The organism is Paraburkholderia steynii, assembly GCF_900100565.1.
Taxonomy (GTDB): domain Bacteria; phylum Pseudomonadota; class Gammaproteobacteria; order Burkholderiales; family Burkholderiaceae; genus Paraburkholderia; species Paraburkholderia terrae.
Map to the genome: position 1 here is coordinate 57,237 of NZ_FNDI01000032.1, position 46,132 is coordinate 103,368.

41 protein-coding genes and 1 pseudogene (1 of these 42 running past the window's edge) are annotated in these 46,132 nt (G+C 62.7%); 22 read left to right on the plus strand and 20 right to left on the minus strand.

The window, feature by feature from the left end; all coding sequences use genetic code 11:
- Together BLT65_RS38095 and BLT65_RS38100 are read left to right on the plus strand one after the other, a co-directional pair.
- On the plus strand, positions 1-98 hold the 3' portion of the coding sequence (locus tag BLT65_RS38095) for an ABC transporter ATP-binding protein (protein WP_007578929.1). It extends 1,012 nt beyond the left edge of the window; the window shows 98 of its 1,110 coding nt (coding positions 1,013-1,110); the start codon falls outside the window, past its left edge; the stop codon is at positions 96-98.
- Positions 99-342: 244 nt separating this feature from the next.
- Positions 343-2,127, plus strand: a complete 1,785-nt coding sequence (locus BLT65_RS38100) for a tetratricopeptide repeat protein (protein ID WP_244186934.1) — start codon at positions 343-345, stop codon at positions 2,125-2,127.
- A gap of 27 nt (positions 2,128-2,154) precedes the next feature.
- Here the strand turns inward: BLT65_RS38100 and BLT65_RS38105 are convergent, their stop codons facing one another.
- The 3 genes from BLT65_RS38105 to dalD form a co-directional block, all read right to left on the minus strand.
- Complete coding sequence (locus tag BLT65_RS38105) at positions 2,155-3,111, minus strand: sugar-binding transcriptional regulator (protein WP_035986357.1); 957 nt, start codon at positions 3,109-3,111, stop codon at positions 2,155-2,157.
- A gap of 127 nt (positions 3,112-3,238) precedes the next feature.
- The gene (gene xylB / locus BLT65_RS38110) at positions 3,239-4,723 is read right to left on the minus strand and encodes a xylulokinase (protein WP_091788209.1); all 1,485 of its coding nucleotides are present in this window, start codon (positions 4,721-4,723) and stop codon (positions 3,239-3,241) included.
- Positions 4,724-4,903: 180 nt separating this feature from the next.
- Positions 4,904-6,313, minus strand: a complete 1,410-nt coding sequence (gene dalD, locus BLT65_RS38115; protein ID WP_091788212.1) for a D-arabinitol 4-dehydrogenase — start codon at positions 6,311-6,313, stop codon at positions 4,904-4,906.
- Positions 6,314-6,888: 575 nt separating this feature from the next.
- On the opposite strand from dalD, the gene BLT65_RS38125 reads away from it, so the two are divergent.
- From BLT65_RS38125 to BLT65_RS38155, 7 genes and pseudogenes are all read left to right on the plus strand, one after another.
- Positions 6,889-7,911, plus strand: a complete 1,023-nt coding sequence (locus BLT65_RS38125) for an AraC family transcriptional regulator (RefSeq protein WP_091788218.1) — start codon at positions 6,889-6,891, stop codon at positions 7,909-7,911.
- Positions 7,912-8,010: 99 nt separating this feature from the next.
- The gene (locus tag BLT65_RS38130; RefSeq protein WP_091788221.1) at positions 8,011-8,958 is read left to right on the plus strand and encodes an ABC transporter substrate-binding protein; all 948 of its coding nucleotides are present in this window, start codon (positions 8,011-8,013) and stop codon (positions 8,956-8,958) included.
- A 69-nt stretch (positions 8,959-9,027) separates the two neighbouring features.
- Positions 9,028-10,563, plus strand: a pseudogene (locus BLT65_RS38135) (sugar ABC transporter ATP-binding protein); the annotation flags it as partial.
- On the plus strand, positions 10,550-11,551 hold the full coding sequence (locus BLT65_RS38140) for an ABC transporter permease (RefSeq protein WP_091788227.1): 1,002 nt from the start codon (positions 10,550-10,552) through the stop codon (positions 11,549-11,551). The pseudogene BLT65_RS38135 and the gene BLT65_RS38140, both read left to right, overlap by 14 nt.
- Positions 11,552-11,593: 42 nt before the next feature.
- Positions 11,594-12,682: an alcohol dehydrogenase catalytic domain-containing protein gene (locus BLT65_RS38145; protein WP_091788230.1), complete on the plus strand. Its 1,089-nt coding sequence runs from the start codon at positions 11,594-11,596 to the stop codon at positions 12,680-12,682.
- 51 nt (positions 12,683-12,733) lie between these two features.
- On the plus strand, positions 12,734-14,278 hold the full coding sequence (locus BLT65_RS38150) for an FGGY-family carbohydrate kinase (protein WP_091788233.1): 1,545 nt from the start codon (positions 12,734-12,736) through the stop codon (positions 14,276-14,278).
- Complete coding sequence (locus BLT65_RS38155; RefSeq protein ID WP_091788236.1) at positions 14,275-15,012, plus strand: SDR family oxidoreductase; 738 nt, start codon at positions 14,275-14,277, stop codon at positions 15,010-15,012. Before BLT65_RS38150 ends, BLT65_RS38155 begins: the two co-directional genes overlap by 4 nt.
- An 810-nt stretch (positions 15,013-15,822) precedes the next feature.
- Here the strand turns inward: BLT65_RS38155 and kynA are convergent.
- The 3 genes from kynA to kynB are packed head-to-tail and all read right to left on the minus strand — an operon-like array spanning position 15,823 to position 18,694.
- The gene (gene kynA, locus BLT65_RS38160; RefSeq protein ID WP_042316723.1) at positions 15,823-16,758 is read right to left on the minus strand and encodes a tryptophan 2,3-dioxygenase; all 936 of its coding nucleotides are present in this window, start codon (positions 16,756-16,758) and stop codon (positions 15,823-15,825) included.
- 10 nt (positions 16,759-16,768) lie between these two features.
- Positions 16,769-18,019, minus strand: coding sequence for a kynureninase (gene kynU, locus BLT65_RS38165; protein ID WP_091788239.1), 1,251 nt, complete (start codon positions 18,017-18,019; stop codon positions 16,769-16,771).
- 27 nt (positions 18,020-18,046) lie between these two features.
- Positions 18,047-18,694: an arylformamidase gene (kynB, locus tag BLT65_RS38170; protein ID WP_091788242.1), complete on the minus strand. Its 648-nt coding sequence runs from the start codon at positions 18,692-18,694 to the stop codon at positions 18,047-18,049.
- 181 nt (positions 18,695-18,875) lie between these two features.
- Between kynB and BLT65_RS38175 the strand changes: the two genes are divergently transcribed.
- Entirely contained in the window at positions 18,876-19,379 is a 504-nt protein-coding gene (locus tag BLT65_RS38175) for an Lrp/AsnC family transcriptional regulator (protein WP_042316716.1), read from the plus strand.
- A 57-nt stretch (positions 19,380-19,436) separates the two neighbouring features.
- Here the strand turns inward: BLT65_RS38175 and BLT65_RS38180 are convergent, their stop codons facing one another.
- A complete protein-coding gene (locus tag BLT65_RS38180; RefSeq protein WP_007578904.1) occupies positions 19,437-19,949 on the minus strand; it encodes a flavin reductase family protein in 513 nt (170 codons plus the stop codon).
- 318 nt (positions 19,950-20,267) lie between these two features.
- Here BLT65_RS38180 and msrA point away from each other — a divergent pair, with 318 nt between their 5' ends.
- On the plus strand, positions 20,268-20,819 hold the full coding sequence (gene msrA / locus BLT65_RS38185) for a peptide-methionine (S)-S-oxide reductase MsrA (protein ID WP_007578901.1): 552 nt from the start codon (positions 20,268-20,270) through the stop codon (positions 20,817-20,819).
- A 50-nt stretch (positions 20,820-20,869) separates the two neighbouring features.
- Here the strand turns inward: msrA and BLT65_RS38190 are convergent, their stop codons facing one another.
- The 3 genes from BLT65_RS38190 to pdxH form a co-directional block, all read right to left on the minus strand.
- Positions 20,870-22,024 carry a DUF72 domain-containing protein gene (locus BLT65_RS38190; RefSeq protein WP_091788245.1) on the minus strand — a complete coding sequence of 385 codons (1,155 nt, stop codon included), beginning with the start codon at positions 22,022-22,024 and terminating at the stop codon, positions 20,870-20,872.
- A 96-nt stretch (positions 22,025-22,120) separates the two neighbouring features.
- Positions 22,121-23,335, minus strand: coding sequence for an SAM-dependent methyltransferase (locus BLT65_RS38195; RefSeq protein WP_091788248.1), 1,215 nt, complete (start codon positions 23,333-23,335; stop codon positions 22,121-22,123).
- 176 nt (positions 23,336-23,511) lie between these two features.
- Positions 23,512-24,150 (minus strand): pyridoxamine 5'-phosphate oxidase, encoded by a 639-nt coding sequence (pdxH, locus tag BLT65_RS38200; RefSeq protein ID WP_042316710.1) that lies wholly within the window; start codon positions 24,148-24,150, stop codon positions 23,512-23,514.
- A gap of 211 nt (positions 24,151-24,361) precedes the next feature.
- Here pdxH and tcdA point away from each other — a divergent pair, with 211 nt between their 5' ends.
- Positions 24,362-25,222 (plus strand): tRNA cyclic N6-threonylcarbamoyladenosine(37) synthase TcdA, encoded by an 861-nt coding sequence (tcdA, locus tag BLT65_RS38205; RefSeq protein WP_007578889.1) that lies wholly within the window; start codon positions 24,362-24,364, stop codon positions 25,220-25,222.
- Positions 25,223-25,305: 83 nt separating this feature from the next.
- Here the strand turns inward: tcdA and trxA are convergent, their stop codons facing one another.
- Both trxA and BLT65_RS38215 read right to left on the minus strand, forming a co-directional pair.
- Positions 25,306-26,154, minus strand: coding sequence for a thioredoxin (gene trxA / locus BLT65_RS38210; protein WP_091788251.1), 849 nt, complete (start codon positions 26,152-26,154; stop codon positions 25,306-25,308).
- A 118-nt stretch (positions 26,155-26,272) separates the two neighbouring features.
- Complete coding sequence (locus tag BLT65_RS38215; protein ID WP_042316704.1) at positions 26,273-27,154, minus strand: pirin family protein; 882 nt, start codon at positions 27,152-27,154, stop codon at positions 26,273-26,275.
- Between the two features lie 169 nt (positions 27,155-27,323).
- Between BLT65_RS38215 and BLT65_RS38220 the strand changes: the two genes are divergently transcribed.
- Entirely contained in the window at positions 27,324-28,205 is an 882-nt protein-coding gene (locus BLT65_RS38220) for an EamA family transporter (RefSeq protein ID WP_091788290.1), read from the plus strand.
- A gap of 787 nt (positions 28,206-28,992) precedes the next feature.
- On the opposite strand, the gene BLT65_RS38225 is transcribed toward BLT65_RS38220, so the two are convergent.
- Positions 28,993-30,552 carry an N-acetylmuramoyl-L-alanine amidase gene (locus BLT65_RS38225; protein WP_091788255.1) on the minus strand — a complete coding sequence of 520 codons (1,560 nt, stop codon included), beginning with the start codon at positions 30,550-30,552 and terminating at the stop codon, positions 28,993-28,995.
- Entirely contained in the window at positions 30,534-31,088 is a 555-nt protein-coding gene (gene tsaE, locus BLT65_RS38230) for a tRNA (adenosine(37)-N6)-threonylcarbamoyltransferase complex ATPase subunit type 1 TsaE (protein ID WP_042312590.1), read from the minus strand. Before tsaE ends, BLT65_RS38225 begins: the two co-directional genes overlap by 19 nt.
- 41 nt (positions 31,089-31,129) lie before the next feature.
- On the opposite strand from tsaE, the gene queG reads away from it, so the two are divergent.
- From queG to xerD, 3 genes are read left to right on the plus strand one after another with little or no spacing between them, the layout of a single operon-like run.
- Entirely contained in the window at positions 31,130-32,362 is a 1,233-nt protein-coding gene (gene queG / locus BLT65_RS38235; RefSeq protein ID WP_425273198.1) for a tRNA epoxyqueuosine(34) reductase QueG, read from the plus strand.
- Positions 32,363-32,395: 33 nt separating this feature from the next.
- Entirely contained in the window at positions 32,396-32,866 is a 471-nt protein-coding gene (locus BLT65_RS38240) for a methylated-DNA--[protein]-cysteine S-methyltransferase (RefSeq protein ID WP_091788261.1), read from the plus strand.
- Positions 32,863-33,798 (plus strand): site-specific tyrosine recombinase XerD, encoded by a 936-nt coding sequence (gene xerD / locus BLT65_RS38245; RefSeq protein WP_091788265.1) that lies wholly within the window; start codon positions 32,863-32,865, stop codon positions 33,796-33,798. The genes BLT65_RS38240 and xerD overlap by 4 nt, the downstream gene beginning before the upstream one ends.
- A 23-nt stretch (positions 33,799-33,821) precedes the next feature.
- Here the strand turns inward: xerD and BLT65_RS38250 are convergent, their stop codons facing one another.
- The gene (locus BLT65_RS38250; protein WP_091788268.1) at positions 33,822-35,393 is read right to left on the minus strand and encodes a class I adenylate-forming enzyme family protein; all 1,572 of its coding nucleotides are present in this window, start codon (positions 35,391-35,393) and stop codon (positions 33,822-33,824) included.
- Between the two features lie 198 nt (positions 35,394-35,591).
- Here BLT65_RS38250 and ybaK point away from each other — a divergent pair, with 198 nt between their 5' ends.
- Together ybaK and plsY are read left to right on the plus strand one after the other, a co-directional pair.
- Positions 35,592-36,083 (plus strand): Cys-tRNA(Pro) deacylase, encoded by a 492-nt coding sequence (gene ybaK / locus BLT65_RS38255; protein WP_042312649.1) that lies wholly within the window; start codon positions 35,592-35,594, stop codon positions 36,081-36,083.
- Between the two features lie 143 nt (positions 36,084-36,226).
- Positions 36,227-36,868 carry a glycerol-3-phosphate 1-O-acyltransferase PlsY gene (gene plsY / locus BLT65_RS38260; RefSeq protein WP_042312575.1) on the plus strand — a complete coding sequence of 214 codons (642 nt, stop codon included), beginning with the start codon at positions 36,227-36,229 and terminating at the stop codon, positions 36,866-36,868.
- 86 nt (positions 36,869-36,954) lie between these two features.
- Here plsY and BLT65_RS38265 read toward each other — a convergent pair whose 3' ends face one another.
- Positions 36,955-37,440: a YajQ family cyclic di-GMP-binding protein gene (locus tag BLT65_RS38265; RefSeq protein ID WP_007578861.1), complete on the minus strand. Its 486-nt coding sequence runs from the start codon at positions 37,438-37,440 to the stop codon at positions 36,955-36,957.
- Between the two features lie 168 nt (positions 37,441-37,608).
- Here BLT65_RS38265 and murB point away from each other — a divergent pair, with 168 nt between their 5' ends.
- A complete protein-coding gene (murB, locus tag BLT65_RS38270; RefSeq protein WP_091788293.1) occupies positions 37,609-38,649 on the plus strand; it encodes a UDP-N-acetylmuramate dehydrogenase in 1,041 nt (346 codons plus the stop codon).
- A gap of 77 nt (positions 38,650-38,726) precedes the next feature.
- Here murB and argF read toward each other — a convergent pair whose 3' ends face one another.
- A complete protein-coding gene (argF, locus tag BLT65_RS38275) occupies positions 38,727-39,656 on the minus strand; it encodes an ornithine carbamoyltransferase (RefSeq protein WP_042312571.1) in 930 nt (309 codons plus the stop codon).
- Positions 39,657-40,121: 465 nt separating this feature from the next.
- Here argF and BLT65_RS38280 point away from each other — a divergent pair, with 465 nt between their 5' ends.
- Positions 40,122-40,451 carry a DUF3579 domain-containing protein gene (locus BLT65_RS38280; RefSeq protein WP_091788272.1) on the plus strand — a complete coding sequence of 110 codons (330 nt, stop codon included), beginning with the start codon at positions 40,122-40,124 and terminating at the stop codon, positions 40,449-40,451.
- Positions 40,452-40,637: 186 nt separating this feature from the next.
- Here the strand turns inward: BLT65_RS38280 and rpsT are convergent, their stop codons facing one another.
- Positions 40,638-40,916: a 30S ribosomal protein S20 gene (gene rpsT, locus BLT65_RS38285; protein WP_091788275.1), complete on the minus strand. Its 279-nt coding sequence runs from the start codon at positions 40,914-40,916 to the stop codon at positions 40,638-40,640.
- Positions 40,917-41,405: 489 nt separating this feature from the next.
- Here rpsT and murJ point away from each other — a divergent pair, with 489 nt between their 5' ends.
- Both murJ and BLT65_RS38295 read left to right on the plus strand, forming a co-directional pair.
- Positions 41,406-42,956 carry a murein biosynthesis integral membrane protein MurJ gene (gene murJ, locus BLT65_RS38290; RefSeq protein ID WP_042312564.1) on the plus strand — a complete coding sequence of 517 codons (1,551 nt, stop codon included), beginning with the start codon at positions 41,406-41,408 and terminating at the stop codon, positions 42,954-42,956.
- 5 nt (positions 42,957-42,961) lie between these two features.
- Positions 42,962-43,804: a SirB1 family protein gene (locus BLT65_RS38295; protein WP_091788296.1), complete on the plus strand. Its 843-nt coding sequence runs from the start codon at positions 42,962-42,964 to the stop codon at positions 43,802-43,804.
- Between the two features lie 128 nt (positions 43,805-43,932).
- Here the strand turns inward: BLT65_RS38295 and BLT65_RS38300 are convergent, their stop codons facing one another.
- A complete protein-coding gene (locus BLT65_RS38300) occupies positions 43,933-44,691 on the minus strand; it encodes a 3-hydroxyacyl-CoA dehydrogenase (RefSeq protein WP_007578847.1) in 759 nt (252 codons plus the stop codon).
- 255 nt (positions 44,692-44,946) lie between these two features.
- Positions 44,947-46,086 carry an IS481 family transposase gene (locus BLT65_RS38305; protein WP_091788279.1) on the minus strand — a complete coding sequence of 380 codons (1,140 nt, stop codon included), beginning with the start codon at positions 46,084-46,086 and terminating at the stop codon, positions 44,947-44,949.
- Positions 46,087-46,132: the final 46 nt, after the last annotated feature.

Consider the following 46,132-nt stretch of genomic DNA (forward strand, 5'->3'; position numbering starts at 1 on the left):
GCACGATCCGGGTCGGCGCAACGCCCGATCACTGCCATCTGTTCGACAGCGATGGGCAGGCGTTCCATCGCAAGATCGTCGAAGTACTCGCGGCCTGATCCGGCACGCAAAGAGGGCGCCGTTGCATGCTTTGCAACGGCGCCTTTCCTATTTGCAGACTCGGACTTCTCCGATTTATCTGCTACTTATCTCATATCAAAATTGTGCATCGTCTGACAGCGCGCATCTGAGCGGTTCTTCAGGTGGGTTCTGTCCGTTCTCCGTCCATTGCCCCGAACACGTCATCCGCGCGAATGCTCTCAAGATCGCGCGACCGTGCGTGTGCGGCCGACTCAAGACGCCATGCACAACGCTTCCGCTCTCACACCTCAAGAAACCGCCTCGACACCGGCTGTCGACCACGCGCTCGCGCTGCATAGCGCCGGACAGTTCGATCGCGCCGAACTGGCGTATCGCGCGATCCTCGACGCACAGCCCCACGATGCGAACACGTCCTACATGCTTGGCGTGCTGTACTTGCAGCGCACGGATGTCGAGCGCGCAATCGAATGTTTCGATACGTCGCTCGCGCTGCGGCCTGACGACGCAGACTGTCTGAACGATCGCGGCATCGCGGCGCTTTCACGCGGCGACAACGAAGGCGCGGCCGATTTCTTTCGAAGAGCAGTCGAATGCGCGCCGCAAGATGCGCTCGCGCACTGCAATCTGGGCAAGGCGCTGCGGCGTCTGTCCAAGCCCGAAGAAGCGCTGAACCACTTTCAGCGCGCGCTTGCTCTCGATCACGACCTGTTCGAAGCGGCGCTCGGCAGCGCGGACATACTCGAAGTTCTTTCCCGTCCGCATGATGCCGTGGTTGCCTACGAATACGCCGCACGTTACGCACCCGACGATCTGCGCGTACTGCTGGGCCTCGGCTTGACGCTGAACGCCGTGCGCCGCCATGCGGAGGCTGCGGATTCTTTCGAACGCGCCTTGCAAAAGGAACCGGAAAACGTGCATGCGCTGTTCGGGATCGCGTTTGCAACGGATGGCCAGTTGAAGTTCGAGGACGCGCTCGTCAGATATCAGCGCGCGCTGGAAGCCATGCCCGATTCGCCGACGCTGCACAACAACGTCGCGTTCACGCTGACGTGCATGTCGCGTTATGACGAAGCGGATCATCACTTACGGCGCGCAATCGATCTCACGCCGGATCTTTCGAATGCGTACAAGCTGCTCGGCATGTCGGAGTTGCGGCGCGGAAATTTCCGCAAGGGCTGGGAGTACTACGAGCATCGCAAGACGACGCCGAGCGGATTACGCGATTATCCAAAGTGCGAGATGCCGGAATGGCGGGGCGAGCCGGTCGAAGGCAAGCGCTTTCTGCTGACGCGTGAACAGGGTGCAGGCGATCAGTTGCAGTTCATTCGCTATGCGAGCGTGCTGCACGACATGGGCGCAACCGTCGACGTGTGGACCAGCGAGGAACTGGCACCGCTCTTTGCCCGCGTGCGCGGCGTGAACGAGGTGTTGACGGCGTTGCCCCATGGCGCCGCTTACGACTACTACTGCCCGACGATGAGCGTGCCCGCGTGGCTACACGACGACGCGATTCCGAACGCGGTGCCGTATCTGTCCGTGGATGACACGCAGGTTGCCGCATGGCGCGCTCGGCTCGAACAGGCCGCAGGGTCGCGCAAGAAAATCGGCCTGGTGTGGGCGGGCAATCCGGGTCATTACCTCGATGTCTACCGTTCGGCGCGGCTAGCGGCGCTGGAACCGCTTACGTCGGTCGGCGGCCTTGCATGGTTTGCATTGCAGAAGGGCTCGCCAGAGACGCAACTCGATGGCGTTGCGCATCGCTGGCCGATCTGCGCGCTTGGCCAGTTGCTCGACAGCTTTTACACGACGGCAGCCGTGATCCAGTCACTCGATCTCGTGATTACCGTCGATACATCCGTCGCACATCTGGCTGGCGCGCTCGGAAAGCCGGTGTGGGTGATGCTGCCGAAGCAGGCCGACTGGCGCTGGATGATGTCGGGTGAGACGAATCCGTGGTATCCGACCGCGCGGCTTTTCCGGCAACAGGTGTTGGGCGACTGGTCGCCCGTCGTCGAAACGCTGCGCGGCGCGCTCGAAGCGCTCTAGTCCAAGCGAGCCGCGCGCAGGCGCGTACTAACCAGCGCCGTGATTCAGCGCGGCGCGCGCGCACAACTCGTCGGTGACGAGCCCCGACAGCCAGCCGCCTTTCAACGCGGCAATCACCGCATTGCGCTTGCGTTCGCCGCCCGCGAAGCCGATCACGGGCCGCTTCGGTGGCGAATCGAGCCGCAAGCTCGTCACGCGGCGCCCCGTCGGCGATTCGACGCGCGCGCCGTTCGCATCGATCGGCAGTCCGAGCAGTTCCGCCACGGCGCCCAGCGACACCAGTTCTTCCACTTCATCCGATGTGATGAAGCCGTCTTCATGCAACGGGCAACGCAGCCCGATATTGCCGATCCCGACGAACGCGACATCCGCATCGCCCGACAGCGATTCGACGATCCGGTACAGACGGTGATTGCACCACTGCGCGCGCTCCGCTTCGCTGTCCGCGATCAACGGCGCGGGCAGCAGGAAGTGCTTGCCGCCCGTCTTCTCCGAGATGTGCAGCGCGACATCGTAGCGGTTCGACGAGCCGTCCTGCGCAATCGCGCCGACCATCGACACCAGCCGGTGCTGCGGCCGCTCCAGTTGCCCGACCTGATCGACGACGGCCTTCAGCGTACGGCCACTGCTCACCGCGACGACCATCGGCTTTTCTTCGCCGAGATAGCGTTCCATCACCTGCGCGCCCGCGACGGCGAGCTTGCGGTCAATTTCTTCGGGCTTGTCGTTATCGACGGGGACGACTTCGCACATCGACAGGCCATAGCGCTTCGACAGCTGATCGGCGAGCGACAGACAGTCCGCCAGCCGATGATCGACGCGCACGCGAATCAGGTTCTTCTCGACGGCGAACGCGACGAGCCGTTGCGCGACGGGCCGCGACACCTGCAGTTTTTCCGCGATCTCGTTTTGCGTATTGCCGGCGACGTAGTAGAGCCAGGCGGCGCGCGTTGCGAGATCGAGCTTTTCAGTGGACTTGGGCACGATGTTGTCGGTCTTAATGTCTCTAATGCGCACAACGTCGATGTATCACCAGGAGGCCGGTGTCAGGCGATCTGGTGCGCTGCATGCCGTGGACATCCATCGCTGTCTTCACGGGTGGTTCACGCGTTCAAGCCGCGTGCGCTTCGGGTGCGGGCGCGAACATCGGCTTCACATGACGGTACAGCGCGCGATAACTCGCGAGCCGTTCGCGCAGCATCGCATGGCGCCGCGCGTTCGGCGTGAATTCGATTTCGACGGGCGGCTTGGTCAGCACCTTCGCCGGATCGCCGCCCGCCGCGAGCCAGCCCAGACGCGCCGCACCGAGCGCCGCGCCCGTTTCGCCGCCGCCGTGCTTGCGCGTGGTGGTGTTCAGCGAATCGGCGAGCAGTTGCGCCCAGTAGTTGCTGCGCGCGCCGCCGCCCAGCAGCGACAGCGCGTGTACTTCGGTGCCCGCCGCGCGCAGCGCGTCGAGGCCGTCCGTCAGCGCGAGTGTCACGCCTTCGAGCACGGCGTAGCCGAGCAGTGCGCGGTCGGTCGCGTGCGTCATGCCGAAGAACACGCCTTGCGAATACGGATCGTTGTGCGGCGTGCGTTCGCCCGACAGATACGGCAGGAACAATGGCGCGGTTGCGAGCGCATCGTCGGGTAGCTTTTCGACTTCGGCGAGCAGTGTCGGCTCGTCGGTCGAGGTGAGCTTGCAAACCCAGCGCAGGCAACTCGCCGCCGACAGCACCACGCTCATCTGATGCCAGCGGTCGGGGATCGCATGACAGAACGCATGCACAGCCGATTCGGGATTCGGCCGGAAGCTGTTGCCGATCACGCACAATACGCCCGACGTACCGAGCGACACGAAGCCGTCGCCCGGTTGCGTCGCGCCGATGCCGATTGCGCTCGTCGCGTTATCGCCGCCGCCCGCCGCGACCACGACGGGTTCGCGCAAGCCCAGCTCGCGCGCGAGTTCGGGCCGCAGCATGCCCGACGGCGCGCTGCCTTCAGCGAGACGCGGCATGTGCGAGCGGTTCAGATCGCAGGCTGCGAGCAGCGTATCGGACCAGTCGCGCTGCGCGACATCGAGCCAGAGCGTGCCGGCGGCGTCGGACGGATCGGAGACCTTGTCGCCCGTCAGTTGCAGGCGCAAATAATCCTTCGGCAGCAGCACGCAGGCCGTCTGACGGAAGATCTCCGGCTCGTGACGCGCAACCCACAGCAGCTTCGGCGCGGTGAAGCCGGGCATCGCCAGATTGCCGGCGATCCGATGCAGATCCGGCGCGCGCCTGAGCAACTCTTCGCATTCCTCGACGGCACGCATGTCGTTCCAGAGGATCGCGGGACGCAGCACGCGGTCTTCGTTGTCGAGCAGCACGGCGCCGTGCATCTGTCCCGACAGCCCGATGCCGCGAATCTGCGCGAACTGCTCCGGGTAGCGGTCGCGCAGCGCGAAGAGTGCGGCGCGCGTGCCTTGCCACCAGTCGGACGGGTTCTGCTCCGACCAGCGCTGATGCGGACGCGAAACGGTGAACGGAGAACCTGCCGTGCCGACCACGCGTCCGTCGGACGCGAGCAGCAGAACTTTTACTTCGGACGTGCCGAGGTCGATGCCGAGATACATGGGCGCGAAACCTTCGTCGGTAGGAGATGCGCTACTTTAGCCGCATGCCGCGTGCGATGCCATGCGCAAAAGACCTGACGCATCGCATGTATCGCATTCATCGGATACGGCGCTCAATGGGATCGGCCGCGCGTGGTTGTCGCCATGCGCGGCCGGGATGAATGGCTTAAGCGGCGGCGCTTAGCCGTTGAGCCTCTCGTACCAGTCAACGACACGCACGTGGGCCGAACGTACCACCTTCTCGAGCGAAGCCGTGCCCGCCATGCTGCCCCACAGCAGCTTGTCCGCGCAGAACGCCTGCACGGGATCGGCCGCGCCGAAGAAGCCGCGCGCGACGCTCTCGTCCATCACGCCATCCTGATACGTGTACGGCAGCTTGCCTTGCTGCCACTTGTCGAGAAAGCAGAAGAACAGCGCGGGCAGCATTGCCGTTGCGTTCGGCTCGACGTTGCGCTCGAAGCACTCGGACAGCGTCGGCGCGATGAAGCCTGGAATCTTCGAGAAACCATCGGCGGCAACGCGCTGATTCGTGTCCTGGATATAAGGATTGCCGAAGCGTTCGAGCACGACGTCGCGATACTTCGCGAGATCGAGCGGACTTGGCGTGAGGCATGGAATCACGTCTTGCGTCACGTAGTCGTAAGCGAACTGGCGAATCTCGGCGTCGAGCGTGCCTTCGTGGATATACGAAAGGCCGGCGAGCGTGCCCGCCCAAGCGATACAGCTATGCGTCGCGTTGAGAATGCGGATCTTCGCTTCTTCGTAAGGCAGCACCGATTCGACCAACTCGGCGCCGACCTGCTCCCACGCTGGCCGTCCAGCGATGAAGTGATCCTCGATCACCCATTGGATGAACGATTCACCCATCACGGGGCATGCATCGTCGAAACCTGTTGCGGCCTTCACGCGCTCGCGCACGTCGGGTGTGGGACGCGGCGTGATGCGATCGACCATCGAATTCGGGCACGCGGTGTTCGCATCGAACCACTTGCGCAATTCGCTCGCGCCGCGCCGCTCCAGGAACTGCGTCATGCCCGCGCGGAAGCGGTCGCCATTGCTGCGCAGGTTGTCGCAGGTCTGCAGCGTGACGGCGCCCGCGTTGCGCTGCATGCGCGCTTCGAGAATCGCCGCGAGCGCGCCATAGATGGTGGTGCGCGCGCCGTTCAGGTCGGCGGCGAGGTCGGGGTTGGCCGTGTCGAGCTTGTCGTGCTCGTCCAGGTAATAGCCGCCTTCCGTCACGGTGAACGCGATGATCTTGCATTCGGGATCGGCGCCCGCTTCGACGAGCGCATCGAGATTCTGCGACCACGGCACCACACGTTCGATCGAGCGAATCGTCTCGTACGCGCGCTCGCCTTGCGGCGTGACGGTTTCGAGCGTGTAGACGCCGTTCTGCGCGGCGAGCGCTTCGGCGACGGCGTTCATGTCGCTGCGGATATTGCCGACGGTCAGCGACCAATGCGGATCGCCGGGCTTGTGCGCTTCATTGAGCCGGTGCAGATACCAGGCTTGATGCGCGCGATGGAACGAGCCCGCGCCGATATGCAGGATCACCTGCTTGCTTGCGCCGCTGCTTTGGCCGCTGTTCATATGTGTCTCCTAAATGCGCACGGTCTTTCGCGTGCGTTCCTTGGGATAAGTCTAGAAGGTGTCCCGGCGTTGTGAGCCGATGTCAGAAGAATATGAGAGCATTTGCTCTGCATTTGAACTAATGATCGTATTCGGCCGATTGAAAGTCAAGGCACAGCAGACGGCTTTTCGTGGCGCAGCGCGGTGGGACGGGCTTCTCCAGTACACCCGACACACGCGGAATGCTGCCGCACAAGCCATCGCATGGCTGTTGCATTGCATCAAATTTGACAGCGCAGAGGCCAGGACTAACCCGAATGCAAAAAAGTATCGGTCGGCGGTCTCATTTCTAGTGGCCGCCGTTGCGCCATGGGTCTAACTTTCGGTACACACGACAAGAGCAATAAAGCATGTTCATGCCGCGAGCCTCCAGCTTGCGCTGTTGGACGAAGAAACAGGAGGAAGACAGATGAAGGGCATCGTCACGACGGTTACCTGGTTGCACGCGCATCGACATGCGGATCTGCATGTGCGTCGCGCGGAATGCGCGCAATATGCGCGGCCCTCCGTCTGAACCGCGGCCACAGGAGACTGACGTGCAACCCGATCTCGAACTGGTCAGCGTGCGCCGCGATGAGTCGTTCAAAGCGTGGTATCACGGCTTTCCTTACCGCACGGTACGCTGGCATTTCCACCCTGAATTCGAAATCCATCTGATCGTCGCGACGACGGGCAAGATGTTCGTTGGCGATTACATCGGCGGCTTCGCGCCGGGCAATCTCGTGCTGATAGGGCCGAACCTGCCGCACAACTGGGTCAGCGAAGTGCCCGAAGGCGTGACGATTGCGCAGCGCAATCTGGTCGTGCAGTTCGGCCAGGACTTCGTCGCGCACTGCACGGAGAGCTTTCCCGAGTGGCGTACGCTCGAAGCGCTGCTCGCCGATTCGCGGCGCGGCGTGTCGTTCGGCCCGCAGACCAGCGCATCGATCCAGCCGCTCTTCATGGAACTGCTCGAAGCGCGCGGCCTGCGGCGCATCGTGCTGTTCCTGTCGATGATGGAAATCCTGCTGAACGCAAGCGATCGCGAACTGCTCGCGAGCCCCGCGTATCAGATCGATCCGACCAGCTACGCGTCGACGCGCATCAATCATGTGCTGTCGTATATCGGCAAGAACCTCGCGTCGGAGTTGCGCGAATCGGATCTCGCGCAACTCGCGGGCCAGAGCGTGAGCGCGTTCTCGCGCTACTTCCGCCGTCATACGGGCTTGACGTTCGTGCAGTACGTCAACCGCATGCGCATCAATCTCGCGTGCCAGTTGTTGATGGACGACGAGTTGAGCGTCACCGACATCTGCTACAAGGTCGGCTTCAATAATCTGTCGAACTTCAACCGGCAGTTTCTCACCGCGAAAGGCATCCCTCCGTCGAAGTTCCGCCGCTTCCAGCAACTGAACGACGCGAGCCGCGTCGCTTCGGAAGCGGCGGCGGCGCTCGGCAAGGGCATCGCCAACGCGCCTTCGATCGTGCCGGCCGCGCAGACGCCCAGTCATACGCACGGCCAGCCGCGCGCCGCGCCCGCGGCGTATCCGCCTCACGGCTCGCCGCTCGCGACGACCTAGGGCACTTCTCTAGCGTTTCTGTAGCTCACCGCTGCATCGTCGAATCACGCGCTGAAACCGCGTGAGGGACGCACTCATCCTCAAAAACGGAGACAAGCCATGACGCACAACACTTCGCTTCAGTCGCGCACGTTGCGCCTGCACGCCACGCTCACTTTTGCCGCCGTGATGCTCGGCGCGCCGCTCGTTGCGCACGCCGCCGAACCCGCGCCGCTGAAGATCGGCATGACGTTCCAGGAACTGAACAACCCGTACTTCGTGACGATGCAAAAGGCCTTGAACGACGCGGCCGCATCGATCGGCGCGACGGTCGTCGTCACCGACGCGCATCACGACGTGAGCAAGCAGGTGAGCGACGTCGAAGACATGCTGCAGAAGAAGATCGACATTCTTCTTGTGAACCCGACGGATTCGACGGGCATTCAATCTGCCGTCGCGTCGGCGAAGAAGGCGGGCGCCGTGGTCGTTGCCGTGGATGCGAACGCGAACGGTCCCGTCGATTCGTTCGTCGGCTCGAAGAATTTCGACGCCGGCCAGATGTCGTGCGAATACCTTGCGAAAGCCATTGGCGGCAGCGGCGAAGTGGCGATTCTGGACGGCATTCCCGTCGTGCCGATTCTCGAACGCGTGCGTGGCTGCAAGGCGGCGCTCGCGAAGTTTCCGAACGTGAAGATCGTCGATACGCAGAACGGCAAGCAGGAACGCGCGACGGCGCTGTCCGTCACCGAGAACATGATCCAGGCGCATCCGAACCTGAAGGGCATCTTCAGCGTGAACGACGGCGGATCGATGGGCGCGTTGTCCGCGATCGAGTCGTCGGGAAAGGACATCAAGCTGACGAGCGTCGACGGTGCGCCGGAAGCGATTACCGCGCTCCAGAAGCCGAACTCGAAGTTCATCGAAACGTCCGCGCAATTTCCGCGCGACCAGATTCGCCTCGCGATCGGCGTGGCGCTCGCGAAGAAGTGGGGCGCCAATGTGCCGAAGACGATTCCCGTCGACGTGAAACTCGTCGACAAGGACAACGCGAAGGGTTTCAGCTGGTAAGCGACGTGTCGTGCATGGCGTGACGCAGGCGAAGCCCTGCGTCACCTCATGAAACGCAAAGGAAACGCGATGGACACGATTCTCAAACTCGACAACATCACGAAGAGCTTTCCGGGTGTGAAGGCGCTGCAAGGCATACACCTGGACATCGCGCGCGGCGAGATTCACGCATTGCTCGGTGAGAACGGTGCGGGCAAGTCGACGTTGATGAAAATTCTGAGCGGCATCTATCAGCCCGACGACGGCACGATCGTGATCGACGGTCAGGAGCGGCACTTCACGAATTATCACGATGCCGTCGCGGCGGGCGTCGGTATTGTGTTTCAGGAGTTCAGCCTGATTCCGTATCTGAATGCCGTCGAGAACATGTTCCTCGGACGCGAGTTACGCAACCGGCTCGGCATGCTCGATCGGACGAAGATGCGGCGCGCGGCGGCGGAGATTTTCGAGCGGCTCGGCGTCGCTATCGATCTGTCCGTGCCGATCCGCGAACTGTCGGTTGCGCAGCAGCAGTTCGTCGAAATCGGCAAGGCGTTGTCGCTGAATGCGCGCATCCTGATTCTCGACGAGCCGACGGCCACGCTCACTCCCGCCGAAGCCGAGCATCTGTTCACGATCATGCGCGATCTGAAGCAGCAAGGTGTCGCGATGATTTTCATCTCGCATCACCTTGAAGAGATTTTCGAAGTGTGCGACCGCATCACCGTGTTGCGCGACGGCCAGTATGTCGGCATGACGGATGTGTCGAAGACGGATGTGAGCCGGCTCGTCGAGATGATGGTCGGGCGCAAGATCGAGAACAGCTTTCCGCCGAAGCCCGCCTTGCCCGCCGACGCAAAGGCCGTGCTCGAAGTGAACGCCTTGCAGTTGCACAAAGACGGACCGATCAACCGCTTCACGCTGCGCGAAGGCGAGATTCTCGGCTTCGCGGGACTGGTCGGCTCGGGCCGCACGGAGACGGCACTCGCCGTGATCGGCGCGGATGCCGCGCATGTGAAGGACATTCGCATCAACGGCGCGGCGGCGAACCTGTCCGATCCCGCCGATGCGCTGAAGTCGGGCATCGGCATTCTTCCCGAAAGCCGCAAGACGGAAGGGCTGATCACATCGTTCTCGATCAAGCAGAACATCTCGATCAACAACCTCGGCAAGTACCGCACGGGCCGCTTCTTCATCGATCACCGTAGCGAAGCGAAGGCAACCGCCGACATCATGAAGCGCGTCGGCGTGAAGGCACCGACGATGCACACCGAAGTCGCGACGCTGTCGGGCGGCAATCAGCAGAAAGTGGTGATCGCGCGCTGGCTGAATCACCACACGAACATCCTCATTTTCGACGAGCCGACGCGCGGCATCGACGTCGGCGCCAAAGCGGAAATCTATCTGCTGATGCGCGAACTCACGGCGCGCGGCTACTCGATCATCATGATTTCATCGGAACTGCCGGAGATCGTCGGCATGTGCGATCGCGTCGCCGTGTTCCGTCAAGGACGCATCGAAGCGATTCTCGAAGGCGACCAGATCGAATCGAATGCCGTGATGACTTATGCAACGGCTGGTGCATCGGCTGCAACTCGTGGAGCAACACAGCATGAACACACCTAATACTTCTCCCAAGACATCGGCAGTCGCATCCGATACGCCGGGCGCGCCGTTTCGCCTGAACTGGGCGAGCATTAAACGCTCGACCTTGTTCTATCCATTTATCGGTTTGCTTGTTGTGTGCATCGTGATGGTGTTCGCCAGCGACAGTTTTCTGTCCGCGGCGAATCTCGAGAACGTGCTGCGCCAGGTGTCGATCAACGCGATCATCGCCGTCGGCATGACGGCCGTGATCCTGACGGGCGGCATCGATCTGTCCGTCGGTTCGGTGATGGCGCTGTCGGGCACGCTCGCGGCGGGTCTGATGGTGGCGGGCCTGAACGGCGTCGCGGCGATCGCGATCGGCATTGCCGTGGGGCTTGGCTTCGGCTTTGGAAATGGCTTTTTCGTCGCATTCGCGGGCATGCCGCCGATTATCGTCACGCTGGCGACGATGGGTATCGCACGCGGCCTCGCGTTGATCTATACGGGCGGTTATCCGATCGACGGCCTGCCGGACTGGGTCAGCTTCTTCGGCAGCGGCAAGGTGCTCGGTATTCAGGCGCCCGTGCTGATCATGCTCGTGATCTACGCGATTGCATGGCTGTTGCTCGAACGCATGCCGTTTGGGCGCTATGTGTACGCGATAGGCGGCAACGAACAGGCGACACGCCTGTCCGGCGTGCGTGTTGCGCGCGTCAAGCTGATCGTCTACACGCTGGCTGGCCTGACGTCGTCGTTTGCGGCCATCGTGCTTACGTCGCGCTTGATGAGCGGCCAGCCGAACGCGGGTGTCGGCTTCGAACTCGATGCGATTGCGGCCGTAGTGATGGGCGGCACATCGATATCGGGCGGACGCGGCTCGATTATCGGCACGTTGATCGGCGCGCTGCTGCTTGGCGTGCTGAACAACGGCCTCAACATGGTCGGCGTGAATCCGTACGTGCAGAACGTGATCAAGGGCGGAATCATTTTGCTTGCGATCTACATCAGCCGCGAACGCAAGAAGTGAAATCTCATACTCCTCTGTTTCCATTAATCGCAAGGCAATGCAATGACCACTCAGGACAACAGCAAAAGCATGACGGCGATCGTGTGTCACGCGCCGGAAGACTATCGCGTCGAACGCGTGACGAAGCCGCAGGCGCGCGCGCATGAACTCGTGATCCGTATCGCCGCGTGCGGCATCTGCGCCAGCGACTGCAAGTGCCATTCCGGCGCAAAAATGTTCTGGGGCGGCCCGAGCCCGTGGGTGAAAGCGCCCGTGATTCCGGGCCATGAATTTTTTGGCTACGTCGAAGAAATCGGCGAAGGCGCGGCCGAACATTTCGGCGTGGAGAAGGGCGACCGCGTGATCGCCGAACAGATCGTGCCGTGCGGCAAATGCCGCTATTGCAAATCCGGCCAGTACTGGATGTGCGAAGTACACAACATCTTCGGCTTTCAGCGCGAGGTCGCAGACGGCGGGATGGCCGAATACATGCGTATCCCGCCGACGGCCATCGTCCACAAGATCCCCGATGGCATCTCGCTCGAAGATGCCGCGATCATCGAGCCGCTTGCGTGCGCGATTCACACCGTCAATCGCGGTGACGTTCAACTCGACGATGTGGTCGTGATCGCGGGCGCGGGGCCGCTTGGTCTGATGATGACGCAGGTCGCGCACCTGAAGACGCCGAAGAAACTGGTCGTGATCGATCTCGTCGAAGAACGGCTGGAGCTGGCGCGCGAATACGGCGCGGACGTGACGATCAATCCGAAGAACGACGACGCGCTGGCCATCGTCAAATCGCTGACGGACAACTACGGCTGCGACGTCTACATCGAAACGACGGGCGTGCCGGTGGGCGTGAATCAGGGCATGGACCTGATTCGCAAGCTCGGGCGTTTTGTCGAGTTTTCCGTGTTCGGCGCGGAGACTACAATGGACTGGTCGATCATCGGCGACCGCAAGGAACTCGACGTGCGCGGCGCGCATCTGGGCCCTTACTGTTATCCGATTGCTATCGATCTTTTGGCGCGCGGGCTCGTCACATCGAAAGGCATCGTCACGCATGACTTTTCGCTCGAAGAGTGGGACGAAGCGATCAAGGTCGCGAATTCGCTCGACTCGATCAAGGTGTTGATGAAGCCGGCCCGATAGTCCGAAAAAATGAACAGTGCGCGTCGTTCGAGACGCGCACACGGAGACACTATGAATTACGTCATCGGCGTCGATATCGGCACGCAGAGCACGAAGGCCGTGCTCGTCGACCAGAACGGCGCAATCGTCGCGCAGCATTCGAGTGGCTATCACCCGGACACACCGAAGCCGTTGTGGGCGGAGCAATGGCCGACCGTTTGGATGAAGGCGGTGATCGAATGTATCTCGCGCTGTGTGGCGAAGGCGCGTGAAACGGGCGTCGCGTCGAATGCGATCAAGTCCGTGTGCGTGAGCAGTTTGTATGGCGGCTCGGGCATTCCCGTCGATAGCGAAATGAAGCCGCTGTATCCCTGCCTGATCTGGATGGACCGGCGCGCGACGGCGCAGGTCGAAGCGGTGCGCGCGAACGTCGATCTTGAACGGTTGTATTCGATCACGGGCAATGGCGTCGACAGCTACTACGGCTATACGAAGATGCTGTGGCTGCGCGACAACGAGCCGAACGTGTGGGCGAACACGCGCTTCTTCCTGCCGCCGAATGCCTATGTGATCTATCTGCTGACGGGCGAAGTGGCTGTCGATCACAGCTCAGCGGGTAACATCGGCGGCGTGTACGACATCGCGAAGCGCGACTGGTCGGACGAGGCGCTCGACATGCTCGGCATACCCGCGACGATGATGCCGGAGCATCTGGTCGAATCATCGGATGTAGTGGGTGGGTTGCTGTCGCAATGGACGGAGCAGCTTGGACTCGAAGCGGGCACGTCGATCGTTGCGGGCGGTGTCGATGCGGCGATGGCCACGTATGCGGCGGGTGTCACGCGCGCGGGCCAGCATGTCGCGATGATCGGCACGAGCATGTGCTGGGGCTATATCAATCAGAGCGTCGACGCGCATCATGGTCTTATCAGCATGCCGCACGTGTTCAACGGGTTGCAGGATATCTATGTGTTCGGCGGCGCGATCACGGCGGGTGCGTCGGTGACGTGGTATCGCGAGCAGTTCTGCCATGCGGAGATCGAAGCGGCGAAGGCGATCCCACATGGCGATCCGCATCGATTACTCGAAGAGGACGCGGCGCAGATTCCTGCGGGTTCGGATGGCGTGATGTTCCTGCCGTATCTGATGGGCGAGCGCAGCCCGGTGTGGGACGCGAAGGCGAGCGGTGCGTTTGTCGGATTGAGCCTGTATCACACGCGGGCGCATCTGTATCGCGCGGTGCTCGAAGGTGTCGCGTACGCGTTGCAACACAATATCGTCGCGGGGCGCAAGGGCGCGAAGTCACTCGACGATAAGCTGATCGTCGTCGGCGGCGCGGCGCATTCGGACCTGTGGATGTCGATCATTGCGGACATTACCGGCTTTCCTGTCTACACAATCGAGCAGGACGTGGAAGCGGCGATGGGTGCGGCATTGCTCGCCGCGTACGGCACGAAGCTGATTTCGCAGGAAACGGCGCGCGGCGGCTGGGTGAAACTGATCGAGCGCGCGAAGCCCGATCCCGCGCGGCAGGCGGTGTACGCGGAGCGCTTCGGTATTTATACGGACCTGTATCCGGCGTTGAAGCCGGTCATGCATCGGTTGCAAGCGAAATGAAGACGACCTTCGATTTTTCCGGGCGCTCGATCCTTGTGACGGGGGCATCGAGTGGCATTGGCCGCGTGACTGTTGAGATGTTGTGCGCTAGCGGCGCGCAGGTTGTTGCGGCGGCGCGCAATGTTGGTGAACTTGCTCGTCTTGCGGAGGAGACGGGGTGTGAGCCGCTGGTGCTCGATGTTGGTGATGAAGTTGCGATTGATGAGGCGCTTGCGTCACTCGATGTGTTCGATGGGCTCGTGAATTGTGCGGGCACGGCGATGCTTGAGCGTGCGATTGATACGACTGCGGCGAGCTTTGATTCTGTGATGAGCGTTAATGCTCGTGGCGCGATACTGGTCGCGCGGCATGTGGCGCGGGCGATGATCGATGCCAGGCGCGCGGGCAGTATTGTTAATGTTTCTAGCCAGGCGGCGCTTGTTGGGCTCGAGGATCATTTGAGTTATTGCGCTTCTAAAGCGGCTATGGATGCTATTACGCGGGTTTTGTGTGTCGAGCTTGGGGGGTATGGGATTCGCGTGAATAGCGTTAATCCGACTGTGACTCTGACGCCGATGGCGGTGAAGGCATGGAGCGAGCCCTCCAAGCGCGATCCTGCTCTCCAGGCTATTCCGCTTAAGCGGTTCGCTGAACCGCGGGAAGTTGCTGAGCCGGTTTTGTTTTTGCTCAGTGATGCGGCTTCTATGATCACTGGCGTGACTTTGCCAATCGATGGCGGGTATACCGCAAGGTGATTTTTTTGGGTTTGGTTTTGTCTGCGACGCTGGGTGGTTTGCTGGTGTTTGCGCTGGCATCCGGAGGGCGGTGTTTGCTGCGCCAGCTTTCTGGTTTGCATGTGGTTTCGCTGGCATCCGCGTTTCGTTAGCGTGCTTCAAGCGTCGCCCCTGTGCGGGGCGGCACCTACTTTTCTTTGCCGCCGCAAAGAAAAGTAGGCAAAAGAAAGCGGCTAACACCGCCAGCTCTTGTGTTTGCCTGAGGGCCCCCACAGGTTCTTACGCTTCACACGGCAATCACGTCATTCGTGCGCGTTGCCAGCGCTCTGAATGTGCGCCTCACCCGTTTCATACTCCCTCACAACAGCATGCCGCGCCAGATAGTCCGCCGCCGCCCAGGTGGCAAACTGTGTGTAGGCGTTCGCACCATAAACGCATCACTTCGGACCGATAGTACAGCGTACCACCCTGTAAGAGCGCCAGGCTATACGACGCGACAACCTACACACAGTTTGCCACCTGGGCGGCACAAACCATTCGCTGCCGCCAGCCGTTGTACGGGTGTTTGAAGTGGGTGAGGCGCTCATTCAGTGCGTTGGCAACGCACGCAAACAAGGACGTTGCCGTGTGAAGCGTAAGACCCTTTGGGGGCCCTCAGGCAGTAACAAGAGTTGGCGGTGTTAGCCGCTTTCTTTTGCCTACTTTTCTTTGCGGCGGCAAAGAAAAGTAGGTGCCGCCCCGCACAGGGGCGACGCTTGGAGCAGGCTAACAAATCGCGGATGCCAGCGCAAACACCAGCAAACCAACCCAGCACCCGCAAGACAAAAAAACCTAGAGCAACGTCCTCACATGCCAAAGCTCAGGAAACAGCACAACATCAAGCATCTTACGCAGATAAGGAGCACCTGCAGTCCCACCAGTCCCTTGCTTAAACCCAATAATCCGTTCAACGGTAGTCACATGTCGAAACCGCCACTGCCGAAAGGCATCCTCAAGATCGACAAGTTCCTCAGCCATCTCATACAGCTCCCAATGCTGGGAAGGATTGCGATAAACCTCAAGCCAGGCGGCTTCAACCGAAGCATCATGCTGAGTAGGCAGCGTCCAATCCCGCTCCAGCCGTGAGGCATCAATAGCAAACCCTCGCCGCGCCAACAGACGAACCACTTCGTCATAAAACGAAGGCGCCTCGAGTGCCGCTTTCACTTCGGCAAACACATCGGCATGATGCGCATGAGGCTTGAGCATCTGCTCATTCTTATTCCCGAGCATAAACTCCAGCTCACGATACTGATAAGACTGAAACCCCGACGAACTACCAAGAAACGGCCGCATCGCCGTATATTCCGAAGGCGTCATCGTCGACAACACACTCCACGCCTGCACAAGCTGCTCAAGAATCCGCGACACACGCGCAAGCATCTTGAACGCCGGCGGCAACTCATCACGATGCACTGAAGCAAGCGCGGCACGCAATTCATACAGCGCCAGCTTCATCCACAACTCACTCGTCTGATGCTGAATGATGAACAGCATCTCGTTGTGATCCGGCGACAGCGGATGCTGCGCATGCAGAATCGATCCCAGCGACAAATAATCGCCGTAGCTCATCGACTTCGAGAAATCGAGTTGCGCGTCGTGCCAGCCTTCGGTCTCATCGGCGGCCATGTGCGACGCGTGCGTCTCGCGCGGCGTCTGCGTGCCGCCATGCCCGAACGGGCAGCCTTGCGCGGGCTTGTCTTCCGTCATCTTCATATGGTCGGTCATTGCGCGCTCCTCAGGTCACGGCGCCGCGTGCGGCAAATTCAGGCGCGCGCCAGATCTCGTGTTCGAGCACGTGTCGCAGATGCTCGACGGCATCCCACACGTCGACAAAGCGCGTGTACAACGGCGTAAAGCCAAAGCGCAACACATGCGGCTCGCGATAATCGCCAATAACACCGCGCGCGATCAGCGCCTGCATCACTTCATAGCCGTGCGGATGCTCGAAGCTCGCATGCGAACCGCGTTGCGCATGTGCGCGCGGCGTCACCAGCGTGAGCGGAAATTCCTTGCAGCGTGTCTCCACCAGTTCGATGAAAAGATCCGTCAGCGCAAGCGACTTCCTGCGGATCGCCTGCATATCGGTTTGCAGAAAAATGTCGAGCCCGCATTCGACGAGCGCCATCGATACCATCGGCTGCGTGCCGCACAAAAAGCGCCCGATGCCGTCGTCGGCGGCGTAGGTCGGGTCCATCGCGAATGGTGCGCGGTGTCCCCACCAGCCCGACAGCGGCTGTTCGAAATCGCTCTGGTGACGATGCGGCACCCACGCGAACGCGGGCGAGCCCGGACCGCCATTCAGATACTTGTACGTGCAACCGACGGCACAATCCGCGCCGACGCCGTTCAGATCGACAGGCACGGCACCCGCCGAATGCGCCAGGTCCCACAGCGCGAGCGCGCCCTTGTCGTGGATCAGCTTCGTCAACGCAGCCATGTCGTGCATATAGCCCGTGCGGTAATTGACGTGCGTGATCATCGCGACGGCGACATCGTCGGTGATGGCGGCGGGCAATTCGGACGGATCGTCGACGAGGCGCAACTCATAACCGCGATCCAGTTGTTTGATCAGCCCTTGCGCGATGTACAGGTCGGTCGGAAAGTTCGAACGCTCCGACACGATCACGCGGCGCTTCGGGTCGCGCTTGTCCTGCATGCGCAGCGCCGCCGACAGCACCTTGAACAGGTTGATCGAAATCGTGTCGGTCACCACAACTTCGTTGTGCGCCGCGCCGATCAGCGCCGCGAGCTTGTTGCCCAGACGCCGCGGCAGCGAGAACCAGCCGGCCGTATTCCAGCTGCGGATCAGTCCTTCGCCCCATTCGGCGCCGATCACGGTCTGCGCGCGCTGCGCAGCCGCGGCGGGCGGCACGCCGAGCGAATTGCCGTCCAGATAGATGACGTTCGGCGCAAGCGCGAACTGGTCGCGCAGCGGCGCGAGCGGGTCGGCTGCATCCAGCGCGAGTGCTTCTTCACGTTGATTCATGGTGTTCGTTCGGTCGAAAGAGTGCGTTTAAGCGGAATGTCGTTGTTCAGGAAGCGCGCGCAGCACGGCGCGCACCGGACTGGCGTCGAGCGTCGTCAGCTTGAGCGGCAGCGCGATCAGTTCGTAGTCGCCGGGTGCGACGGCATCGAGGACGATGCCTTCGAGAATCGCCATCCGGTGCGCGCGGATGCGGTGATGCGCGTCCATCGTTTTCGATTCCTGCGGATCGAGCGACGGCGTGTCGATGCCGATCAGCTTCACACCGTGCGCGGCGAGCAGATCGATCGTGTCGGGCGCGACTGCGCAGAAATTGCTGTCCCACGCCGTGACGGGCGCTTCGCGGTAGGTGCGCAGCAGCACGCGCGGCGGCACGCCGTCGAGTGACGCGGCAACGTGCTCCGGGCTCACCAGCGGCGTCGCGCCGATGCAGTGGATCACGCGGCAGCGGCCGAGATACGCATCGAGCGGCACCGCGCCGATCGCGGCGCCGTCGGCGTCGTAGTGCAGCGGCGCGTCGGTGTGCGCGCCCGTGTGCGGCGAGAGCGTCAACCGTGCGACATTGACGGGCGAGCCCGCCTCCATCCGCCACACGCGCTCGATGCCCACGGGCGTGTCGCCCGGCCAGACGGGCGTCGCCGTATCGACGGCGGGCGTGATGTCCCAAAGCGTGTCCATGCGTCTCCTATTGACCACAGTTGGCGCCTCAGCGTCTTACTCTGGTCCCATGCAAGTACCGTTGTTCTGCAACCTTCTTTGGATGATAGGCGGCATCAGACGAAATGTGCTTGCTAAAAAAACTGTTTATTTCGCCCCCTTTGGAACATAATTTGAGGCAAACGGGAAAGGGAGACCGAAAATGAACGCGATCTCACTGGACGCCACCGATTGCCGTATCTTGACGGTGCTGCAGCACGAAGGACGAATCAGCAATCTGGATCTGGCGGAGCGCATCTCGCTTTCGCCGTCCGCGTGTCTACGACGTTTGCGCCTGCTGGAAGAGCAGGGCGTGATCGAGCGTTATCGCGCGTGCCTGAACCGCGAAGTGCTGGGGTTCGAACTCGAAGCGTTCGTGCAGGTATCGATGCGCAACGACCAGGAGAACTGGCACGAGCGCTTCGCCGACGCGCTGCGCGACTGGCCGGAAGTGGTCGGCGCGTTCGTCGTGACGGGGGAGACGCATTATCTGCTGCGGGTGCTCGCCCACAATCTCAAGCACTATTCGGATTTCGTGCTCAGCCGGCTGTACAAGGCGCCGGGCGTATTGGACATCCGCTCGAATATCGTGCTGCAGACGCTGAAGGAAGATTCTGGCGTGCCCGTCGCGCTGGTAGCGAGCTCGAAGGCGCAACAACCAGGCTAGCGGCGCCGGGGCGGGCGGAAAACCGCGCCTCTCGCCGCACGCAAAAGCGCCGGCCTGTCAGCCGAGCCGCTTCAGGCCGTGAAAATCGCCGTTCTGGAACACGAGTGGTTCGGTTTCGCTGGCCTGATCGTGGACGCCGCAGCGCTCCACTTCACCGACAAAAATGACGTGGTCGCCTTCGTCGTAGCGGCTGCGGTTATGGCATTCGAACCACGCGAGCGCGCCGTCGAGCACGGGCATGCCCGTGTCGCCCGCCGCATGCGACACCCCTTCGAAGCGGTCGCCCTTGACGGTCGCAAAGCGCTTGCACAGATCGAGCTGCGTCGAGGCCAGCACATTGACGACATAATGACTGTTCGAGCGGAACACGGGCATCGAGGCCGAGCGTGTCGCGAGACTCCACAGCACGAGCGGCGGCGCCAGCGAGACCGAATTGAATGAACTGGCCGTGATCCCGATCAACGCGCCCGACGGCGCGCGTGTCGTAATGACGGTGACGCCCGTCGCGAACTGGCTGAGCGCGCGGCGAAAAGCGCCGTTGTCGAAATTGGGCGGGTTGGCGTGCTTCATCGGCTGATGCATTCTGGCGAATGGACCGCTTGATGAAGCGACCAGAGGGAAAAAAACGGTTCGAAGGTCATGTAGAAATTCGGCAAATTGTCCCAATTTTAACTGCAATCGCAGAGGGCCAGGCGCGAGCGCGTGGCGGGACAAGGGCGGCCGCATGGTACGGATGGTGCGTGCGGGCTGCATGAATCCCGAAAAGGGCGGAGTATTGCGCCGGTCGGATGCGGTGAAGCATCGGGTGTCCACAGTGACTGCGGCGAGCCCAGCGCGTTTTTTGTCCGAAGGGCAAGCGTCGCGGCGAGCCAAATTCAAGGAGCGAGCATGAGTCAGTCAGTCGAGACCGCCACACTGGGCGGCGGGTGTTTCTGGTGTCTGGAGGCGGTGTATCTGGGCGTCGATGGGGTGACGTCGGTGGAATCGGGGTATGCGGGCGGGCAGGTCGACAATCCGTCGTACGAGCAGGTCTGCGACGGCGACACGGGGCACGCGGAAGTCGTCAACGTCGAGTTCGATCCGGCGCGCATCACTTACCGTGAGATCCTCGATATTTTCTTCGCGATCCATGATCCGACCCAGCTTAACCGCCAGGGAAACGATGTCGGCACGCAATACCGGTCGGTGATCTTCACCCACTCGGACGCGCAGCGCGACACGGCACTGCAGGCGATCCGCGAGATCGGCGCCGAAGGCATCTACGACGGCCAGATCGTCACGCAGGTGCTGCCGCTCGACGGCAACTACTTTGCTGCCGAGGCGTATCACCAGAACTACTTCGCGCAGCATCCGGATCAGGGCTATTGCGCGTTCGTCGTCGCGCCGAAGGTGGCAAAGTTCCGGCAGAAGTTCGCGCATCGGATCAAGGCCGGCGCGTGAGCGCGGACTGATCCAGGCGCATTGAGGTAACAGCTTGCGCGGCGCAGGTCCTACGCGGACTGCGCCGCGTTTTCTTTTTGTGCGCCGCGAAGCCGTTCGCACGCGGCCGCGATTTGCGCCGCGAGCTTCACGCAGGTCAGCGGCGCGGAGCCTTCGGCCTTGTTGTTCGCGGCGATCAGCACCGGCTGTCCGGCAATCGCGTAACGCGCGGCCAGCTCGGCGAGTGCGACGCGGGTGTCGGGGTCTTCGTCGACGAGTTTGTCGAACGGTTCGTACTTCGCTTTTGCCTGTTCGTACTTGAAGCCGCCGTGCAGGCTCCAGCGCACGATCAGCGGCCCCGACGGCGCTTCGTCCAGCAACGCAAGCGCGGCGGCCTGGCGCGACGGATCGGGCATCCGCGCGTGAATGCCGACGCAGTAGCGCACGCCCGTCGCCTTCAGCGCGCGAATCAGGCGCGGCGTCAGCATCGACGCATCGCGGATTTCGACGGCGTAGCAGGTATCGCCTTCGAGCGGCGGCAGCGCCGCCAGGAACGCCGTCAGCCGGTCGACGAAGAGGGCAGGCCGCGCGAGCATTTCATTGGGCAGCGGCGAGAACTGGAACACCAGCGCGCCCGCCTTCGCGCCGAGCCCGTCGATGCACGGCCGCACGAATTCGTCGATCGCCAGTTGCGCGTTCAGAAAGCAGGGATTCTCCGACACCGGCTCGCCGCGTTCGGCGCGCACGGTGGCGTCGGTGACGAGCGCGGGCGCCTTCACGATGAAGCGGAAATGGTCCGGCACCTGCTGCGCGTAACGCAGATAGTCGGTGAGCGTGAGCGGCGCGTAAAACGAGCGGTCGATGCTCACCGTGCGCAGCAGCGGATGCGCGCCGTAGGCGCTGAGGCCATCGCGCGAGAGCTTGCTGTTGCTGTAGTCGTCGCCGTAGACGATGCCTTTCCAGCCGGGAAAAGACCATGTCGAGGTGCCGAGATGCACTTGCGGCGGCAACTGGCTGGCGAGGTGAATGACTTCGTCGGAAGGCGGCGCGGCGAGAACATCGCGGGCGCGGCGCTTTTTCGGTGGCGCGTCGCTGGGCGCGGCAGCCGTTTCCGACGAGGCTTTGGGCGCGGAAGCACCGGCGACAGGCGCCTGCTCGACGGGATTGCCGAACATGTCGAGTTGCAGGGTGCCGTCGGGCGCTTCGGGTGCCGCTTCTTCTTCCATCGATCCGTTACGAGAGTCAATGCGCTGACGCGGATGAATCACGCCGCTTCGGGCCAGCCGTAGCGCGCGGCCCGAAGCGGTATCCAGCCCGCGATTTTACAGTGCCTTCTCGTACATGAAGCGGCGCGACCAGGGCAGCGTCGTCGCGCTGCGGCCCGCCTTGCGGCACACCACCTGATAGATCGACACGTCGTCGTTCTCGAACGCGTACGCGCAGCCCGCGAGGTACACGCGCCAGATGCGGAATTTCTCGTCGTCGACGAGCGACCTCGCTTCTGCCGCTTTCGCCTCGAAGTTCTCGGCCCAGATGTCGAGCGTACGCGCGTAGTGGCGGCGCAGGCTTTCGATATCGAAAGCTTCGAGCCCGCCGCGCTGCATCGTTTCGAGCGCGAGACTGATGTGCGGCAACTCGCCGTCGGGGAAGACGTATCTGTCGATGAACTCGCCGCCGCCGAGCGCCGTTTCGCCGCTGTCGTAATCCGTCGACGTGATGCCGTGATTCATCGCGATGCCGTCATCCGCGAGCAGGTCGTGAATCTTCTGGAAGTAGCCAGGCAGATTCTTGCGGCCGACGTGCTCGAACATGCCGACGCTCGTGATGCGGTCGAACTGCCCCTGGATGTCGCGATAATCCTGCAGCCGGATTTCGATCTGGCCTTCGAGCCCGGCCGCTTTCACACGCTGCGTCGCGAGATCGAACTGGTTCTGCGACAGCGTCACGCCCACGCACTTCGCGCCGAACTTCTGCGCCGCGCGCAGCACGAGCGCGCCCCAGCCGCAGCCGATATCGAGCAGACGCTGGCCCGGCTGCACCTGGATCTTCGTCAGGATGTGATCGATCTTCTTGATCTGCGCGGTGGCGAGGTCTTCGTCGCCGTTCTCGAAATACGCGCACGAGTACACCATGTTCTCGTCGAGCCACAGCTTGTAGAACTCGTTCGAGACGTCGTAGTGATACTGGATCGCCTTCTTGTCCGACGTTTTCGTGTGATTGAAATAGCGTCGCACGCGCGCGAGCTTGCTCGCATTCGTCACCGTGCTGCGCGCCAGCGAATAGCTGATGTTGATGATGTCCGACAGCTTGCCTTCGATGTCGATCTTGCCCTTCACGTACGCCTCGCCCAGATTGTCCAGGCTCGGTTCGAGCAATAGCGGCAACGCGGACGCGCTATTCACTTTCAGCGTGACCGCCGGCGCGGCGAACGTGCCGAAGTCATGCTGCTGGCCATCCCATAGCACCAGGCGCGCCGGGATATTGGCCTTCGTTTTTACTTCGTCTACCCACTGCGCCAGCTTCTTCTCCCAGAACATGTGATTTCTCCGTGTCCAATGAATCAAAGCAAAGCCTGCCGAACCACAGTGCGCAGCGCGCGAGCCGTCCTTGGCCGCGCTATTCGATGTCGAGCCGCGCGCACGCGATTCTGCCGTCCGCGCAACGCGTCATGCACTATGAAGCACGACGGGCCGCGCGCCGGTTTATCGATGTGTCAGGGCGACAGACGGGCGATCGTCCAGTCGGCGTTGCCGCTACGCGTGTAGAGCAGCCGGTCGTGCAGACGTGAAGGCCGTCCTTGCCAGAATTCAATCGCGTCGGGAATCAGGCGATAGCCGCCCCAGTGCGGGGGCCGGGGCGGATTGTCCCCGTATTGTGCAATGAATTCGCGTTCCCGCGCTTCCAAAGCGGCACGGCTTTCAATCACCTTGCTCTGCTCCGACGCCCATGCGCCGATGCGTGAGCCGACGGGACGCGATGCGAAGTACGTGTCGCTTTCTGCGTCGCTCGTCTTGACGACGGTGCCCTCGACGCGCACCTGGCGCTCGAGTTCGATCCAGTAGAAAAGGAGGCTTGCGTGTGGGTTCTGCGCGAGTTCGAGGCCCTTGCGGCTCTCGTAGTTCGTGAAGAACACGAACCCGCGCTCGTCGACAGCCTTGATCAGCACGATGCGCGCCGAAGGCCGGCCGCGCGGGTCGACCGTCGCAAGCGTCATCGTGTTCGGTTCGGGGAGTTGCGCGTCGATGGCCTGTTTGAACCATACGTCGAACTGACGGAACGGGTTCGGGTCGGCGTCGGCAATGTCCAGCGAACCGAGCGAATAGTTTTTGCGAAGGTCGGCAAGAGTGCTCATTTTTTTATGCAAGCGCTACAGTGTGGAACCAGTATAGCGAAGGACAAAGTTTTCTGCGTTGAGGCGTGTCGTGTGAGCCGTGCGTTGAAGCTGCTGACGCCGCAATCCGCGGGCGTGCGCCGGCGCGATCAGGCAAAATACAGGGTTGAAAGCATGTAGATATCCGCAGGATATCGCAATGCCGTAGTCCGAATCAGCGAAGCTACCCATCATGTCCACGCCTCTCGTCACCGAGCATTCCGATATTACTACCGACTCCAGCGCGCATGAAACCGCCGACCGCGCCCGGCGTTTCGGCGGCGTCGCGCGCCTGTACGGCGCGCCGGCGCTCGCCGCGTTCGAGCGCGCGCACGTGGCCGTGATCGGCATTGGCGGCGTCGGCTCGTGGGCGGCGGAAGCGCTCGCGCGCACGGCGATCGGCCGGATCACGCTGATCGATCTCGACAACGTCGCCGAGAGCAACACGAACCGGCAGATTCACGCGCTCGACGGCAACTACGGCAAGCCCAAGGTCGATGCGATGGCCGAGCGCATCCGGCTGATCGATCCGCAGTGCGATGTGCGCGTGATCGAAGATTTTATCGAGCCGGGCAACTTCGACACGGTGCTGGGCGGCGGCTTCGACTACGTGGTCGATGCGATCGACAGCGTGCGCACGAAGACGGCGCTGATCGCGTGGTGCGTCGAGCACAAGCAGCCGTTGATCACGGTCGGCGGCGCGGGCGGCCAGCTCGACCCCACACGTATCCGTATCGACGATCTCGCGCAGACCATTCAGGACCCGCTGCTGTCGAAGGTGCGCGGCCAGTTGCGCAAGCAACATGGCTTTCCGCGTGGGCCGAAAGCGAAGTTCAAGGTGAGCGCGGTGTATTCGGACGAGCCGCTGATCTATCCGGAAGCGGCTGTCTGCGATATCGACGAAGAAGCCGAGCACGTCACGACGTCGCCCGGTCATCATGGTCCTGTTGGTCTGAATTGCGCGGGCTTTGGATCGAGCGTGTGCGTGACGGCGAGCTTCGGCTTCGCGGCCGTGGCGCATGTGCTGCGCGCGCTGGCGAAGAACGCGGCCTGAAGCGCGGCGGCTTACGCTTCTTCGCCTGAATGAAAAAACGCGGCACATGGCCGCGTTTTTTCATGGTCTAGCGAGAAGAACGATCAGTTCAACGACGCACTCAGCTTGCGGCGCCATTTCGCGACCAGTTCCGGCTGATGCGCGGCGAGATCGAACACGGACAACATCGTCTTGCGGCCGATGTCTTCGCGGAACGTGCGGTCGCGCGTGACGATGGCAAGCAGATGCTCGAGCGCGGGGTCGTACTTGCGCCGGGCAATGAGCGCGCTTGCCAGATCGAAGCGCGCTTCGAGGTCGTCGGGATTGCTGGCGACGGCGGCTTCGAGCGCATCCGTGGGCGGCAGGTCGGAGGCTGCGTCGACGGCATCGAGCCGCGTCTTGATCGCGTTGTAGCGCGCGTCGATGCCCTGCGTCGTTTTGGGCGACAGCAGATCGTTTTCCTTCTGCGCTTCTTCGGCGCGGTTGTCTTCTAGCAGCAGTTCCATCAGATCGAGCCGTGCTTCGTCGAAACCCGGGTCATAGGCGAGTGCGGCCTTGAGCGCGTCGTACGCATCCTCGCGGCGGCCTTCGGCGATCGCTGCGGCCGCTTCCGCGCGCGACGCTTCCGCGCCGTCCGGCACGAGGCGGTCGAGGAACTCGCGCAACTGGCCTTCCGGCAGCACGCCGATGAACTGATCGACGGGCCGTCCGTCCGCGAACGCGACGACGTGCGGAATGCTGCGCACCTGGAAATGCGCGGCCAGTTCCTGGTTTTCGTCGACGTTCACCTTCACGAGCCGCCATTTGCCTTCGTACTCGGCTTCGAGCTTTTCGAGCATCGGGCCGAGCGTCTTGCACGGTCCGCACCACGGCGCCCAGAAGTCGACGAGTACGGGCGCGAGCATCGACGCGCTGATGACGTCCTTTTCGAAAGTGGCGAGGGTGGTGTCCATTGCTGTCTCTTCCTTGGATCGGTAGGCGAAGTAGTTGGGGGCGGCCTGAGTCGTTTCAATACAGGGCTTCATCGGCCCTTTCGCGCCGCTGCGCCGCTCCCCGCGGATGTCTGCCAGTCTAGCGCGGCTTGCGCTCGGGCAGCGGGATCCATTCGGTCTCGCCGGGCACCTTGCCCATTTCCTGGTTGGTCCACGCGAGCTTTGCCCGCTCGATCTTCTCACGCGAACTCGCGACGAAATTCCATTCGATAAAGCGCTCTCCGTCCAGCTTCTCGCCGCCGAGCAGCATCACCGTCGCGCCTTTCGCGCTCGCGAGCGTCACGGTTTCGCCGGGTGTGAGCACGGCCATCGTCGCGACTTCGAGCGGTTCGCCATCGAGCGACAGGTCGCCGTCGACGAGATACACGCCGCGCTCGTCGTGCTCCGGTTCGAGCGCGAGCACGCTGCCGGGTGCGAAATGCGCGGCCGCATACAGCGTGCCGGAGAACGTGCGCGCCGGCGACGTCTGGCCGAACGACGTGCCCGCGATGATACGCAGCGTGACGCCGTTGCGTTCGATTTCCGGTAGCGTGGCACCCGCGTGATGTTCGAACGACGGCTCGGCGTCTTCATCGGCGAGCGGCAGCGCGACCCAGGTCTGGATACCATGCACCGTCGAGCCATTCGTGCGGTCGGGTTCCGGCGTGCGCTCCGAGTGAACGATGCCGCGGCCCGCCGTCATCCAGTTGACGTCGCCGGGAACGATCTTCTGTTCGGAGCCGAGGCTGTCGCGATGCATGATCGCGCCTTCGAACAGATAGGTGACTGTAGCGAGTCCGATATGCGGATGCGGGCGTACGTCGAGCCCCGTGCCGGCGGGCAGCGTGGCGGGGCCCATGTGGTCGAAGAAGATGAACGGGCCGACGAGACGCGCGGCCATCGCGGGCAGCACGCGCCGCACGGCCAGATTGCCGATGTCGCGGACGTGGGGCTTCAGAACCGCTTTGATCGATGAGGACATGACGGGCTCGGTTGGTAGGGACAGGGTGGATCATTTTACTGCCCGTCCCGGTTGCATGTATCCATGGGCTCGAGTCGTGGAAATATTCGCCTTGGGCGAAGCAGGCGATGCGTCCACCGCTGCTCGGCTACACTCTCATGCTCTGATACAGGCAAACACAGGAATGCAGATGTCACCAAAAGACCTGCTGCTGGCGCTGGTCGTCGTCGTTGCGTGGGGTGTGAACTTTGTTGTTATCAAGGTTGGGCTGCATGGTGTTCCGCCGATGCTGCTCGGCGCGCTGCGCTTCATGCTTGCCGCTTTTCCCGCTGTGTTCTTTATCAAACGGCCGCAGATGCCGTGGCGCTGGCTCATCGCCTATGGCGCGACGATCTCGCTCGGGCAGTTCGCGTTTCTGTTTTCGGCGATGTATGTCGGTATGCCGGCTGGCCTTGCTTCTTTGGTGCTGCAGGCGCAGGCGTTCTTTACGCTCCTGTTTGCCGCGTTGTTTTTGCATGAGCGGTTTCGCTTGCAGAACGTGCTCGGGCTTATTGTCGCTGCTATTGGGCTTGCTGTGATCGGTATGCAGGGCGGAGCCGCGATGACGCTGGCCGGGTTCATTCTCACGCTGTGCGCGGCTGTGATGTGGGCGCTCGGCAATATCGTCACCAAGAAAGTCGGTAAGGTCGATCTGGTGGGCCTCGTTGTATGGGGTAGTTTGATTCCGCCTGTGCCGTTCTTCGTGCTGTCGTATCTGCTCGAAGGGCCGCAGCGGATCGGGGCTGCACTGACGGGCATCGGCGCTTCGTCCGTGTTCGCGATCGTTTATCTCGCGTTTGTTGCTACGCTGGTTGGGTATGGGCTATGGAGCCGGCTGCTGTCGAGGTATCCGGCGGGGCAGGTTGCGCCGTTTTCGTTGCTCGTGCCGATTGTTGGGCTGGCGTCGGCGTCGCTGTTTCTTGGTGAGTCGTTGTCGGGTGCGCAGGTTGGTGGCGCGGTTTTGGTGATGGTGGGGCTTGCTGTGAATGTGTTTGGCGGGTGGGTCGTGGAGAGGTTTTCTCTCGCGAGGTGATGGTTTTTTTGTGTCTGCGACGCTGGGTGGTTTGCTGGTGTTTGCGCTGGCATCCGCGATTCGTTAGCCTGCTCCAAGCGTCGCCCCTGTGCGGGGCGGCACCTACTTTTCTTTGCCGCCGCAAAGAAAAGTAGGCAAAAGAAAGCGGCTAACACCGCCAACATTTCTTCCCGCCTGAGGGACCCCAACCGGTCCCTTACTTCACGCGGCAACTTCTCGATTCAAGTTCGTTGCCAGCGCTCTTGCAGTGCGCCTCACCCGCTTCACGCTCCTGCACTACAGCGCGCCGTGCCAGATATTCCAGGGCCGCCCAGGTGGCAAACTGTGTGTCGGCCCAAGTGCTCCACACGCCTCACTTCGGACCGATAGCGCACACGTCCCACCCTGTAAGAGCGCCAAGTTATACGACGCGACAACCTACACACAGTTTGCCACCTGGGCTGCAGAAGCCATTCGCTGCCGCCTGCCCAAGTACGGGTATTCGAAGCGGGTGAGGCGTTCATTCGAAGCGTTGGCAACGAGCACCGACCAAGGCACTGTCATGTGAAGCGTGGGGACGTTGGGGGCCCGTGGGTAAGAACAAGAGCTGGCGGTGTGAGCCGCTTTCTTTTGCCTACTTTTCTTTGCGGCGGCAAAGAAAAGTAGGTGCCGCCCCGCACAGGGGCAACGCGTGAAGCACGCTAACGAATCGCGGATGCCAGAGCAAAGGCAACACCACCGTAACGCGGATGCCAGCGCAAACACAAGCAAACCACCCAGCGTCGCAGACAAAAACCAAAAACCCAGATCAAGTCATCCGATTCTTAGCCAGCGGCGGATTAGCCGCAAAATACCGCTTAATTCCGGTCATGATCGCGCTAGCCATCTTCTCCCGATAAGCATCATCATTCAGCCGACGCTCCTCATCCGGGTTACTGATAAAAGCGGTCTCAACAAGAATCGACGGAATATCAGGCGCCTTCAGCACGGCAAAGCCAGCCTGCTCAACAGACCCCTTATGCAACCTGTTGATCCCACCAATTTCCTTCAGCACAAAATTGCCATACCTCATCGAATCGCGAATCTGCGCCGTCGTCGACATATCGAACAACGCGCGATTCACGCTCGCATCGGCGGACTTGATGTTGATACCGCCAATCTGATCCGACGAGTTCTCCTTGTTCGCCATCCAGCGCGCGGCCGCGCTCGACGCCCCATGCTCCGACAGCGCGAACACCGACGAGCCACTCGCCTCCGGCGTAGTAAACGCATCCGCGTGAATCGACACAAACAGGTCCGCGCCGACCCGCCGGGCCTTCTGCACACGCACGTTCAGCGGCACGAAGAAGTCGGCGTCGCGTGTCATCATCGCGCGCATGTTCGGTTGCGCATCGATCTTCGCGCGTAACTTCTTCGCGATGTCGAGCGCGACGTGCTTCTCATACGTGCCGCTGCCGCCAATCGCACCCGGGTCCTCTCCGCCGTGGCCCGGATCGATCGCGACCGTCAGCAGGCGCACCGTGTTGCTGCTCTTCTTCGGATTGGTGAACTTGTAGGCGTCGTCGCCGCTGTCGCCGTCGCTATCCGTATCGGCGTCGTTGTTGCGCGCAATGACGGGCGGGACAGGCGTCGGCGCCGGCTTCGACGGCACATGCGGCGTGGGCGCCGGCGCTGCATGGACGGGCGGACGCGGCGCGGTTGAGGGCGACGAAGGCGCGTTGTTCTGCGCGTACTTCTCGAAGAACGCGTCGGTGTTGTCGGCAGGCGGCGCGGACGGGCCGCTCAACGTCGCAGCGGGCGGCGCGGTGTTCGGCGCGGCGTTGTCATCCAGTTGCTGTTGCTTGCGCTCCGACTGCGCGAGCAGTTCCATCAGCGGATCGGGCGCGACGGCGGGATACAGGTCGAACACCAGACGATACTTGTACGTGCCCACGGGCGGCAGCGTGAACACCTGCGGCTTCACCGAGCCCTTGAGGTCGAACACCATCCGCACGACGTGCGGCTGATACTGCCCGACTCGCACGGATTGAATCTGCGGATCGTTCGGCGCAATCTTCGAGACGAGGTCCCGCAACGCCTGGTCGAGGTCGAGACCGTTCAGATCGACCACCAGCCGGTCGGGCCCTTGCAGCAACTGCTGCGTGTTCTGCAGCGGCTGGTCGGACTCGATGGTCACGCGCGTGTAGTCGCGCGCGGGCCACACACGCACGCCGAGCACCGACTGCGCCCAAGCCAGACGCGGCGCGACAAGCCCGAGGACGAGCGTGGAAGCGCCCGCGCGAAGAATCTGCCGGCGGCGCCAGTTGTGCGTCGCGGTGGCCGCCGATTCGATCGAGCGGAACGGTTTGATCAACATCTTTCGAGACATGCCTTTCCTGGTTCGCTATACGCCCGGGCGATCAGCATGCGGCCATCGCCGTCGACGTCGAGCGAGAAGACGAGATCCGGCACGCCCAGCAGACTGCCCGCGCGTTCCGGCCATTCGACGAGGCAGATAGCGCCGCTGTCGAAATATTCGCGAAAGCCTGCGTCGGCCCATTCGGCCGGATCGGTGAAACGGTAGAGATCGAAGTGATACAGCTCGAGTTCCCCATCCGGCCGTTCGACCGCATAAGGTTCGACGAGCGTATAGGTCGGGCTGCGTACGCGGCCCGCGTGTCCGAGCGCGCGCAACGTGGCGCGCACGAGTGTCGTTTTGCCGGCGCCCAGGTCGCCGTGCAGCTGCACCTGGAGACCGTTGAATCCGTCATGGACCGTCGCGCTGGCTTCGCTGCGCACGCCGTCGATTGCATGCGCGAAGCGCTCGCCGAATGCCATCGTCGCGGCTTCGTCCGCGAGCGCAAACTGGCGCTCGAGCAGGACAGCGGCGGAAGGTCGATTTGCGGGACCGGTGTGATCGGGCATTCTCGTAAAATGACGTAATGAACCAAGGCCAGCAGCATTCCATGTCGGACCCACATCGCGATCCCCATTCGCCGCTCGAAACGACGAATGATGAAGCACCCGTCACGCGTCGCCATGATGATGCGCAACTGGCTGCGCTCGCTTCGCGTATCAAGGACTGGGGACGCGAACTGGGTTTCGGCGCGGTCGGCATCAGCGATATCGATCTGTCGCACGCTGAAGCGGGCCTTGCAGCCTGGCTCGACGCGGGTTGCCACGGCGAGATGGATTATATGGCCAAACATGGGATGAAACGTGCGCGGCCAGCCGAGCTTGTGGCCGGCACGCGACGCGTGATCTCGGTTCGCATGGCTTATTTGCCGGCTTCTTCAGGGGCGCGAAAGGGCGATGAAAGTGCAGTCGCCGATGTTCAACATGATTGGCGTCTCGACGAACGCGCGCGTCTCGAAGACCCGGCAGCGGCCGTCGTGTCGATCTACGCGCGGGGCCGCGACTATCACAAGGTCATGCGCAACCGCTTGCAGCAACTGGCCGAGCGGATCGAAGCGGAGATCGGGCCGTATGGCTATCGCGTGTTCACCGATTCGGCGCCCGTGCTCGAAGTCGAGCTTGCGCAAAAGGCAGGCACGGGCTGGCGCGGCAAGCACACGCTGCTGCTGCAACGGGATGCGGGGTCGCTGTTTTTCCTCGGTGAAATCTTCGTCGACGTGCCTCTGCCGACAGATGCCCAGACATCGCCCGAAAGCGCGCCCGAAACTCCCGGCGCGCATTGCGGCAGTTGCACGCGCTGCATCGGCGCATGTCCGACGGGGGCGATCGTCGCGCCTTATCAGGTCGATGCGCGGCGCTGCATCTCCTATCTGACGATCGAATTGAAGGGCAGTATTCCCCAGGACTTGCGGCCACTGATCGGCAATCGTGTGTATGGCTGCGACGATTGCCAGCTCGTGTGTCCGTGGAACAAGTTTGCGCAGGCCGCGCCCGTCGCCGATTTCGATGTGCGTCACGGGCTGGATCGCGCGTCGCTGGTCGAGCTGTTCGGCTGGAGCGCCAGCGACTTTGACACGCGCATGCAAGGCAGCGCGATCCGCCGGATCGGCTACGAGTGCTGGCTGCGCAATCTCGCCGTCGGCATGGGCAACGCGCTGCGCGCCGCGCGCGATACGCTTTCCGCCGATGCCCGCGCGGCCATCGTCGACGCGCTGCGTCAGCGTGCCGACGATCCCTCCCCGCTCGTACGCGAACATGTCGAGTGGGCGCTGGAAGCGGCGTGAGCACGCCGTTCGAACGAGAGGAGTGAACACATCATGTTCAACGCAGTGATCGATGCACCGTTCGGCAAGATCGGCGTGCGTCTGGAAGGAGAGGCGGTGCGCGAGATCGTCTATCTGCCCGATTCGGTCGCGAACGTCGAGCCGGATTCGGCGCTCGCGAAGCAGGCCGTCGAGCAGATCGAACAGTACCTGCAACATGCGTCGTCCAGCTTCGATCTGCCGCTTGCCGACGTCGGTACGCCGTTCCAGCGACGCGTCTGGCAAGCGATCTGCGAGATTCCGCCCGGCGTCGTAATGACCTACGGGCAACTGGCGAAGCAGATCGGCAGCGTGCCGCGCGCGGTGGGCCAGGCATGCGGATCGAACTTCTTTCCGATCGTGATTCCGTGCCACCGCGTGGTCGGCGCGGGCGGCATCGGCGGCTTTGCGCATACGGGCGGCGACGGCTACTATCGCAACGTCAAACGCTGGCTACTCAAACACGAGGGCGTACCTTACGCATGACTGATGTGCTGACCGAAGACGCGCTGCCCGCGTCGCCTTTGCTGCTGACGAGCGGCGCGTCGATCGACGCCTTCTGCGACGCGCTGTGGCTCGAACATGGCCTCGCGCGCAACACGCTCGACGCGTACCGGCGCGACTTGCGATTGTTCTCCGAATGGCTCGCAAGCGCGCGCGACTCATCGCTCGACACGGCAAGCGAAGCCGATCTGACGGCATACAGCGCCGCACGGTCGGCCGACAAGTCGACCTCGGCGAACCGGCGTCTCTCCGTATTTCGACGTTATTACGCATGGGCCGTGCGCGAGCATCGGGCATCGGCGGACCCGACTTTACGCATCCGCTCAGCCAAGCAGCCGCCGCGTTTTCCGTCGACGCTGACGGAAGCGCAGGTCGAAGCGCTGCTCGGCGCGCCCGACGTGACGACGCCGTTGGGCCTGCGCGACCGCACGATGCTGGAGCTGATGTACGCAAGCGGCTTGCGGGTCAGCGAGTTGGTCACGCTGAAGACCGTGGAAGTGGGCCTGAACGAAGGCGTCGTGCGCGTGATGGGCAAGGGCTCGAAAGAGCGGATGATTCCGTTCGGCGAAGAGGCGCATGGCTGGATCGAGCGGTATCTACGCGAGTCGCGCCCCGCGCTGCTGGGCCAGCGTGCCGCCGACGCGCTGTTCGTCACCGCGCGTGCCGAAGGCATGACGCGCCAGCAGTTCTGGAACATCATCAAGCGCCACGCGATGACGGCGCATGTCCACGCGCCGCTGTCGCCGCATACGCTGCGTCACGCGTTCGCGACGCATCTGCTGAACCACGGCGCGGACCTGCGTGTCGTGCAACTGCTGCTCGGCCACACCGATATCTCGACGACGCAGATCTACACGCACGTCGCGCGCGAGCGGCTCAGGACGCTGCACGCCGCGCATCACCCGCGCGGCTGAATTCTGCCTCGTTCGCGCGCTGCTCAGGCGAGATCGCGCAACCGGTGCTTGAGAATCTTGCCCGTCGATGCCGCCGGCAATGCCGCGAGCACCTTGATTTCGGCGGGCCGCTTGTAGGGCGCGAGGCGCGCTTCGCACCATGCGGCGAGATCGGCGGGCGTGGCCTTGGCGCCGCCTGTCAGTTCGACGAACGCGACGACTTCCTCGTTACCCTCGACCGCCCGCCCGATCACCGCCGACTGCACGACATCGGGATGCGCATTCAGCACGTGCTCGACCTCGGCCGGGTACACGTTGAAGCCCGAGCGGATGATCAGCTCCTTGCTGCGCCCGGCGATATGCAGCGCGCCGTCCGCGTCCTGGCGTGCGAGATCGCCTGTCTTGAGCCAGCCGTCCACGGTGACGGCCGCCTGCGTCTGCTGCGGATTACGGTAATAGCCGAGCATCACGTTCGGCCCGCGCACCCACAGTTCGCCGACTTCGCCCTGCTCGACGTCGGCGCCGTCCAGTCCGACGAAGCGCACTTCGATGCCAGGAATTGCCTGGCCGACAGAACAGTCGGTGCGCGGCGCATCGATCATCGTTTGGGAAACGGTCGGACTGCTTTCGGTCATCCCATAGCCGTTGTGCAGCGCGACGCCATACACGCTTTCGACGCGCGACTTCAACGCGGCGTCGAGCGGCGAGCCGCCGGAGTAGGCGAAGCGCAGGCGCGGCGCGGACCACGGCAAGCGCTGCGCCTGCAGGTATTCGAGCAGCTTCGCATGCATCGCTGGCACGCCCTGGAGGATCGACACCCGTTCTTCGGCGAGCGCGCGGCGCACGGCTTCCGGCGCGAAGCGCGGCGCGAGCCGGAGCGTCGCGCCCGCATACAGGCTGCCGAGACACACCGACGCCAGGCCGTACACGTGAGAGACAGGCAGCACCGCATAGACGACGTCGTCGGCATTGACGCGCCGCAGCGTGCTCGACATCGCCGCGATGAACAGCAGATTGCGGTGCGACAGCATCACGCCTTTGGGTGAGCCCGTCGTGCCCGTCGTGTAGATCAGCGCGGCGCATTGGCGGTCGCTGGCGGTTTCGACGGGTTCCACTTGCGCTTTATCGTCGAGCGCGTACGACCATCCGCCGATGTCCACCGCGATCCGGCGGGCCGGCTGGGCGCCGTGGCGCTCGGCGTGCTGCCGCGCATCGGGCGAGGCATCGACGGCATATGCGACCAGACGGGGTTGCGCGTGCGCACGGATCGTATCGAGTTCCGCCGCCGACAGCCGCGCGTTCGACACCAGCGCCCATGCATCGAGTTTCGCGGCCGCGAACAGCAGTACGATCTGCACGACGCTGTTCTCGGCGACTATCATCACGCGGTCGCCAGCGCGCACGCCTTGTGCGGCGAGCAAGGCGGCGACGGCATCGACGGCTTCGGCGAGTTGCGCGCGCGTCAGATGCCGGTCGTCTTCGATCAACGCGGGATGCTGTGGGGCGCGCGCGGCGATGAGCGTCGGAATATCGGCGATGCGTTCGGGGAGCGCGGCGAGAAGCGCCGCAACATCGACGTGCTGCGCGCCGGCCGGCGAGTGTTGGGCTGAATTCAACGATGTCTCCTTTGTCGACGGGAGTTAGCGCTTTAGCGCTTACTCCCGTCCCATGCAAAGCACGCGATCTCGACGCGAGTGGCTGTTGCATTCCATTGCGTCAGAACAGTTCCGAACGATCGTGCCATAGCCTAGGCGCACGCACAATTGGCCGTTCGGCCAATGGTCGACGTGTCGCGCGGCCATTACAATGCGCCGATGAGCAAATCCAGACACGTTTCCGAGACCCCCGCCACGCAGTTCCTGCGTCGCCACAAGGTCGAGTTCGGCGAGCATCCGTACGACTACGTCGACCACGGCGGCACGGCCGAATCGGCGCGGCAGTTGGGTGTCGACGAGCATCAGGTCGTCAAGACGCTGGTGATGGAAGACGAAAGCGCGAAGCCGCTGATCGTGCTGATGCACGGCGACCGCACCGTGTCGACCAAGAACCTGGCGCGTCAGATCGGCGCGAAGCGTGTCGAGCCGTGCAAGCCGGAAGTGGCGAGCCGTCATTCGGGGTACATGATCGGCGGCACGTCGCCGTTCGGCACGAAGAAGGCGATGCCCGTGTACGTCGAATCGACCATACTCGAACTCGACAGGATTTTCATCAACGGCGGCCGGCGCGGCTTTCTGGTCAGCATCGAGCCCGCCGTGGTGACGTCGCTGCTGGCGGCGAAGCCGGTGCAATGCGCGATCGTCGAATGACTCGCGCAGTCGTTGTACTGGCCTGTGGAAGCAACTGAAGGGTTCGGTAGAATGTGCGCCGTTGCGCCGGCGCGTCTTGCGCATGTGGCGCATGGAGACCAGCGTCGCCTGGTACGCTTTCCGACACTGATAAGAGTTTGAACATGGAAAACCTGATTGTCGCCGTCGTGGCCTATCTGATCGGCTCGGTGTCGTTTGCCGTGGTCGTCAGCGCCGCGATGGGACTCGCCGATCCGCGCTCGTACGGCTCGAAGAACCCCGGCGCGACCAACGTGCTGCGCAGCGGCAACAAGAAGGCCGCGATTCTCACGCTGCTCGGCGACGCGTTCAAAGGCTGGCTCGCCGTGTGGCTTACGGGGCATTTCTCGGCGCACTTCGGACTCGACGACACGTCCGTCGCGATCGCTGCAATCGCCGTGTTCGTCGGCCACCTGTATCCCGTCTTTTTCCGCTTCAAGGGCGGCAAGGGCGTCGCGACGGCAGCAGGCGTGCTGCTCGCGATCAATCCTATCCTCGGCATCGCGACGCTGGCGACCTGGCTGATCGTCGCGTTCTTCACGCGCTATTCGTCGCTGGCCGCGCTGTGTGCAGCGATCTTCGCGCCGTTGTTCGACGGCTTTCTGTTCGGCGCGAACGTGATCGCGGTGGCGATCGTTGCGATGAGCGCGCTGCTGATCTGGCGTCATCGCGCGAACATCGCGAAGCTGGTCGCCGGGCAGGAGAGCCGCATCGGCGACAAGAAGAAAGCGGAAGCGGCGGCGCGGGCGGCTTCGAACAAGCACTGAGCCCGCAGGGAGCGAGGCGGCGAAGCCGCTTTGCTGCCGCCCGTCATCCTCAGCGCTGCACGACGGGCAGAACCTGAGCGCGAGAATCAGTCGCGGAAGTTGTTGAAGTCGAGGGGCGTGTCGGTCACGTCCTTGCGCAGCATCGCGATCACGCTTTGCAGATCGTCGCGCTTGGTGCCCGTCACGCGCACTGCGTCGCCCTGAATGCTCGCCTGAACCTTGATCTTGCTGTCCTTCACGAGCCGGACGATTTTCTTGGCCAGATCGCCGGACACGCCCTTCTTCACGGTGACGACCTGCTTGACCTTGTCGCCGCCGATCTTCTCGATCTTGCCGTAGTCGAGGAAGCGCACGTCCACGTTGCGCTTGGCCATTTTCGACACCAGCACGTCCTTCACCTGGCCGAGCTTGAACTCGTCGTCGGCGAACGCGGTCAGTTCGCGTTCTTTCTGCTCGACGCGGGCGTCCGAGCCCTTGAAGTCGAAGCGCGTCGAGATTTCCTTGTTGGATTGCTCGATGGCGTTCTTCACCTCGATCATGTTGGCTTCGCTGACGACGTCAAACGATGGCATTGCTTTCTCCCATTTGTTTCAAAGCGCGTGGCGCGCAAGGCCGCGCGCCATGCACTCGCTATAATCACGGACCGGTGTCATTTTACCGACGCCTTCCCTATTTGCCCAAGGCTCGCGCAGGTCGTGTTCATGCCGCGCGGGTTTCGTGAGCGCTTGCCAGAAAGCCTGATGTCCCAGTCCGATCCCCTTTCGTTCATCGCCGACTTCCCGCTGAAGCCGCACAACACGTTCGGTTTCGACGTGCGCGCGCGGCTTGCATGCCATATCAAAAGCGAGGCGCAACTGCTTTCCGCCGTGCGCGATCCGCGCGCAGCGGGCTTGCGGCGGCTCGTGCTGGGCGGCGGCAGCAACGTCGTGTTGACGGGCGATTTCGGCGGCCTCGTGCTTCTGGTCGGCCTGCGCGGCCGCAAGGTGATCCGCGAAGACGACGACGCGTGGTACGTGGAAGCGGCGGCGGGCGAGAACTGGCACGAGTTCGTGTCGTGGACACTCGCAGAGGGCATGCCCGGCCTCGAAAATCTCGCGCTGATTCCGGGCACGGTCGGCGCGGCGCCGATCCAGAACATCGGCGCGTACGGGCTGGAGATGTGCGAGCGCTTCGTGTCGCTGCGCGCAATCGAGCTGGCAACGGGCGAAACCATCGAACTCGATGCTGACGCTTGCCGCTTCGGCTATCGCGACAGCTTCTTCAAGCAGGAAGGGCGCGAACGCTTCGTGATCGTGTCGGTGACATTCAGGCTGCCGAAGGCGTGGATACCGCGCGCGGGTTACGCGGACATCGCGCGTGAACTTGCCGCAGTCGGCCTCGGCGATTCGACGCCGTCGCCTCAGGCGATCTTCGATGCCGTCGTCGCGGTGCGGCGCGCGAAGCTGCCCGATCCGCTCGCGCTCGGCAACGCGGGGAGCTTCTTCAAGAATCCCGTCGTTGATGCGGCGCAGTTCGATGCGTTGCGCGCGAAGGAGCCGGAGGTCGTTTCGTATCGTCAGGCGGATGGGCGCGTGAAGCTCGCGGCTGGTTGGCTGATCGACCGGTGCGGCTGGAAAGGCCGTACGATGGGCGCGGCGGGCGTGCATGAGCGGCAGGCGCTCGTGCTCGTGAATCACGGCGGCGCGAGCGGGGTAGAGGTGCTGGCGCTCGCGAAGGCCATTCAGCAGGATGTCGCGCAGCGCTTCGGCGTCGAGCTGGAGGCCGAGCCGGTTTGTCTGTGAGCGGCCTGCGCCGCGCCTGAAACGAAAATCGCCGGCTTCGAGCCGGCGATTTTCGTTTGATCTGCTTGTCGGAAAGCTCAGTGATTCAGCTTGCCGAGCAGCAGGAATTCCATCAGCGCCTTTTGCACGTGCAGACGGTTTTCCGCTTCGTCCCACACCACGCTCTGCGGCCCGTCGATCACCTCCGCGCTCACTTCTTCGCCGCGATGCGCGGGCAAACAGTGCATGAAGAGGGCGTCCTTGTTCGCGCGCGACATCATGTCGGCATCGACGCACCAGTCCGCGAACGCCTGTTTGCGTGCCTCGTTTTCCGCTTCGAAGCCCATGCTGGTCCAGACGTCCGTGGTGACGAGATCGGCACCCTTGCAGGCTTCGTTCGGGTCGTCGAATTCTTCGTAGAACGGCGCGCTTTCGGCCGCGACCAGCGCGCGGTCGAGCTTGTAGCCCGGCGGCGTGGACAGGCGCAGCTTGAAGCCGAGAATCTGCGCGGCTTCGATCCACGTGTACAGCATGTTGTTCGCGTCGCCGACCCATGCGACCGTCTTGCCGCGAATCGGACCGCGATGCTCGTAGAACGTGAAGATGTCGGCCAGCACCTGGCACGGGTGATATTCGTTCGTCAGACCGTTGATGACGGGCACGCGCGAATTTTCCGCAAAGCGCTGGATGATGTCCTGGCCGAACGTGCGGATCATGATGATGTCGACCATCCGCGAGATGACCTGCGCCGCGTCTTCGATCGGCTCGCCGCGGCCGAGCTGCGTGTCGCGCGTGCTCATGAAGACGGCGTGGCCGCCCAGCTGGAAGATGCCCGCTTCGAACGACAGGCGCGTGCGCGTCGAGTTCTTCTCGAAGATCATCGCGAGCGTGCGGTCGTGCAGCGGATGATACGTCTCGTAGTTCTTGAACTTGCGCTTCAGGATGCGCGCGCGTTCGAGCACGTACTCGTAGTCATCCAGCGAGAAATCGTTGAACTGCAGATAGTGGCGGATTTTCTTGGCGGTCATGAAACAAATACGGCGGATTCAGCCGGGCGAAATTGCCGGACTGGGCCGCCGTTGTTTGTGGTAACTCAGTCCAGCATAAAGGATTTTGAATGTTTTGACGAGTCAGCCAGAGGGCATGTCCCACTTATCGGAAGCTGCAAAGGACTGTTCCAGGGCGCCTGGGTGCGCTGCGGAAAAACCCTCACTGCGCTATAATCTCGGAGTTTTCTCAAAGCCCGGCGGGCAGGCTCCACGCTTGCAGGACACGGCTTTCGCACACTCGCTGGCGTACTTTTGGTATGCGTCGCGCAGTGTGCCTTCATGGCTGCTGCCCAAGGTGCCCTCGCTGGCTTTCCGCGACAAACGAACAACAGGCGTACTGCTGGTTCGCGTAATCGCGAAACGTATTCCGACAGCGTTTTCTGGCAACATCCTTCGCGGGCTCTTTACCGGCAGATCGCTGGGCAGTCACTCAGGGTTTCGTACATGGCCGACACACCCCCAACCGAATATTTCATTCAAGGCATCACGTCGAATGGGCGAAAGTTTCGTCCAAGCGACTGGTCGGAGCGGCTGGCAGGCGTGATGTCGTGTTACGGTCCGGGCGCGAGAGGGCCGAATGCCCGTCTCCAGTATTCTCATTACGTTCGCCCTACGCTGATCGGCGACGTGAAGGTCGTGATTCTGGATTCGCGGTTGCGGGACATCGAGCCGATGGCGTTCGACTTCGTGATGAACTTCGCGAAAGACAACGATCTGCTCGTCACCGAGGCTTGCGAACTTCCACCGGAACATGAAGCACGCAAATCGAAGTAGCATTGGGCGCCGCGTTTCGCGGTATCGGCAGGGAAGTGAACGCAATGGAACCCGCATCGGCGGGTTTTTTTGTGTCCGCGCGTCTGAGGCTGCGCGCAGAAAACAAAAAAGCCCGCAAAAGCGGGCTTTCATGACGCAGCGGAAACAGGAAGCGGCTCGCGCGAGCGAGCCACCGGATTCGTAAATTTACTGCGCTGCGGACGCTTGCAGACCCTTGACGGCTGCAGCGAGGCGGCTCTTATGGCGAGCTGCCTTGTTCTTGTGAACAATTTTCTTGTCGGCAATGATGTCCAGCGTCTTTGCCGATGCCTTGAAGATTTCAGCGGCTTGCGCTGCGTCGCCGGCTTCGATTGCCTTGCGGACAGCCTTGACAGCCGTGCGGTACTTCGAGCGCAGCGCCGAGTTGTGCGAGTTAGCCTTGGCGGCTTGACGGGCGCGCTTGCGTGCTTGTGCGGTGTTAGCCATGACGGTTCCTTATCCTGTTCCTGTTTCCAGTGCCCGCTTTCATACGAAGGCAGGCGCTGCTTTTATCGTACCCCTGAGAGCGATTGCTCAAGGGCGCAAAATAGACAACGACTGAGAACTACTTGAAATCCCGCTCGTTCCGGCTCGGATTGCCCTGAAATTGAACAAGGCAGGCGAGGCAAAAGGCTGAGCGAGCTTCGAAACCGACGATTATAGCAACAAAATCAGGCACGTGGCAACCGCGCGGCTTGCCGGCCTTCCTGGCGAGTTCGCGCGAGGCGGCGCGGCGGGTGCGCGTTTGCGTTGGCGCAGCGGTGCGAAGGCAAGGCACTGCGTACACGAGAGACCCGTCGGGCGAGACATTTCCCCACAAATTCGTCGTCAAATCGAACGTCTTTGCCGCAAATCGGTCCCAAACGCTTCGAATTGCCACGAATCATGCCCCTGACATGCTGACCGCCCTGGACGCACCCGTATAATAAGCGCCCCATGAATCTATTCCGTGCCCTGCTGACGGTCAGCGGCTTCACGTTGCTTTCGCGCGTGACCGGACTGGCCCGCGAGACCCTGATCGCCCGCGCATTCGGGGCGAGCCAATACACCGACGCATTCTACGTCGCGTTCCGCATTCCGAATCTGCTGCGCCGCATTTCCGCGGAAGGCGCCTTCTCCCAGGCCTTCGTGCCGATCCTTGCCGAGTTCAAGAACCAGCAAGGTCACGACGCGACCAAGGCGCTCGTCGACGCGACTTCGACTGTGCTCGCCTGGGCGCTCGCCGTGCTGTCGCTGCTCGGCGTGGCGGGCGCGACCTGGGTCGTGCTGGTGGTCGCGTCGGGCCTGCGCAGCGACGGCCAGGCGTTCACGCTCGCCGTGTCGATGACGCGGATCATGTTCCCTTACATCGTGTTCATCTCGCTGACGTCGCTGGCGTCGGGCGTGCTGAATACGTACAAGAATTTCTCGTTGCCCGCGTTCGCGCCCGTGCTGCTGAACGTCGCGTTCATCATCGCGGCCGTGTTCTTCGCGCCGCTGATGAAGGTGCCCGTGTACGCGCTCGCGTGGGCGGTGATCGCGGGCGGGATCGCGCAGTTCGTCGTGCAGTTGCCGGGCCTGAAACGGATCGACATGATCCCGCGCATCGGGCTCAATCCGATCAAGGCGCTCGCGCATCGCGGCGTCAAACGCGTGCTCGCGAAGATGCTGCCGGCGATGTTCGCGGTCTCCGTCGCGCAGATCAGCCTGATCATCAACACGAACATTGCATCGCACATCGGGCCGGGCGCCGTGTCGTGGATCAACTACGCCGACCGTCTGATGGAATTCCCGACGGCGCTGCTCGGCGTCGCGCTCGGCACGATCCTGCTGCCGAGCCTGTCGAAAGCGCACGTCGACGCCGACACGCACGAATACTCAGCGCTGCTCGACTGGGGCTTGCGCGTGACGTTCCTGCTTGCCGCGCCGAGCGCCGTCGCGCTGTTCTTCTTCGCCGAGCCGCTCACGGCGACGCTGTTCCACTACGGCAAGTTCGACGGCAATGCCGTCGTGATGGTGGGGCGCGCGCTGGCGGCATACGGCATCGGACTGATCGGCATCATCCTGATCAAGATTCTCGCGCCTGGTTTCTACGCGAAGCAGGACATCAAGACGCCCGTGAAGATCGGCGTCGGCGTGCTGATCGTCACGCAGTTGAGCAACTACGTGTTCGTGCCGATCTTCTCGCATGCGGGGCTGACGCTGTCGATCGGGCTTGGCGCCTGTGTCAACGCGCTGTGTCTGTTCATCGGTTTGCGGCGGCGCGGCATCTATATGCCGTCGCGGGGCTGGTCGGTGTTTTTCGTGCAACTGGTCGGCGCGTGCCTCGTGCTCGCGGGTGTGATGCACTGGTTCGCCATCAGCTTCGACTGGATCGGCATGCACGCCGAGCCGGTGCGGCGCATGGTGTTGCTTGCAGCGTGCCTCGTGCTGTTCGCGGCGTTATATTTCGGTATGCTTTGGGCGATGGGCTTCAAATACGCGTATTTCAGAAGGCGAGCGAAGTGATCACGATGACCCGGGTTCTCGACTATTTCAGCGCGCTTGTCGCCGAGGACGATGGCCTTCCACTAACGGAAGCGGCGCTCTCGCTTGCGCAAGACGCTTATCCCGACCTCGATCTGCAAGCCGTGCTCGCCGAGATCGACGAGCTCACATTGCGCGTCAAACGCCGCATTCCCGACGACGCCGACATCCAGCAGCGCGTCGGCATTCTGAACCGCTACTTCTTCCGCGAGCTGGGTTTCGCAGCGAACGTCAACGACTACTACGACCCGGACAACAGCCATCTGAACATGGTGCTCAAACGCCGGCGCGGCATTCCGATCTCGCTCGCGGTGCTGTATCTGGAGATGGCGTCGCAGGTGGATATCCCCGTGCGCGGCGTATCGTTCCCGGGGCACTTCCTGCTGCGCGTCACGCTGCCCGAAGGCGACGCGATGATCGATCCGACCACGGGTCATCCGCTGTCGGAAGCGGAGATGGTCGAGATGCTCGAGCCTTATGTGGCGAAGGCGGGGGAATCGGTGAGCCGCGCGCTGCGCATGCTGCTGCAACCGGCGACGCGCCGCGAGATCATCGCGCGCATGCTGCGCAACCTCAAGGCGACGTATCTGCAAACCGAGCGCTGGCAGCGGCTGCTTGCCGTGCAGCAGCGTCTCGTGATTCTGCTGCCGGAGAGCATCGAGGAAGTGCGCGATCGAGGCTTCGCATATGCGCGGCTCGATTACCTGCGGCCTGCGCTCGAAGATCTCGAACGCTATCTCGGCGACCGCCCGGATGCGGACGACGCGACCGTTGTCGAATCGCAATTGCACGAGTTGCGGCAGCGCACGCAACACGACGATCACGACTGACGCGCGTTCGAACGGCTGCTTCAGACAAAAAACGCCTGCGTAGTTTGAATACGCAGGCGTTTTTCATTTCAGCGGCATGCCGTCGCGCGACGCGACGTAACGCGCGGCAGACGCGTTCACTTCGGCGCTTACTTTGGCTGCATGCGGATCGCGCCGTCCAGACGGATCACTTCGCCGTTGAGCATCGGGTTATCGAAGATCTGCTTGACGAGCATCGCGTACTCGTTCGGTTTGCCGAGGCGCGGCGGGAACGGCACCATCGCGCCGAGCGCGTCCTGCACTTCTTGCGGCATGCCGAGTAGCATCGGCGTTTCGAAGATGCCTGGCGCAATCGTCATCACGCGGATCGCGCTGCGCGACAGGTCGCGCGCGATCGGCAGCGTCATGCCCGCGACGCCCGCCTTCGACGCCGCATACGCGGCCTGGCCGATCTGTCCGTCGAAGGCCGCGACGGACGCCGTATTGACGATCACGCCGCGCTCGCCGAGCGCATTCGGTTCGAGCTTTGCCATCTCAGCGGCCGCGAGGCGGATCATGTTGAACGTGCCGACGAGGTTGATCGACACCGTGCGCGCGAACGAGTGCAGCGGATGCGGGCCGTCCTTGCCGACTGTCTTCATCGCCGGCGCGACGCCTGCGCAATTGACGAGGCCTCGTAGTGCGCCGAGCTTCGTCGCGGCTTCGACGGCGAGCACGGCATCGTCTTCGCGGCTGACGTCGCACTTGACGAACACGCCGCCGAGTTCCTGCGCGAGCGCGGTGCCTGTTTCGTGGTTCAGATCCGCGAGCACGACCTTGCCGCCGTTCTGCGCGAACAGGCGCGCCGTTGCGGCGCCCAGACCGGACGCGCCGCCCGTGACCAGAAACACGTTGTCCTTGATGTCCATGTCTTCTCCTTGATGGATGCGGTGATCGCGTTGGAATAGTTGTCGCTGGACGATTTTAACGGGTCGGTCTTGTGCGTCAAACCGGGCAGGTGGTTGGGGTTTGCTAGTGTTTTGGCTTTCGCGCTGGCATCCGCGTTTTGCCTTCGTGCTTCACGCGTTGCCCCTGTGCGGGGCGGCACCTACTTTTCTTTGCCGCCGTGTACAGACTGGAGACATGGTTGACACATGTACAGAGACATCGCTGACACATGATGGTCAGGGTTTTGCTGTCTTCAGGTCAAGTTTTGCGACCCGCTGATGGGCGAACCAGAGTTCGATCACCCCATCTTCTTCGGCGCTCGGGCGGGCTGCCACCTGCAGCCCCTTGAGCGCAATCGAGAGCTTCACTTTCCCGCCCCGCACGCGCACCACGCCGCTTGCATTGACCTGTAGAACTTCATCGCCAGAACCGTATTCGGGCTCTGGCAGCCGGTCCGGCATCCTGCGCAGGCTGCACGCGTAGCGGGTGACCGGCACAGCCATCCCCAGTGCCTCGTGCGGACGCTCGGTGTTGTACACCTGCCGCCAGCGATCCAGTTCCTGCTGCACGTGCGCGTGCGTGGTGAACGCGTGCCTCTCCAGCACTTCGGCCTTCAGCGAGCGGTGAAACCGTTCATCCTTGCCATTGGTCTGCGGGTGATACGGCCGACTGTAGCTCACCTGGATGCCCAGCCGGATCAGCCAGACCGCGAGCTCCGTGAGTTGCCCCGGCGCGCTGGGCGAACCCCACGGCGCGCCGTTGTCGGTATTGATGCGCGAAGGCAGCCCGTAGCAGCGGAAGGCGCGTTCAAGCGCGTCCTGCACGACCTCAGTGGTGGTGCGCGCGCAGGCGCTCAGCACGATGTTGTAGCGCGAGTGGTCGTCGATGACCGTCAGCGGCGCGCAGCGCCCGCCCTCCAGGGTCGGGAAGTCGCCCTTGAAGTCCATCTGCCACAACGAGTTCGGATGCTCGTGCTCGAAGCGTTGCCAGTGCTGGCGCTGGCGCGACGCGTGTTCATCGATGAGCCCGTGACGCCGCAGGATCTCGGTGATCGTGGCGGGCGCGGGAATCCCGGTTTCGCCCAGATCGCGCAGGCGCCGCGCGATCTTGCGTCCGCCCCAGCCATGCTGGCGGCGCAGCTCGATGACCCGCGCTTCGATGTGCCCTGCAGAGCGTGTGGGGCTGTGATGCGGGCGGCGCGAGCGGTCGGCCAGTCCCTCAGCGCCTTCGGCCTTGTGGCGGGCGAGCCACTTGTAGCCGGTCTGGCGGGTGATCTTGAATTTGCTGCACAACTCGCTGAACGCAACCGCCTGCGTGGCGGCCTCACGGACGAAGTCTTCGCGACGATTCATGGTGTCTTTTACATCCCAGGGCATGGTCGAAATCCGGGCGTTTGATTACCCGAAAGTGTCAGTCATGTCC

Bases quoted from the DNA above. Each gene is read 5' to 3' on its own strand.
- BLT65_RS38180 (WP_007578904.1), bottom strand. From the start codon at position 19,949: ATGAAGCACGCCAACCCGCCCAATTTCGACAACGGCGCTTTTCGCCGC.
- BLT65_RS38225 (WP_091788255.1), bottom strand. From the start codon at position 30,552: ATGTCTCGAAAGATGTTGATCAAACCGTTCCGCTCGATCGAATCGGCG.
- ybaK (WP_042312649.1), top strand. From the start codon at position 35,592: ATGAGCAAATCCAGACACGTTTCCGAGACCCCCGCCACGCAGTTCCTG.
- BLT65_RS38295 (WP_091788296.1), top strand. From the start codon at position 42,962: ATGACCCGGGTTCTCGACTATTTCAGCGCGCTTGTCGCCGAGGACGAT.
- xylB (WP_091788209.1), bottom strand. From the start codon at position 4,723: ATGTATCTCGGCATCGACCTCGGCACGTCCGAAGTAAAAGTTCTGCTG.
- BLT65_RS38195 (WP_091788248.1), bottom strand. From the start codon at position 23,335: ATGTTCTGGGAGAAGAAGCTGGCGCAGTGGGTAGACGAAGTAAAAACG.
- BLT65_RS38265 (WP_007578861.1), bottom strand. From the start codon at position 37,440: ATGCCATCGTTTGACGTCGTCAGCGAAGCCAACATGATCGAGGTGAAG.
- BLT65_RS38300 (WP_007578847.1), bottom strand. From the start codon at position 44,691: ATGGACATCAAGGACAACGTGTTTCTGGTCACGGGCGGCGCGTCCGGT.
- BLT65_RS38220 (WP_091788290.1), top strand. From the start codon at position 27,324: ATGTCACCAAAAGACCTGCTGCTGGCGCTGGTCGTCGTCGTTGCGTGG.
- tcdA (WP_007578889.1), top strand. From the start codon at position 24,362: ATGTCCACGCCTCTCGTCACCGAGCATTCCGATATTACTACCGACTCC.
- BLT65_RS38175 (WP_042316716.1), top strand. From the start codon at position 18,876: ATGAACGCGATCTCACTGGACGCCACCGATTGCCGTATCTTGACGGTG.
- murB (WP_091788293.1), top strand. From the start codon at position 37,609: ATGTCCCAGTCCGATCCCCTTTCGTTCATCGCCGACTTCCCGCTGAAG.
- BLT65_RS38240 (WP_091788261.1), top strand. From the start codon at position 32,396: ATGTTCAACGCAGTGATCGATGCACCGTTCGGCAAGATCGGCGTGCGT.
- BLT65_RS38150 (WP_091788233.1), top strand. From the start codon at position 12,734: ATGAATTACGTCATCGGCGTCGATATCGGCACGCAGAGCACGAAGGCC.
- BLT65_RS38280 (WP_091788272.1), top strand. From the start codon at position 40,122: ATGGCCGACACACCCCCAACCGAATATTTCATTCAAGGCATCACGTCG.
- murJ (WP_042312564.1), top strand. From the start codon at position 41,406: ATGAATCTATTCCGTGCCCTGCTGACGGTCAGCGGCTTCACGTTGCTT.
- kynA (WP_042316723.1), bottom strand. From the start codon at position 16,758: ATGACCGACCATATGAAGATGACGGAAGACAAGCCCGCGCAAGGCTGC.
- kynB (WP_091788242.1), bottom strand. From the start codon at position 18,694: ATGGACACGCTTTGGGACATCACGCCCGCCGTCGATACGGCGACGCCC.
- trxA (WP_091788251.1), bottom strand. From the start codon at position 26,154: ATGGACACCACCCTCGCCACTTTCGAAAAGGACGTCATCAGCGCGTCG.
- msrA (WP_007578901.1), top strand. From the start codon at position 20,268: ATGAGTCAGTCAGTCGAGACCGCCACACTGGGCGGCGGGTGTTTCTGG.
- plsY (WP_042312575.1), top strand. From the start codon at position 36,227: ATGGAAAACCTGATTGTCGCCGTCGTGGCCTATCTGATCGGCTCGGTG.
- BLT65_RS38190 (WP_091788245.1), bottom strand. From the start codon at position 22,024: ATGGAAGAAGAAGCGGCACCCGAAGCGCCCGACGGCACCCTGCAACTC.
- queG (WP_425273198.1), top strand. From the start codon at position 31,130: ATGTCGGACCCACATCGCGATCCCCATTCGCCGCTCGAAACGACGAAT.
- kynU (WP_091788239.1), bottom strand. From the start codon at position 18,019: ATGAATCAACGTGAAGAAGCACTCGCGCTGGATGCAGCCGACCCGCTC.
- BLT65_RS38305 (WP_091788279.1), bottom strand. From the start codon at position 46,086: ATGCCCTGGGATGTAAAAGACACCATGAATCGTCGCGAAGACTTCGTC.
- BLT65_RS38145 (WP_091788230.1), top strand. From the start codon at position 11,594: ATGACCACTCAGGACAACAGCAAAAGCATGACGGCGATCGTGTGTCAC.
- BLT65_RS38100 (WP_244186934.1), top strand. From the start codon at position 343: ATGCACAACGCTTCCGCTCTCACACCTCAAGAAACCGCCTCGACACCG.
- BLT65_RS38130 (WP_091788221.1), top strand. From the start codon at position 8,011: ATGACGCACAACACTTCGCTTCAGTCGCGCACGTTGCGCCTGCACGCC.
- BLT65_RS38215 (WP_042316704.1), bottom strand. From the start codon at position 27,154: ATGTCCTCATCGATCAAAGCGGTTCTGAAGCCCCACGTCCGCGACATC.
- pdxH (WP_042316710.1), bottom strand. From the start codon at position 24,150: ATGAGCACTCTTGCCGACCTTCGCAAAAACTATTCGCTCGGTTCGCTG.
- argF (WP_042312571.1), bottom strand. From the start codon at position 39,656: ATGACCGCCAAGAAAATCCGCCACTATCTGCAGTTCAACGATTTCTCG.
- xerD (WP_091788265.1), top strand. From the start codon at position 32,863: ATGACTGATGTGCTGACCGAAGACGCGCTGCCCGCGTCGCCTTTGCTG.
- rpsT (WP_091788275.1), bottom strand. From the start codon at position 40,916: ATGGCTAACACCGCACAAGCACGCAAGCGCGCCCGTCAAGCCGCCAAG.
- tsaE (WP_042312590.1), bottom strand. From the start codon at position 31,088: ATGCCCGATCACACCGGTCCCGCAAATCGACCTTCCGCCGCTGTCCTG.
- dalD (WP_091788212.1), bottom strand. From the start codon at position 6,313: ATGAACAGCGGCCAAAGCAGCGGCGCAAGCAAGCAGGTGATCCTGCAT.
- BLT65_RS38155 (WP_091788236.1), top strand. From the start codon at position 14,275: ATGAAGACGACCTTCGATTTTTCCGGGCGCTCGATCCTTGTGACGGGG.
- BLT65_RS38140 (WP_091788227.1), top strand. From the start codon at position 10,550: ATGAACACACCTAATACTTCTCCCAAGACATCGGCAGTCGCATCCGAT.